Genomic DNA, 56,447 nt, shown 5'->3' with positions numbered 1-56,447 from the left:
CGCGGCGGTTGACGGTGTCGATGGTGATGTTCCAGAAGCCGGTGCTCGGTGCGGTGATGCGTGCCGGGAACGTGTCGAACGCGCCGCCGTGATAGGTGTGACGGCCGCCGTTTTTGAAGCTGCGGAAGTTGGCGTCGTTCATCAAACGGATGTTGCACATCTGCGAGCATTGAATGACGACGATGTCGTCTTCGTTGAGGTGCTCGCGCTGGTGAATGAATTTCATGGGCGCCTCCAGAAGGGCTTTTTCTACTAAATCAAAACGATAGCTTGTCGATGGGCGCAGTTTATCAGCCCGCACGGGTTATTATCTGGCCGTCGGGCGTTGCTTTGACAAATTTTGAACAGAACTTCGCCATGGCGGGCGGGTTAAATGCACAAGGCCCCGGAGAAAAGCGGCATTTGTGCTGTCGGACGGTCTTTAACGGAGGATTTATATGAAGTGGGGTGTGGTGTGTGTGCCGTTGATTCTGGCGATGGCCGGTTGTGCAAATGTTTCCGAAATCAATGAAACGCTGCCGACCATGAGCGTGATCTCCGGCAAAAAGCCCCAGGAGTATGCGCAGTGTCTGACCGACAAGCTCGCTGACAGTCGTGGTGCGTTGCAAGTCCAGCCGCAGAAGGACGGTGTACGAGTCATCGTTCCCGGCAAACTTTCGTCAGGCCCGGCAGCCGTGTTTGATATCGAAGATCGCGCCGGCGGCAGCAGCATCAAGCTGCATGAGCGGATGTCCAACGTGCCGGTTCGCCCTCGCGATGTACAGAAAGCTGCGAACGCCTGTATTTCCGGCTGATAGACTAGCGAACATCAGCACCCGATGCCGTCACAGTCCTGCTGTGGCGGCATTGTCATATATGGAGTCGCAATGAAGCGAGAGCACGTGCGGGAGCGCCACGCAGAGGGCCTTATCTCTGCCACTCATGTCATCCAGAACCCGGCGAATCCGGGTGAATGGATCGTGTTTTTCAAGAAGAGTGCAGGGCGCAGCTACTTTTTGGTGGATGACAATGATGAAGTCGAGTCCTTCAATCGGCTCGACGACCTGATCGAGGTCGTCCGTGGCCTCGGGATCAAATTCGCCGAAATCCACATGTAAGGCTTACTTGCAGACGACCACGACGTTGCGCGTCTTGTAGTTGCCAACGTCAACGCCCAGGGTTTTGTCATCTTCCTTGGGCGCCGGTGTGCCATCAGTGCCGACGATGCGATAGCCGGTGCCGGCGCAGGATGCATCGGCCTTTTCGTAGCACATGGCCCATGAGTTGGCTTCGCCGGAACAGTCGATGCTCAGACCCTGTTCGCCATTGTTCAGATAGGTGGGCTGCGGAGTGGCACAGCCGCTCAGTACCAATACCGCGAAAAGCGGCTGCAGTTTGTTCAGGTTCATGGTTGCGAGGTCTTCAAGTGGGGGACTGGTTGCTCTGACAGCGCCGCGATGAAAAGGTTATAGCGATTGGCCACTTGTTTGCCAACAAAGCACAAAAGCCCTGCATGCTGGCAGGGCTTGGCGCAAGTGCTAAAAAGATCAGTCCTGATCTTTGCCTCGGCGCTTGGAAGAAGCAGGCGTATCAGTGAACACCGAGGCCACATCTGTTGCCATCTGCTCGCTGTCGAAAGGCCCGGCGATATGTTCGCCATTGGTAGTGGTCAGCGTCCACTTGCCGTCTTTCTTGTCGATCACATACCCGTTGATGATTTTTACCGCAGCCATCTAGTCTGTCTCATTCGCTGGTTCAAAGGCCCCATGATAGCGGCAAATGCTCGCAATGGGGGCTGATAAGCGTATGGTGATCCTGTTTGCCCGGATCTTGAGCTACGCTGACGCCGCCGCTGAAATACCCGGATGGAACTATCCGCGCGAATATTTCTCTATGTTGGCATCGGTTAGCCAGCGCGGGGCATTGTAAGGCGCACGCCGCCTGATTAGACTGCCCCGAAACTCGTACACACAGCCTTTTCAAGGACTTATATGATCAAGAAATGCTTGTTTCCAGCAGCCGGTTACGGCACTCGCTTCCTCCCAGCGACCAAAGCCATGCCTAAAGAAATGCTGCCGGTGGTAAACAAGCCACTGATCCAGTACGGCGTTGAAGAAGCACTGGACGCGGGCCTGACGGAAATCTCCATCGTCACCGGCCGTGGCAAGCGTGCTCTGGAAGACCACTTCGACATCAGTTACGAGCTGGAAAACCAGATCAAGGGCACCGACAAGGAAAAGTACCTGGTCGGTATCCGCAAGCTGTTGGACGAGTGCTCGTTCTCCTACACCCGTCAGACCGAAATGAAAGGTCTGGGCCACGCAATCCTGACTGGCCGCCCACTGATCGGTGACGAACCGTTCGCCGTGGTCCTGGCGGATGACCTGTGCGTCAACATCGACGGCGACGGCGTACTGACCCAGATGGTCAAGCTGTACAAGCAGTTCCGCTGCTCGATCGTCGCGATCCGTGAAGTCGATCCGCAGGAAACCAACAAGTACGGTGTCATCGCTGGCGAAATGATCCGCGACGACATCTACCGCGTGCACAGCATGGTCGAGAAGCCAAAGCCGGAAGACGCGCCGTCGAACCCGGCGATCATCGGTCGCTACATCCTGACCCCGGACATCTTCGACCTGATCGAACAGACCGAACCGGGCAAGGGCGGCGAAATCCAGATCACCGACGCCCTGATGAAGCAGGCCCAGAACGGCTGCGTCATGGCCTACAAGTTCAAGGGCAAGCGTTTCGACTGCGGTGGTGCTGAAGGCTACATCGACGCGACCAACTTCTGCTTCGAAAATTTCTACAAGACTGGCAAGGCTTACTAATAGTCTTCGCCTCGTCTGCAAAAGAAAGCCACCTTCGGGTGGCTTTTTCATTTTCCGCCCTTATATGGATGGCAGTGCTTGCCCAATGAATGGCTGCGGGTATGCTGATGGCCTGCCGAGGAGATAGAAATGGCCTACGATTTTGACCTTTATGTGATTGGTGCCGGTTCCGGCGGTGTGCGGGCTGCGCGGTTTGCCGCCGGCTTCGGGGCGAAAGTGGCGGTGGCCGAAAGCCGTTACCTGGGCGGCACGTGCGTCAACGTCGGCTGCGTGCCGAAAAAGCTGTTGGTCTACGGCGCGCACTTTGCCGAGGACTTCGAGCAGGCGTCCGGTTTCGGCTGGAACCTGGGCGAAGCCAACTTCGACTGGGCCACGCTGATCGCCAACAAGGATCGCGAGATCAATCGCCTCAACGGCATTTATCGCAATTTGCTGGTCAACAGTGGCGTGACCCTGCATGAGGCGCACGCGAAAATCGTTGGGCCGCACGAGGTCGAGGTTAATGGCGAGCGCTTCACCGCGAAAAACATTCTGATCGCCACCGGCGGCTGGCCGCAGATCCCTGAAATTCCGGGGCATGAGCATGCGATCGGTTCGAATGAAGCGTTCTTCCTCAAAGAGCTGCCCAAGCGTGTGCTGGTGGTCGGCGGCGGTTATATTGCCGTCGAGTTCGCCGGAATTTTCCATGGCCTCGGCGCCAACACCACGCTGCTGTATCGCGGCGATCTGTTCCTGCGTGGTTTCGACGGGTCGGTGCGCAAGCACCTGCAAGAGGAATTGACCAAGCGTGGCCTCGATCTGCAATTCAATGCCGACATTGCGCGCATCGACAAGCAGGCCGACGGTAGCTTGAAGGCGACGCTCAAGGATGGTCGCGTACTCGAAGCCGACTGCGTGTTCTACGCCACCGGCCGGCGTCCGATGCTGGACAATCTGGGCCTGGAAAACACCGATGTGCAGCTCGACGACAAGGGCTTTATCAAAGTCGACGACGAGTATCAAACCACCGAGCCGTCGATTCTGGCGCTGGGCGACGTCATTGGTCGCGTGCAACTGACCCCGGTCGCTCTGGCCGAAGGTATGGCCGTGGCGCGGCGTCTGTTCAAGCCGGAGCAATACCGTCCGGTGGACTACAAGATGATTCCGACCGCCGTGTTCAGCCTGCCGAACATCGGCACGGTCGGTTTGAGCGAAGAAGAAGCGCGCGAATGCGGCCACGAGGTGGTGATCTTCGAGAGCCGCTTCCGGCCGATGAAGCTGACCTTGACTGACTGCCAGGAGAAAACCCTGATGAAGCTGGTGGTCGACGCCAAAACCGACAAGGTGCTTGGCTGCCACATGGTCGGCCCGGACGCTGGCGAGATCGTGCAAGGTCTGGCGATCGCCTTGAAGGCCGGCGCGACCAAGCGCGACTTCGACGACACCATCGGGGTGCACCCGACGGCCGCCGAAGAGTTCGTCACCATGCGTACGCCGGTCAGCGCTTAAGCGTCTGTCGCTTTGGCCGAGTCTGGCGCTGCCGCAACGGCAGACGCCAGACGCTGGCTGTCTTCAAGGCTTGCCTGAACCTTGAGCAATTCCTTCTCCAGTGACTGATTGAGCTGCGTCTGCTCGTCGACGCTCTGTTTGAGCGCCTGGCTTTCCAGTGCCGCCACGCGCAGACGTTCCTGGAGGAGGGTGCGCTCGCTGTCCATGCGCGTGGCCTGCTCGAGCAACTGATCCTGACGCTGATTGCTGTGCTTGAGCTGATCCTGCACCAGGTTCAGCTCGCGCTGAGTGCCACGGTTTTCGGTGAGCAAGCGTTCGTTGTCACGGTGCAACTGTGTGATCTCATCCTGACGCACCAACGCGCTCTGCTGGGCTTGACGCAATTCTGCCTGTATCTGCTGAAGTTGCCCTTCATGGCGGGCCTGCTCCTGCTCGCGCTGTTCCTTGGTTGCGTTACGGTAATGCTCAAGCGCATCGCGGGCGTGCAGGTGCTTCTCTTCCAGTGAGCGAATCTGTTCGTCCTTGTCCTGCAAGCGCAATTCAAAGTCGGCCAATGCCTGGTTGAGGCCGGCGTTGCGCGTCTGTTCGGTTTGCAGCATCGAGCGGGTGTTGCCCAGCGCTTCGGATTCGCGTTGCAGCGCGGCGCCTTGAATCTCGTGGTCGTGCTCGAGTTTTTCCAGCGCCTGGCGAACCTGTTTCAGTTCGGTTTCCAGTGCTTCGCGTTGCTCCTCGAACTGTTCGCGGGCTTGCTCAATGGGCTCCTGCGCCTGTTCTTTCAGACGCTGGGCGAGTCGAGAGACGAGGGCGGTGAGCTCATCATCGATCGGTTCTGCCGACGCCTCATTCGGCTGGGCACCGTCGTCCAGTTCTTTCAGATAGCGATGGATCGTGGTTTTCGAGCCGGTGTTGCCCATTTCAATGCGTACTGCATCGATGCTTGGGTGTTCGCCGCGAGCCAGGATCGCTGTGCGTGCGATTTGCACCAGTGCTTTGGTAATGCCGCCACGGGCCATGTGAACTCCTACGTTTACGTACTGTGGTACATGCCACTAAAGTACGCAGTGTACCACGCTGAAAATACAGGTAAATCCTTGAAATAAAACAGGCGGGATATACTGGTATTACCCAATGTCAGGCGGCAAAATGCGCCTCTGCATGTCTGAACCCGTACGCCAGCGAGAAAACTGCCCATGAGTGACATCGATCGATATCTGCAAGCCGCCACACGCGACAACACCCGCCGCAGCTATCGCATGGCCATTGAGCACTTCGAGGTAACGTGGGGCGGATTTCTCCCGGCTACTGCCGACAGCGTTGCGCGCTATCTGGTGGAGCACGCCGGGGTGCTGTCGATCAATACGCTGAAGTTGCGTCTGTCGGCGCTGGCGCAGTGGCACAACAGTCAGGGTTTTGCCGATCCGACCAAGGCGCCAGTGGTGCGCAAGGTGTTCAAGGGCATTCGTGCTTTGCATCCGGCGCAGGAAAAGCAGGCCGAACCGTTGCAGTTGCAGGATCTGCAACGAGTGATCGATTGGTTGGAACAGGAGGCGCAAACCGCCCGCGAGGATCAGGATCGCCCGACCTTGCTCAAGGCGTATCGGGATCGCGCGCTGATTCTGTTGGGCTTCTGGCGCGGCTTTCGCAGCGACGAATTGTGCCGTTTGCAAATCGAGCATGTGCAGGCGAGCGCTGGCAAGGGCATCACTCTGTATCTGCCGCGCAGCAAGGGCGACCGGGAGAACCTCGGGCAGACCTACCAGGCCCCGGCGCTGCTGAAGCTGTGCCCGGTGCAGGCCTATATCGATTGGATTACAGAGGCTGCGCTGGTACGCGGCGCGGTGTTCCGCAGCATTGATCGCTGGGGCAATCTGAGCGAAGAGGGCCTGCACGCCAACAGCATCATTCCGCTGCTCCGCCAGGCGTTGCAGCGCGCCGGGATTGCCGCCGCCAACTACACCAGCCATTCACTGCGGCGTGGTTTTGCCACATGGGCGCATCAAAGCGGCTGGGACCTGAAATCGCTGATGAGCTACGTTGGCTGGAAGGACATGAAATCCGCCATGCGCTATGTTGAGGTCAGCCCATTCCAGGGAATGGCTCGGATTATGGATAAGCCGGATCAGCCGTAGAGATCGTTTTCTTCTATTAATACTGTCAGCTAATAGCGAAAACAAATCAGCAGTATCAGGTTTGCCAATGAGCCTTCCGTCGAGTGAGTGGGTAGGATTCACCCATCAACTTCATAACCCCTGACGGAGAGTCATCGATGCCTATCATCAACAGCCAAGTAAAACCGTTCAAAGCTACCGCGTTCAAAAACGGCGACTTCGTTCAAGTCTCGGATGCTGACTTGAAAGGCAAGTGGTCCGTAGTGTTCTTCTACCCAGCCGACTTCACCTTCGTGTGCCCAACCGAGCTGGAAGACCTGGCTGACAACTACGCTGAGTTCAAGAAGCTGGGCGTGGAAATCTACAGCGTTTCGACCGACACCCACTTTGCTCACGCTGCCTGGCACAACACTTCGCCAGCCATCGGCAAAATCGAATACACCATGATCGGCGACCCTACCCACGTCATCTCGCGCAACTTCGACGTGCTGATCGAAGAAGCTGGTCTGGCTGACCGTGGCACCTTCGTGATCAACCCTGAAGGCCAGATCAAAATCGTTGAACTGAACGATGGCGGCGTTGGCCGTGACGCTTCCGAGCTGCTGCGCAAAATCAAGGCTGCTCAGTATGTCGCTGCACACCCAGGCGAAGTTTGCCCGGCCAAGTGGAAAGAAGGCGAGGCCACTCTGGCTCCGTCGCTGGACCTGGTCGGCAAGATCTAAGTCTGTGACATGCAACGCAGGGCGGCACGCCGCACCTTCTTAAGTTAGCTGCACCGCCCAATAAAAATGCCCGGGCGAGATTCGCTCGGGCTTTTTTTCGCCTCAAATAAAGGAAATCGCCCGTATGTTGGACGCCAATCTTAAAGCCCAGTTGAAATCGTACCTGGAACGGGTCACCCAACCGATCGAGATCGTTGCATCCCTCGACGACGGTGCGAAATCCCGTGAAATGCTGGACCTGCTGAAAGACGTTGCCAGTCTTTCGAGCCTAATTACCCTGATCGACAGCGGTGACGATGCCCGCAAGCCATCGTTCTCGATCAATCGCCCTGGAGCCGACATCAGTCTGCGTTTCGCCGGCATTCCAATGGGCCACGAATTCACCTCGCTGGTGTTGGCTCTGCTGCAAGTCGGTGGCCACCCGTCGAAGGCCAGCGTTGAAGTGATCGAGCAGATCCGCTCGCTCAAAGGCGAGTTCAGCTTCGAGACTTACTTCTCGCTGTCTTGCCAGAATTGCCCGGACGTCGTTCAGGCGCTGAACCTGATGGCCGTGCTCAACCCGAATATCCGCCACGTCGCCATCGACGGCGCGCTGTTCCAGGACGAAGTCAACGATCGCAAGATCATGGCTGTGCCGAGCATCTACCTCAACGGCGAAAACTTCGGTCAGGGCCGCATGGGCCTGGAGGAAATTCTCGCCAAACTCGACACCGGCGCTATTGAGCGTCAGGCCGAGAAGATCAGCGCCAAAGAAGCCTTTGACGTGCTGGTCGTCGGCGGTGGCCCGGCCGGTGCTTCGGCCGCTATCTACGCCGCACGTAAAGGCATCCGCACCGGTGTCGCGGCTGAGCGCTTCGGCGGTCAGGTGCTGGATACCATGGCCATCGAGAACTTCATTTCCGTGCAGGAAACCGAAGGGCCGAAACTGGCCACGGCGCTGGAAGAACACGTCAAGCAGTACGACGTCGACATCATGAATCTGCAACGCGCTGACAAGCTGATCCCGGGCAAGAATGGCGAGCTGCATGAAGTCCACTTCGCCAGCGGTGCAACCCTGAAAGCCAAGAGCGTGATTCTCGCGACCGGCGCACGCTGGCGCGAAATGAACGTTCCGGGCGAGCAGGAATACCGCAACAAAGGCGTGGCGTATTGCCCGCACTGCGACGGCCCGCTGTTCAAGGGCAAGCGCGTAGCGGTGATCGGCGGCGGTAACTCCGGCGTTGAAGCGGCGATCGATCTGGCGGGTATCGTGGCGCACGTAACGCTGCTGGAATTCGACGTGCAACTGCGTGCCGACGCCGTGCTGCAACGCAAGCTGCACAGCCTGTCGAACGTTACCGTGATCACCAGTGCGCAAACCACTGAAGTCACCGGCAATGGCGAGAAGGTCAACGGCCTGCGCTACAAGGACCGCACTACCGATGAACTGCGCACGGTTGAGCTGGAAGGCATTTTCGTGCAAATCGGTCTGCTGCCGAACACCGATTGGCTGAAGGGCACCATCGAGCTGTCGCCGCGTGGCGAGATCATTGTCGATAATCGTGGCGAGACTTCCATTGCGGGGATCTTTGCAGCGGGTGACGTGACGACTGTGCCGTACAAGCAGATCGTGATTGCAGTGGGCGAGGGCGCCAAGGCTTCGCTGAGTGCGTTCGATCACCTGATCCGGACTTCGGCCCCGGCGTAACTGCCAGGTCGAAAACGAAAAAACCCATGAGCGATCATGGGTTTTTTATTGCGCGTGGAAAGCCACTCCTCACCCCAGCCCTCTCCCGAGGGAGAGGGCTGGGGTGAGGTGTCTGAAGTCATCCATCGACCTGAGAGAGCCGGTCGATTATGGATTCACCGCCAATCGTTCAAGTCGGCGTAATTCTCCAACATCCCGCAATCAGTCCCCTCTCCTTCTGGGAGAGGGCTAGGGTGAGGGGCTTTCAGCTTTTACAGCGGCGCAGGCTGAATGATCTCGACCCAGTAGCCATCCGGGTCCTTGATGAACGCCAGGCTCTTCATCCGGCCGTCGGTCAGGCGCTTCTGGAAATCGCAACCCAGCTCTTCAAAGCGTGCACACGCTGCGACGATGTCCGGCACCGAAATGCAGATGTGACCAAAGCCACGCGGATCGGTGTTGCCATTGTGATAGGCGAAGTCGGCATCGTTTTCGGTACCGTGGTTGTGGGTCAATTCGAGAATGCCTGGAATCGATTTCATCCATTCGGTACGCGCAGCAGCATCGGCCGGGATCTGCGCTTTATCGACCAGCGCAAGGAAGTACAGGCTGAATTCGGCTTCCGGAAAATCACGCTTCTCGACCAGCGAGAAACCCAGGACGCGGGTGTAGAAATCCAGCGACTTGGTGATGTCCTTCACGCGCAGCATGGTGTGGTTGAACACGAAGTTGCGGGTTGCGCTGTCTGGCGTGGCTGTCACACCGGGGAAAGTGTTCAGTTCGTTGAGGCTCATGGGCCCTCCAATAACAATGGGCGAGTGAATGGGCGCAATGATACGCATGCCGGCCGGCATCGCCAAATGCAAGGCGGGCTTGCCCTGCGCGAGGGCGGGGCTCAGACTTTGCTCTCTACCTTCGAGTGCGTCCGGCAATGATCCGACTGTTCAAATCCGTGTTTGTTTTTTTTGCTTTGTCATTGGCCGTGGTTTTCCCGGCCATGGCCGAACCGAGCATCACCTGGCCGGCGGGCTGGAAGGTTGAAATGTTGCCGGATACCGCGCCGCCAGTCTCGCGGCAAAGGGCGGTGAAGCTCGATGCCGACGGCAATCAGGTGATGGTGATGGAGTTGACCATGACGCAAGTGGAGGCGGGGCATCAGGTCAATTTGCAAGGCGTGTTGCTGGAGATGCGCAAGTCCATCCAGAAGGATTTCTTCCGCAGTGGTTATCAGAGCGTCTGCAACCGAATCCATCCGGCTGCGCTCGGATCATTGACCGGGCTGGAGACGACCTGCACGATCACCGAGAACGGCCGGCACGTATTATCACAAACGCTGGTGGCTGCTGTGGAAACAGACAAGGCTTATGTACTTTCATATGCCGGTCAGGCTGAGGTTTATAAGGCGAGCGCCGACGACATAGAGGCGGCACGTAACAGCCTGAAATTATAAACGTCCGTACTAACTCGCGGTGTTTTGAATGCCGGAAAGGATTAAGCACAAAGTTTGATTCATCGTTTGCAGCAACATCGCGCAGCAAAATGTTTAGCGTGATGACTCAGTAACGTTACACAATTTTCCAACTTGTTCGATGAAAATCATTTCATTTGTTAGATATTGTCAATAAAAAAGCCCTGCATCGCGCAGGGCTTTTTGTTGGCGTCAGATTAACCGCGCAACCATGAATCCACGGTGGCCGCACCGTACTGTTCTTTCCAGGCTTTCAGGCCGCGATGGTTGCCGCCCTTGGTTTCGATCAGCTCGCCAGTGTGCGGGTTCTGGTAAACCTTGACGACGCGGGCGCGGCGGGTCTTCGGCGCTGGGGCGGCCTGCAGACCGGACTTCGCCGGGTTCGGGTCGAGGATAGCGATGATATCTTTCAGGCCTTTGCCATAGGTTTTCATCAGTCCCTGGAGCTTTTCTTCGAATTCGATTTCTTTCTTGAGCCCGGCGTCATTCTTCAGCGATTCCAGCTGTTTGAGCTGTTCCTGAAGGGCCTTTTCAGCTGCGCGAAATTCAGCGAGTCTGGACAATATCTTTACTCCAATAGTGTGTTTGGCTGATACCAACCGCAAACAAAGCTATAAGCCAAGAGCCTGGAAGCGACTCGGTGATAATTGGCTCACCTGTCAGTCTGGCTCAGGTTGAAAAAATTGTAGTAGTTAATGCGACAAGAGTAAATCCTGATGTTGTCGCCATGTAACAACAATGACTTTTTGTATCAATTTGGTGCGGTTGTTGGACGGGCTATGCTAATGAGTTAACGATCACTTAATGCGCTGATGAAATCTGCTGCCGGCATCGGTTTGGCAAACAAATAACCTTGCATGAAATCCACCTGATGCTCCGTCAGGTAATCGGCTTGGGCCTGTGTCTCGACACCTTCGGCAACAATGGCCAGATCCAGCTTTGTCGACAGTTCAATGATGGAGTCGAGAATATGCCGTGATAGCGCATCGATGCCGATCATGGCGACAAAGCTCTGATCGATCTTGAGAAAGTCGACCTTGAAGGCGCGCAAGTAGCCGAGGCTTGAGTGGCCTGTACCAAAATCGTCGATCGCGATTTTCACTCCAAGTGCGTGCAATTGCTCAAACAGTTGCAGGGTCATGTCGTTCGGTTCGATCAGCTCGCGCTCCGTCAATTCCAGCACCAGCTCGACGCTGCCGGGCGCAAACGCCGCCAGGAGGTCGCGACAGTCTTCGACCAGTTCCAGATCCTTGCAATGGCTGGCAGTGATGTTGATGCCGATATGGAAAGGTTTGGCGAAGGCCGCAGAACGCGGTCCCAGCAGGGCGGCAGTCTGTTGCATCAGCGAGCGGGTCATCGGCACGATCAAGCCTGAATGCTCGGCAAATGGAATGAACAGATCCGGGCGTACGAGGCCCTCTTTCGGGTGATTCCAGCGCATCAGCACTTCAGCGCCGGACCACTGCTTGCTGTCACCGTGAACCACCGGCTGGAAATAAGGAATGAATTCCCCGGCCTCGAGTGCGCGAAGCATTTCGTGACTGGGCGAGTTCGAGCGTTTCTGCACGACATGGCCGATGGCGCCCGAGATCACGCCGAAAAATATCAGCAGGCTGAACAACGGCGGGTAGTTGGCCGCCATGTAACGCCAGGTCTCTCCCTCGGGAAAACCCGCCGACACGTTGAAACCGTATCGTTCGGATTCGAGCATGCTATGCGCGACTGGCAAAGCGGGCAGGGGCCCTTGATGCACTCTGCCGTCGGCGGACAGCCAGTTATCGCCCACCTGCAACATCAGTAATGTCTGGCGGCCGATCAGGCGCAGGATGTTGCTCAGGTGATAACCATCAAGCGTGGTCAGCGCGCCGCCACGACCGTCGCTGAGGCGGTAGATCAACAATGCCGTGTCGGGGGTGACGGGATTGCCGTTCATCAACCACAGTTTGCCTTGATGATAGTCCCCGGCATTGACCGCTTCCTTGAACTGCCCGAACAGTGAGCTGCAGTAGAGCGTGTTGTCCCAGACCAGATTGGTCGAGCGCACGAAGGGGCGGCGGGTCACTTGTTCGCGCAGGGCCAGTTTCACGTCTTCGCAATTTTTCCCGGCCAGAGGCAGCAGAACCCGAGCGGCTTCTGCCGTGTTGTCGAGCATCAGATCGAACTGTTGCAACGCTTGTTCGGCCGTTTCCCCGGCACTTTGCTCCAGCGTTCGTTTTGCCTGCATATAAAGAATCCCACTGCCCAGCACGATTGGCAGCAGACCGCTGAGCAAAGTCACGGCGATTCGGGTGCTGCGTTTGCGGCGGGATCGGTGGGTCAGTGGCATGGACACATCCTGTGGTTTAGAAATCCGACCCGATAAACAATTGAGCCAGAGGGGAGAATAGATGGCAGATGGCGCTTGCGCCGTAGGTAAAAAAAGCGGATTTTATACAGAGGGCAGACAGGCTCGGTTACGCTGTGTAGAATCGGTTTACGCATACAATAATAATCGTCTTCTGGCAGCAGAAGCCTCGCCCGCAAGAGCCTTGGGTCGACAATGAAGATATTCGGGTTTCAACTGATCTACGGAGACTTCCTCGCGCGCAGCGTGCGTGGCATCTCCCTGTGCGCCGCCCTCCACATCACTTTCCTGACAAATAACCCTGGTTAATTGATAAGAAATGATGAGGCGTCACCATGGCAGATTTATACGAAAACCCAATGGGCCTGATGGGCTTTGAATTCATCGAGTTCGCAGCGCCGACTCCTGGCACACTGGAGCCGATCTTCGAGATCATGGGCTTCACCAAAGTCGCGACCCACCGTTCCAAGAACGTGCACCTGTATCGTCAGGGCGCAATCAACCTGATCCTCAATAACGAACCCAACAGCGTCGCCTCGTACTTCGCCGCCGAACACGGCCCGTCCGTTTGCGGCATGGCGTTTCGCGTGAAGGATTCGCAGAAGGCCTACTCGCGCGCGCTGGAGCTCGGCGCCCAGCCGATTCACATCGAGACCGGTCCGATGGAACTGAACCTGCCGGCAATCAAAGGCATTGGCGGCGCGCCGCTGTACCTGATCGACCGTTTCGGTGAAGGCAGCTCGATCTACGACATCGACTTCGTGTTCATCGAAGGCGTTGATCGCAACCCGGTCGGTGCCGGCCTGAAGATCATCGACCACCTGACCCACAACGTTTATCGCGGTCGCATGGCCTATTGGGCGAACTTCTACGAGAAGCTGTTCAACTTCCGTGAAATCCGTTACTTCGACATCAAAGGCGAGTACACCGGTCTGACTTCGAAAGCCATGACCGCACCGGATGGCATGATCCGCATTCCGCTCAACGAAGAGTCGTCCAAGGGCGCCGGGCAGATCGAAGAGTTCCTGATGCAGTTCAATGGTGAGGGTATCCAGCACGTCGCGTTCCTCACCGACGACCTGATCAAGACCTGGGATCAACTGAAGAAAATCGGCATGCGCTTCATGACCGCGCCGCCGGATACCTACTACGAAATGCTCGAAGGTCGCCTGCCGAATCACGGTGAGCCGGTCGATCAGCTGCAATCGCGCGGTATCCTGCTCGATGGCGCATCGGAGCAGGGCGACAAGCGTCTGCTGCTGCAGATTTTCTCGGAAACCCTGATGGGGCCGGTGTTCTTCGAATTCATCCAGCGCAAGGGCGACGATGGCTTCGGCGAGGGCAACTTCAAGGCCCTGTTCGAATCGATCGAGCGTGACCAGGTGCGTCGTGGTGTGTTGACCACCGAGTAATCTGAAATGAAAAAATCCCGGCCTGCAGAAATGCAGGGCCGGGATTTTTTTGCTTCATACAAAACCTGTGGGAACGAGCCTGCTCGCGAATGCGGACTTTCATTCAACACTCATGTTGACTGGTCTGACGACTTCGCGAGCAGGCTCGCTCCCACATTTGTCTTGTGTTGCATTCAAGAGCGGCGTTGGCGCATCAAGTGTTTGAAGCCTTCGAACACCAGCACCACAACCGCCAGCCAGATCGGGATGTAAGTCAGCCACTCGCCCGACTTGATGCTCTCTCCCAGCAACAATGCCACCGCGAGCAACAGCACCGGTTCGACATAACTCAACAACCCAAACAGACTGAACGGCAGCAAGCGGCTGGCGATGATATACACCACCAGCGCAGACGCACTGATCAGGCCGAGCAGTGGAATCAGCCACATCAGCCCCGGATATTGATCGAACACGGCCAGGCCCTGTTCGCCGCCCTGCACAAACCAGTAGGCGACCGGCAGCATCAGGGTCATGTCGACCCACAGGCCACCGAGGTTGTCGGTTTGCAGGTATTTGCGCAGTACGAAGTACAGCGGATAACCGACCACGACCATCAGCGTCGCCCAGGAAAATCCGCCAACCTGATACAGCTCGTTCAACACGCCAAGACTGGCGAAAAATACCGCGATTTTCTGCAGGTAAGACAGGCTCTCGCCATAGGCAATCCGCCCGGTCAGCACCATCGCCAGTGGCAACAGGAAATAGCCCAGTGATACATCCAGGCTGTAATCATTGAGCGGTGCCCACATGAACAGCCACAGCTGAACCCCGAGCAGGGCTGAAGAAACCAGCAGCCCGGCAATCAGCTTCGGCCTGGCTGCCATCAATCGGAACAGCTCCAGCACCCGCCGCCATTCCCCGGAAACCAGCATGAACACCGTCATGCACGGCACGGTCAGAAGCATGCGCCAGCCGAAGATTTCCACGCCGCTCAGAGGGGTCAGCAGCGACGTGTAGTAATACATGACGGCAAACAGCACGGAGGCTGAAACCGATAGAGCGATACCTTTAGACAAACTGTCCTCGCGACGTGATGGTTGAACGGGGCGCGCAGGATACGTGGTTTTTGTGCTGAATATTGAGCGGATGCTCATTATTTCCCACATCCTGGAGCCAAGCACAAAACCTGTGGGAGCGAGCCTGCTCGCGAAGAGGCCAGCAGATTCAGCATAGATGTTGCGTCGGCTGGCGCTATGCATGATTGCATCGCTTAAACGCAAAAGATCGCAACCTTCGGCAGTTCCTACAGGGAACGCATTCCACAGTAGCTGCCGAAGGCTGCGATCTTTTGATCTGCGCGTCTGATTAGGCCCGCAACGTCCGCGTCATCCGCAACGCCAGCAGACTCCCGCCGACGATCACCGCCGCCAGCACGTACAACGCTGCATCCGTCGAACCCGTGCTGTCCTTGACCCAACCCACCAGGTACGGGCTGAGGAACCCGGCCATCTGCCCCATCGAGTTGATCAGCGCCAGCCCACCAGCCGCTGCGCCCGCGCTCAGCATGGCGGTCGGCACCGGCCAGAACATCGGCAGACCGGTCAGTGCGCCCATGGTCGCTATGGTCAGGCCGAGAATCGCAATCGCCGGATTGGCCGCGAAATTCACCGCGATCACCAGCCCGACAGCGCCCATCAGCATCGGTACCACCAAGTGCCAGCGGCGCTCCTTGCGCAAGTCCGCCGAGCGGCCGACGACCAGCATGAACACCGCCGCGAGCAGGTACGGAATCGCACTCAGCCAGCCGATCACCAGGTTGTCGCTGAAGCCGAGGTTCTTGATGATCGACGGCAGCCAGAAGTTGATCGCGTACACGCCGCTCTGGATGCAGAAATAGATCAGGCCGAAGGCCCAGATCGCTGGGTTCTTGAACACCGCAAGCAGCGAGTCGGTGGCGGTTTTCGGTTTGTTGGCGAGGTCTTCGGCGTGGTCGGCTTCGAGCACGGAACGTTCATGGGCGGTCAGCCATTTGGCATTGGCGAAGCTGTCGCTCAACAGGAAATACGCCAGCGCACCGAGGATCACCGTCGGAATGCCTTGCAGGAGGAACATCCACTGCCAGCCGGCCAGGCCACCCTGGCCGGCGGCGAAGTGGTTGAGAATCCAGCCGGAAAACGGGCTGCCGAGCAAACCGGAGACCGGGATTGCCGACATGAACAACGCCATGATCCGGCCACGGCGGAAGGTCGGGAACCACTGCGAGAGGTACAGCACGACGCCCGGGAAGAAACCGGCTTCAGCGGCACCGGTGAAAAAGCGCAGGGTGTAGAACTCGGTCGGGGTGGTGACGAACAACAGGCAGGTCGACAGCGTGCCCCAGGTGATCATCATCAAGGCAATCCAGCGCCGAGGACCGAAGCGGGTCAGTGCCAGGTTGCTCGGCACGCCGCACAGCACATAACCGATGAAGAAGATGCCGGCGCCGAGGCCGTACACCGTTTCGCTGAATTTCAGTGCGTCGAGCATCTGCAGTTTGGCGAAGCCGACGTTGACCCGGTCGAGGTAGTTGAACAGATAGCAGATGAAAATGAAGGGAATCAAACGCAGGGTGATGCGTTTGTAGACGGCGTTTTTACCGTCGTCGATGGTCTGGGTAGCTGCGGCGCTCTGCGACATAGCGGCTCTCTCTTTATTATGATTTTTTGCGATGCAAAGGGTAACGTTGATCGCCCTGAGAGTCTCGGCCACCTTTGGCCGGATTGTCTTTGTGCCTGAGCACAGGGTTTGCCGCCAGACCCTGTGCGGCTGAACAACCGTTCGTGCCTGAACTGAAGGATTGCCGCCGCTATGTTCGAACTCGATCACGACCTTGCCCAGGACATCGTCGACCGGGCCATGGCCATTTTGCCGTACAACGTCAACGTCATGGACAGTCAGGGCCTGATCCTCGGCAGCGGCGAACCGGAGCGCATCAACACCCGTCATGAAGGCGCGCAACTGGTGCTGGCCAACGGGCGTGTGGTGGAAATCGACGCGCAGACGGCGGTGCATCTCAAAGGTGTGCAACCGGGGATCAATCTGCCGCTGCTGCTCGATCAGCGCTTGATCGGCGTGCTCGGCATCACCGGCGAGCCGGAGCAATTGCGCACCTACGCCGAGCTGGTGCGCATGACCGCTGAAATGCTGGTCGGCCAGCGCAACCAGCAGGCCGAGCAACAGTGGCGACGGCAGCGTTGCGATGATCTGCTGGCGTTGCTGCTGAGCGAGGCGGGGGATTCGCCGCGTCTGATCGATGAGGCGCAGCAACTAGGGCTCAAGCCGCTATTGACCCGGGTGCCGTATTTGTTTGAGCTGGGTCTTGAGCACGGCCCGGGGCAAACCGTCGAGGCACTGAGTGCGTGGCTGACCTCGCGTTATCCGGACAGTTGGTGCGTGAGTTCGGCGAAGTCTTCGTTGTTGTGGTGTCGCCCGGCGAGCCAGAACGTCGAGCATGATCGCCTGCTGGAAAAACTCGATGGCCTCGGCTGGAAGATTTTGCGCATCGCCGTCGGCGGGCAGGCGGATGGTCTGGCAGGGTTGCGTCGCTGTTACCGACGAGTCGGCGATTTGCTCGCTTATGGTCGTGACGTGCTGCCGAATTCGAGACTGCTGACGCTCAATCGTTATCGCTTGCCGGTCATGCTGTGGCGTCATCGCAACGATGATGCGCTGGACGAACTGCTCAAGCCGCTGCGCCAGGTCATCGCCAAGGACAGCAACGGCCAGTTGCTGGCGACCCTGCGCAGTTGGTGCGAGCACGACGGGCAGAGTCAGGCCTGCGCTGAGGCGTTGGGCATTCATCGCAATAGTCTGCGTTATCGCATGGAGCGGATTGCCGAGTTGAGCGGGGTTGATCCGTTGAAGCTGGACGGGATGCTGGCGTTGTATCTTGAGGTGCAGCTGCTGCCGCAGACTGATCCATTGCCATGAGTTGTCCTTGAGGCCGCCATCGCTGGCAAGCCAGCTCCCACAGGTCAGAAGGCGTTCATAACTTCCATAGTCACCGCAGAACCCTGTGGGAGCTGGCTTGCCAGCGATGAGGCCGGTACGACCAACACATATCTTTTGTGGAAATGAACAATAAACGCCGACGCCACTTGTGCACTCGACCGGCGTCAAGGCGCAGGCCGACTGGCAGCATGAATGCCACTGCAACCGGAGAATTCCCATGAAAATCGTCATCGCCCCCGACTCGTTCAAGGACAGCCTGAGTGCCCAAGGCGTTGCCGAAGCCATTGCCCTTGGACTGGCACAGGTCTGGCCGCAGGCGACGCTGATCAAATGCCCGATGGCCGATGGCGGCGAAGGTACGGTCGAGTCGATTCTTGCAGCCTGCGAAGGTGAGTTACGCCGCACCCGCGTGCGCGGTCCACTGGGCGCGCCGGTCGAAGCCGCATGGGGCTGGCTGCCGCACAACCACACCGCGATCATCGAAATGGCCGAGGCCAGCGGTCTGCAACTGGTCCCGCCGGGACAGCGCGATGCCTGCATCAGCAGCACGTTTGGCACCGGTGAATTGATCCGTGCTGCGCTGGATGCCGGTGCGCAACGGGTGATTCTGGCGATTGGCGGCAGCGCGACCAATGACGCCGGCGCCGGGGCGATGCAGGCGCTGGGGGTGAAGTTGCTGGATGCGCAGAATCAGTCGCTGGTGCCCGGCGGCCTGGCTTTGGCGCAATTGGCGCGGCTGGATCTGAGTGGGCTTGATCGACGTCTGGCCGATGTGCGTTTCGACATCGCCGCCGATGTCAACAATCCGCTCTGCGGCCCGCATGGTGCCTCGGCCATTTTCGGCCCTCAGAAGGGCGCGTCGCCTGCGCAGGTTGAGCAACTTGATCAGGCGCTGGGGCACTTTGCCAAAGTCTGCGCGCAAGCATTGGGCAAAGACGTGCGCGATGAACCGGGCAGCGGCGCGGCGGGTGGCCTGGGGTTTGCGGCCAAGGCTTTTCTCGGTGCGCAGTTTCAGGCTGGCGTCGAGGTGGTAGCGGAACTGGTCGGGCTCGCTGACGCGGTCAGGGGTGCGGATCTGGTGATTACCGGAGAAGGCCGCTTCGATGCGCAAACCCTTCGCGGCAAAACGCCGTTCGGTGTTGCGCGAGTTGCCAAACGACACGCTGTGCCGGTGATCGTGATTGCCGGGACCTTGGGCGAGGGCTATCAGGAGCTCTATCAACACGGCATCGACGCCGCTTTCGCCGTGACCAGCGGACCGATGACGCTCGAACAAGCCTGCGCCGAAGCTCCGCGCCTGCTGCGTGAACGCGCCACCGATATTGCTCGGGTCTGGCAACTCGCCGCCCAACGCTGATCGGCTTGCCTATGTAGGAGCTGTCGAGTGCAACGAGGCTGCGATCTTTTGACTTTTAAAAGCAGGATCAAAAGATCGCAGCCTCGTTGCACTCGACAGCTCTACCAAGGGCAGCGGAGCAGTTTTTGATTGTTGCCACGTCCTGAAAAATATTTACCGCAGACCCGAAACCTTCCTCAAGCCTGGCCGATACAACGGTCAGGCGCACACAAAACCACAATTCAGTGCCGCCGGACTGTCGCCCGCTATGGGCCAGTGCTCACGGCATGGACGCTCGTAGTTTCTTTCTTTCGAGAGTCCGACCATGTCCCTGCGTAACCTGAATATCGCGCCACGTGCTTTCCTCGGTTTTGCCTTTATCGCCTTGTTGGTGATTGTCCTCGGCGTGTTCGCGGTCAGCCGCATGACGGTCATTCGTCAGGCGTCGGTCGACATGGACACCAACCAATTGCCAAGCGTGACCCACCTCAGCGTGGTCACGGAAAACGTCCTGCGCATGCGCATTCTCTCGTTCCGTGTGCTGGTCAATCGCGAACCGGCCAGCCTGCAAGAGGCAGAAACCCGCATCGCGGTGCTCGTCGACAAGGTGCGCAAAGCGCAGGCCAGCTACGCTGCGTTGCCGGCAGGCCCTGAAGAGCGCGCGGTCTTCCAGACGTTTTCGACGACGCTCGATAATTACCTGCAAGCGCAGAATCAGATGATTGAGCTGTCGCGCAAGGGCGATCTGGAAGCGATGCGCGCGTTGATCAACACGCGCATCAAGGAAGGCACCGATCAGATGGGCGAGCAGCTCAACAAGCTGATCGGCATGAATACCGCCGGGGCCAGAGCGGCGGCCATTAAGGCCGGTGAAAACTATGACAGCGCCATCACCGGGATCATCATCGTCGCCGTGATTGCGGCGCTGGCCACCGTGTTGCTCGCCTGGTTGCTGACCCGCAGCATCGTCACGCCGCTCAACCGCGCCGTGCTCGCTGCGCAAACCATTGCTGGCGGTGACCTCAGTAAAGCCATCGAAGTCGACGGCAAGGACGAACCGGCGCGCCTGCTCGAAGCCTTGGCCGCGATGCAGACCAACCTGCGCAAAACCATCGAGCAGATCGCCGGTTCCGCCACGCAACTGGGCGCCGCTGCCGAAGAACTCAGCGCGGTCACCGAAGAAGCGTCGCGCGGGTTGCAGCAGCAGAACAACGAAATCGAACAGGCCGCCACGGCCGTCAACGAGATGACCGCTGCGGTGGAAGAAGTGGCGCGCAATGCCGTTTCGACTTCCGAAGCTTCCAATCAGTCGACCCACGCCGCCCGCGAAGGTCGCGATCAAGTGGTGAAAACCGTCGACGCGATCCAGACCATGACCCACGACGTGCAGAACACCGCGCAGATGATCGAAGGCCTCGCCGCGCAGGGCCGTGACATCGGCAAGGTGCTGGACGTGATTCGTGCCATCGCCGAGCAGACCAACTTGCTGGCGCTCAACGCTGCGATTGAAGCCGCGCGTGCCGGCGAGGCTGGCCGTGGCTTTGCCGTGGTGGCTGATGAAGTGCGAGCCTTGGCCCATCGCACCGCGCAGTCGACCCAGGAAATCGAGAAAATGGTTGCCGGCATCCAGAACGGCACCGGTGAAGCGGTCTCCTCGATGCAGCAAAGCAACCAGCGTACCCAGTCCACTCTGGAAATGGCCCGCGCGGCTGGCGTGGCACTGGAGCAGATCACGCAATCGATTCACCAGATCAACGAACGCAACCTGGTCATCGCCAGCGCGTCGGAAGAGCAGGCGCAAGTCTCGCGCGAGGTCGATCGCAACCTGGTCAATATTCGCGACCTCGCCACGCAATCGGCCGCCGGGGCCAACCAGACCAGCGCCGCGACCCACGAGCTGTCGCGACTGGCAGTGGATTTGAACGCGATGGTGGCGCGTTTCGTGATTTGAGATACGGTGAAGGCTGGAAACCGCGCTAACAGGAGACGTACATGCGCTATTCAGCCTTGACCCAACGAATCGCCGGGGAGGGTGCCGCTGCCTGGCAGATTCACGACCGAGCGCTGGAACTGCGCGCCGAGGGCGTTGATGTTTTGTTGTTGAGCGTCGGCGATCCGGATTTCGATACGCCGTTGCCGATCGTCCATGGCGCGATCGATAGCCTGTTGGCCGGCGATACCCATTACGCCGACGTACGTGGGCGGTTCGAGCTGCGCAGGCTGATTGCCGAGCGTCATCGCCAGCGCAGTGGTCAACGGGTTGATCCTGATCAGGTGATTGTCCTGCCCGGCGCACAATGCGCGGTGTACTCGGTGGCGCAGTGTCTGCTCGATCCGGGTGACGAAGTGATCGTCGCCGAGCCGATGTACGTTACCTACGAAGGAGTGTTTGGCGCTTGCGGTGCCAAGGTGATTGCGGTGCCGGTGCGCCCGGAGAACGGTTTTCGTGTCGACCCGGCCGATGTCGCTGCGCGCATTACCCCGCGAACTCGCGCCATGCTGCTCAACAGCCCGAACAATCCCAGCGGCGCCAGCCTGTCCTTGCTGATCTGGCAGGAACTGGCGGCGCTGTGCATTCGCCATGACTTGTGGCTGATAAGCGATGAGGTGTACAGCGAGCTGTTATATGAAGGCGAGCACATCAGCCCGGCGAGCCTGCCGGGCATGGCCGAGCGCACCGCGACGATCAGCAGTCTGTCGAAATCCCATGCGATGACCGGTTGGCGTATCGGCTGGATGATCGGCCCGAATGCCTTGGCCGAGCATCTGGTGAATCTGTCGCTGAGCATGCTCTTCGGTCTGCCGGATTTCGTACAGAAAGCCGCGCAAGTGGCGCTGCAAAGTGATCTGCCGGAAGTCTCTCAGATGCGCGAGGAGTATCGCTTGCGCCGCGATCTGGTGTGCGAGCGTTTGCACGGTTGCCCTGGGTTGCAGCCGATTCGCCCGGATGGCGGCATGTTCGTGATGGTCGATGTGCGCCAGACCGGCCTCGGCGCTCAGGCGTTTGCCGAGCGATTGCTGGAAGGTTACGGGGTGTCAGTGTTGGCCGGTGAAGCGTTCGGGCCGAGCGCGGCGGGGCATATTCGCATCGGGCTGGTGGTGGATCGGGTCAAACTGGCGGATGCCTGCGCGCGGATTGCGTTGTGTGCGGTGCAGCTGTTGCAGGCGCGGAGTGCCTGAGGGTCTTGCATTGCCTGAACCGGCGCCTTGCTGATCGTTCCCACGCTCCGCGTGGGAATGCCTCTAGGGACGCTCCGCGTTCCAACTTTCGGAAGGGACGCGGAGCGTCCCGGGCTGCATTCCCACGCTGAGCGTGGGAACGATCAGCATCAAGGATTCACCAGATTCGCCGGCCGCTGTCCATTCAACGCCGCCAACAGATTCTCCACCGCACACCGCGCCATTGCCTCACGCGTTTCATGAGTCGCCGAGCCCATGTGCGGCGTCGCCACCACGTTGCTCAACTGCAACAACGGCGAGTCATGATTCAACGGCTCGCGCTCGAACACATCCAGCCCCGCCGCGCGAATCCGCTTGCTGCGCAACGCCTCGATCATCGCCGCCTCATCAACCACCTTTCCCCGCGAGATATTGATGAAAATGCTTTCCGGCCGCATGAGCGCAAATTGCTCGGCGCCGATCAAACGTTCGGTCTGCGCCGTCAGCGGCAAGGTCAGGCAAATGAAATCGGCCTGCTGGAGCAACTCTTCGAGGCTGCGATATTGTGCGTCGAAACGCTCCTCGACCGCCGGTTTGCGCGACTGGCTGTGGTAGATCACCGGCATGCCGAAACCGAAATGCCCGCGCTGGGCCAAGGCTTCGCCGATTCGGCCCATGCCGATGATGCCCAGCGTCTTGCCGTGCACATCGGTGCCGAAATGCGCCGGGCCGATGTTGCGGCTCCACTGCCCGCCACGGACCATGTTCGCCAGTTCGACCACCCGCCGCGCGGCAGCGAGGATCAGGGCGAAACCGGTGTCGGCGGTGGTTTCGGTGAGCACGTCGGGGGTGTTGGTCAGCAGAACCTTGCGCCGATTCAGATACTCGATGTCGTAGTTGTCAACACCCACCGAGACGCTGGCAATCGCCTCCAGCTGCGGCGCCAGATCCAGCAGCGCGGCATCTAGTTTCAGGCTGGCCCCGAGCAAACCGTGGGCGCGGGGCAGGGCATCGCGCAGCTGCATGAGGCCGTCGGCGTCGAGGCTTTCGATCAGCGTTACGTCAAACTGCTCTTGCAGGCGCGCCATCAGCGCGGGCGAAAGTTTCTTGTACAGCACGACCTGTTTTTTCATGGCAAAAGTCCTTTCAGGAATGCGCCGGCACACGCGGCGTGGCGACGGCTTTGGCGACGACGCGATCACTGGCGCCGGGCTTGAGGAAAATGGTCAACACCACCGACAGCAACAGCGCGCCGCTCATCAGCAGATAGGAAGCGCCGGGCGAACCGGTCGAGCTGTTCAGATAGCCGACCAGATACGAGCCGCCAAAAGAACCGAGCGCGCCCATGCTGTTGATCAGCGCCATGGCGCCGCCAGCGACGTTGGCCGGCAGGATCTCGGGGACGATGGCGAAGAACGGTCCGTACGGCGCGTACATGCAGGCGCCGGCAATGACCAGCAGCGTGTACGACCACCAGAAGTGTTCGGCGCCCAAGGCATACGAGCCGTAGAACGCGATGGAGGCGATCAGCAGCGGCGGCCAGACGAAGCGTTTGCGCTTCTGCAACTTGTCCGAACCCCACGACACCGCGAGCATGCCGATCACCGCCGCCAGATACGGCAGCGCCGACAGCCAGCCAGCCTCGATCATGTCCATCTGCGCGCCGGCCTTGAGGATCGACGGCAGCCACAACACGAAACCGTAGACGCCGATGCTCCAGCAGAAAAACTGCAGCGCGAGGATGATAACCTTCGGCGAACGGAACGCCTCGGCGTAGTTCTTCACCGCCTTGATCCCGACCTGCTCAGCAGCGAGGGCGCTTTCCAGATCGTGCTTTTCCTGCTCATTGAGCCACTTGGCCTGGGCCGGGCGGTCGTCGGCCAGACGCCACCAGATAAACGCCCACAGCACCGCCGGCAGACCTTCAATGATGAACATCCAGCGCCAGCTGAAATGCTGCACCAGATAGCCCGACACCACCGACATCCACAGCATCGTCACCGGGTTACCGAGGATCAGAAAGGTGTTGGCCCGCGAACGTTCGGCACGGGTGAACCAATGGCACAGATACACCAGCATCGCCGGCATCACCGCCGCTTCGACCACGCCGAGCATGAAGCGAATGACGATCAGCCAATAGGCGTTGGACACCACGCCGGTCAACGTGGCCAGACCACCCCAGAGGATCAGGCTGACGAAAATCAGCTTCTTGACGCTGTGCTTTTGCGCGTAGATCGCGCCGGGAACCTGGAAGAAAAAGTAACCGAGAAAGAACAGCGCACCGAGCAGCGAGGACAGACCCGGTGTGATCATCAGGTCTTCGGCCATGCCCGACGCGGCGGCAAAACCGTAGTTGGCGCGATCAAGATAGGCCAGGCTGTATGTGATGAACACAATCGGCATGATGTACCACCAGCGGCGGGTGGCGAGGGTAGCGGTTTTCATCGGTGTGACTCCTGAGCTTGTTGTTTTTGTCGCAGCAGGTTCATTGATTTGCGGTAATCAGGCGGGCCTCTTCGCGAGCAGGCTCGCTCCCACAGAGGATTGCATTCCAAATGTGGGAGCGAGCCTGCTCGCGAAGGCGGATTCAAATTCAACCGATAACTCTTGGCGGGTCGGCAACCCCTCCATGTCGCCACGACTCTGCACCGCGCGACTGCCAATCCAGTTCGCCCGCTGCACGGCCTCGGCAAAACTCTGATGCTCGAGCAGGGCGCTGATCATCCCCACCGCAAAGCCGTCACCGGCGCCCACGGTATCGACCACGTTGCTCACCGGCACGCCAGCAACGAAGCCCTGATCCAGCTGCGTGCGGTAGTAAGCACCCGCAGGCCCGAGCTTGATCGCCACGGCCTCGGCGCCCTGATCCAGATAGAACGCAGCAATGTCGGCCGGGTCGTCGAAACCGGTGAGCAAGCGACCTTCACTCAACCCCGGCAGGACCCAGTGGGCAAGGGCGGCGAGGCGGTTGATCTGGCGGATCATCTCGCCCTCGCTGGCCCACAGGCTCGGGCGCAGATTCGGGTCGAATGACACGCTGCGCCCGGCGTTGCGCATCCGGGTCATCAGCTCGAAGGACATTTCCCGGCTGGAACCTGACAGCGCCGGCGGAATACCGGTGGCGTGCAAGTGACGGGCGCTCAGCAGGTTGTCGCTGATGGAGTTGGGCGACAAATGACTGGCCGCCGAACCGCGCCGGAAATATTCGACCTGCGGGTCGCTGCCATCGTCGTTGCGCGATTTGAACTGGAAACCCGTTGGATGGTTTTTATCGACTTCGACGTGGCTGCAATCCAGACCTTCCTTGATCAGCGTCTCGACCACAAAGCGTCCGAGCGAATCGTTACCGACCCGGCTCAGCCACGCGACGTTGAAACCCAAGCGCGACAAGCCGATCGCGACGTTGCTGTCGGCCCCGGCAATCCGTTTGTGAAACTGCTCGACCTTGGCCAGATCGCCGGTCTGCTCGGCGACCAGCATTGCCATGGTTTCACCGAAAGAAAGAATATCGATCTCAGACATGAGCTGGCTCCAGGCGCGATTGACCGAGGCGGGCGAGGGCGGCGACGTGTTCGCGGGTCAGTTGCACCAGATCATCGCCTTGCAGCGGGTACTCGGCGGCGCGCATAACGCCTTGGTCCATGTGTCGCAGCAGTTGTTCCCACAGATGCAGGTCGCTGATGGCGGGTGGTACGGCAACCAGTTTGCCGTCGGCGCGGCGCGCAACGGCTTTGCAATGCACATAACCGACGTGACGGCCGAGCGCGCGTGCGGCGCTGGCGGCGGACTGGTCCTGCCAGTGCCAGTTGCCAATGTCGAAGGTCATCTTGATCGGCAGGTTGTGTTGCTCGACGGCGGTAAAGAAACGCTGGAACGGTTCGATACGTCCGCCGTGCAAGGTCTGGTCGTTCTCCACCAGCAGTTGCACCGGGCTTTGCTTGAGTCGCTCGGCCAGTGCCTGCAAGTCAGAGTTGTCGGTGAAATAACCGAGGGACACTTTCAGCCATTTCGAGCCAAATGCCTGGGCCTGCTGCAGCGCGGTAATCAGTTCGGGATTTGGCTGCGCTTGCCCTGCGAGCCAGAGTTCGGTGGGTGAGGAGTAAATGCTTTGCAGGCCCTGCGCCTGGGTAGCCTGAGCCAGTTGCGCCGGGTCTTCACGGGTCAGCAGCTCTTCACGCCACTCGATGCGATTCGCCCCGGCTGCCGCGAGGATGTCGATAAAACAATCCTGCCCACGCTGGCGCACGAGCTCGGCACCGTAGCTGGACAGACTGATGGAAACGGCGGGTTTATTCATTGTTATTGACCTCTGAAACCGGTTTCATTTTTGTTCAAAAAAATCAGGTGATTCTGTAGTGTTTTTGCAGGCCCTTTGGCGAGCAGGCTCGCCCGCACATTTGCAACACGGTCACCTGTGGGAGCGAGCCCGCTCGCGAAAGCGCCAGATCAGACGCCGCCAATCCCTCGGGTCGAACCCCGCTCAATCAGCACCGGCGCAAAATCCACAATTCGCGCCACCTCATCATCCCCGCGCAAGCGCTTGAGCAGACACTCAAACGCCCGCGCGCCTATCTCTTGCGTCGGCTGTGCCAGCGCGGTAATCCCGCTGCCCACCAGCGGATACCAATCCAGATCATCCAGAGCAATCAGCCCGACATCCTCGAACAAGCGCACACCGAGTGCGCGCAACGCGTGAGTCGCCGCCAGCGCCGCCACGCCATTGGCGCAAAACAGTGCTTTCGGACCGTCAACGTGGGTGTTTAAAAAAGTTTGAAGTTGCGCCTTCAGATCATCGCCGGTTTCCAGCACCGCCCCGGTCAGGGCCGAGCGTTGGGCAATCTGCGCTTGAAAACTGCTGACCCGTTCGATCCGCGAACTGGTGCCATCAAACGGTTCGGTTACCAGCAATAAATCCTGATATCCGCGCTGCTCAAGGTGCGCGAGCGCCATTTCAACTGCTTGCGAGTTGTTCAGTCCGACCATGTCGCTGTCGAGCCCGTCGACCTTGCGATCCACCAACACCATAGGCATCTCGCGGCGCAGCTCATGCAGTTCGTCCCGGTGATGGCCCAGCGTGTTCACGATCAGCCCTTCGATGTTGTAAGAGCGCAACAGCGCCAGATGCTGGCGTTCCTGCTCGTCATCGCGGTCGGTGTTGCACACCACCAGGCTGTAGCCGTGCGCACGGCAGGCGGTTTCCACCCCGTGCATCACGGCAATCGAATAGGGGTTACGGATATCGGCGACGAGCATGCCGATCAGCCGAGTGCGCCCGCGTTTCAGGCCGCGGGCCATTTGGTTGGGGCGGTAACCGAGTTCATCAATCGCCTGCTCGATGCGCCGGGCAATGGCATCGGAGAGCAGCGCGCGGTCTTCGCCGATGAAGCGCGAGACGCTGGCCTTGGATACACCAGCGCGTTCGGCAACATCAAGCATGGTCACGCGGCTGCGCTGGGCGGCGGAGAAGTCGTTCAATGGGTCAGACCTTATTTTTGAAATGTAGCGTTTTAACGGCATGGATACCGCTGAAACCGGTTTCAGAAGACACTATCTGACCTTGAGCCGTCAACCTTCAAATGCAGCGGAAACAGTCACGGCAAAATGGATTTCCGACAAACGGTTGCTTTACCTGTCAGATCTGACAGTAGGCATCTTTCCAATACCAGCGCTTAATTTCTTTCAGGCCTAGATGACCAGCCAGTGAGAAATTCCATGCCGATCGAAACGCCGATTACCTCCAGCGATCCATTGAATCCCGGCGTGCTTCTGAGCCTGCCACGAGTGGAAGGCGTCGATCCGCTTGACCCGGCCGGAACATTGCCGCCGGACGCAAAACAGGTGGGCATCGTTTGTATTATTGACCGCTGGCCGAACTTTCCTGTTTCAGGCGTGAATAAAGATCGTGTTGAAATTTTCATTGTTGGTAACCCTGATTTCGTCGCCTTTGGCGAGTATGGGGCCGCGGACGATGCACCGGAGTTTCGTATTCCAGTAGCTCCCGAGAAACTTCCGGATGTGGCTTCGTTTGAGCTTTTCTACACAGTACGTTCGATCAACCCTACTACGTCACCTTCACGACGCCTGACTTTTGCGATAGTTAAGCCGCCGCAACTTTTGAAGGAGGTTACTTTTCCCGATGCGGATGCCTGGGGATATATCGGATGTTACAAGAACCATCCCGACGATCCGGAAGCCTTGTTTATCTGGGAAGGGGTACGTATCGAAATTCCTTTCGATGACTTGTTTCAGCTTGCGGATGTCCTCAGCCTGGATTGGCAGGCATGGGATTCTTTAAACGGGTCGGGAAACCCTTTGACACAGGTGTTTAACTTTACTGAGGTTGTGACAGATGTTGTGACCAAGGAGCCAGTGAAGATTGTAATCAAGCCCTTTGCTTCACATATAGAACCCATGGAGGAAAACGATTCGGCCTTAGTTAATTACCAACTATTGCGCGACGGTGTACCTATCTTTCGCTCGTTTACCGGGCTGGTGAAGGTAGACAGGAAAATTCCGGGAGAAAGCAAGTATTGCTCGGATGCAAGTTGGATGAAGTGATCAGGCCGCAACAGTAGCAGCGATATTACGACTGCAGTTGGCGACATTCGCCATTGTCGAAGATGCATGGATCAAAAAACATTTTCTACGCAATGGAGAAGGCACATGACAAGTATTCAAACTGCGGAGTCAGGCACACCCTTGGGCGTTCTGGTCGCACCTACCCCCGAATTGCCAGACGGGCGCGGCACGAACAAGGACATCATTCCGATAGCTGCGATACCTGTGGGCGCCGCGCTGACACTTATGGTCAAGACCAATGTGTGGTCGAATCCTAACAGCAGAGATCAGATCGCCCTTGACGTTACGCGAACCCAGCCTCCTGCCAATCCGCTGCCGACAGACTTCACGCGGTTAAACAGGGTAAACCTCGGCGACGTGGCCAGCCGTCCTGTAGATTTTCCGATCACAGTGCCTACCGAATTTCTGGGTGAGGATGCAACCCCGGTGGGGCCGACGCCGATCTGGGTGCGTAGCGTGCTGTATGAGCGGGGGCTCAACCCGCTGACCGGTCCGGTGATGAAGTTTTTTATCGACCGTACTGGTGCCTGGCAAGCGAAACCTGCACAAACAGGTACAAATCCAGGACAGGTTCCAGTGCGCCAGAACAATTCCGCCAGCCACCTTTCCAAATGCCCCCGGGGATCTGGATGACACATGGGCGGGTCAGCCAGGTAACGAAGGGGGATTGCAGGTACAAATTGATACCGGCTACGCCAACGTTCAGCCGGATGACACGTTGACCCTGTACGTGGCAGGTACACGTACCAACCCTCCGCAGGTGCCCCCTTTTTTCAACGGACCGATGCCCACCGATGGCAAGCTGTCCATCCCGACCGCAGAGCTACGCAAGGTAACGAGCGGCCGGGCCTTCATCTGGTTCATCATTACTGACGCTGCTGGCAACCAGAGCGCATGGGGCGTGTATTTCAAAAACGTGCGTTTTCTGCCACTGCCCAAACTGGGCGTCATTACCGTCCCGGCAAACGAAGATGGTCTGATCGATTTAAAAGATGCGCGTGCAGGTGTGAAGGTAAAAGTCAGCCGGTTGGTAGATACAATCGGCACCGACGTAGTGAGCCTGACATACGGCGCTCAACCAGCCCAGGATCTGCCATTCAACGCACTCACGGAGCTGGAGTTCACCATTCCTTGGTCGAGTCTGAGCAAACAATACTTTGATAACCAGACGGGTACGAATTTTGAATTGGACGTGGTCGTCAAAGCTGACTTGATGCGTGGCGGTTTATCCATCGACGACGGATCAACAACTGTCAAAACAGATTTCTCGACGCATCCGCCTTATACCGTCGACCCGACGACCCCGCCCCCTGAAGTTAATCCCGAATTCCGGAAACTGATCGTCCGCGGACAGCCACCTGTCACGGATAACTTACTGGGCCCTCAGGATGTCGATCAGACAGCCAAGGCTCACATCGATGTCTCGCCTGTCACCGCCGGGACGTCGTTTCCCGATCCCGAACCGGGCGATCTGGTTACCCTGAAGTATCTTGGGGATCAAGGCGAAATTATCGTTAATTCCATTCAAATGACTCAGTCGAATATAAATAATGTCGTTCAGATAGATTTGCCATATACCGTTGTCGGTCCGGGTGGTATCGGGCTTAAAGAGGCTTGGTGGACATATGAAAACCCCGCCCGGAATAATACTCAAGACTCGGCAAAGGAGACGGTAACTGTCAATACTGTAGTCATCGTTCTCGATAAGCCAGAATTCCAACGCCCACCTACAGATGGCACCGAAGACCCATACATTATTTGCGAGAGCTTGACGGGGGATGATCACGTTGCGACGTTCAAGATCAAACCTAATGATCATTTCACCGATGGGATGAATATCACATTCAATTGGCAAGGCTGGCATGACGATAAATACACCATAGACGCACCGCCGGATACGGTTTTTTTCCGATACTCGTGCGATCACTTCGCTCGAGTTAACGGAGGGGATGCTTTGGGAAGTGCCATACGCACCTTTTATTCGTAATCTTCCTCGTCCACCTGCTACCACGCCTGATCCGACCGACTTTTACGCTGGTTATGTCAAAATCTGGTATTCGACGCCAATTGTAACCACGTCAGAAGTTCAGGAAATGATTGTCTACCTGCTCAATGCTGACTTCTTGTACTGCGAATCGGAACCGGGCTGGGATCCTGCGCCTGCTCCATAAACGGCATTCGCGATCATTGCATTGCCGGAGAGCCAACCTCTTCAGGCAATGCAATTTAATTGGGGAAGCAAGAAATATCTCGAAATGTCGCGAGTGGGCGATTAAGCCCACCTACTAAGAGGATTAGTCCTACAGAGAAAGTCCAGACTAGCAGGTATTCTCCGGCGTCGCCTACAAAGGTCGTCTGATGGAATATGTACGTCTGAACCGTCCTTCTTCCGTCCCGATAAACCTCAACGAGAAGTGTATATGACGTTTGAAAATAGCTTGGGACCGACAGTTTTGAAACTCACTGGCACGCTCTCTTGTGCAGCATTACTGATCGCAATATCCGAGACGGCCTTTTCCCGAAATCTCAATCCTGGTGAAGTCGAAACCGTATCCGTCGGTGCTACGCCAGAAGCCTGGTTCATCCCTGCCACTGCCACGCTTAACGTCAATGGCGGTGATACGCTGAACATCGTTGTCGGCGGTGGGACGTTAAACGCGATTTCCGCCAGCACTTCACAGATTGAAGCCTCAGCAGACGCCCGAGTGTCTCTGGACGCGGCGACGGTGACGGCTAGCAATTTCGACACTGCGCTGAGCTTGACCGACAGCTCGGCAGTGGTATCCGGCAGTACGCTGTCCAGCGATGGCAGAGCATTGTCGCTTGCGCGCGACCTGAATATACCCGTTGGCTCAACAGCGACCGTCACTGGCAGTACGTTGACAGGCGGTTTCTCGGGCGCAGCGGTAACATCCCTCAGTACCTTGAATCTGGTGGACAGCCGGGTTGAAGGGACCGACGCAGACGGTGTTGGCCTCGAACTTTACGGCGGCAACGCCAACATCAGTGCAGCCAGCGAGGTCATCGGAGAACTGGATGGGATCATCTTTGGCGAGGATACTGTCCTGAACCCGAGCGATGTCACCGCACAGAGTGTACTGAAGATTGATGGGTCAACCGTGCAGGGCCGCACCGGCGCAGCGATCAAAGTCGATTTTGCGACGCCAGACGATCAACCGGTATTGATCGAGATAGCTAACCGTTCGAATCTGATCGGCGGCAACGGTAATATCCTCGAAGTCATGGAAGGCGCAGCAGCGCGCTTTCAAATCGACGACAGCCAGTTGACCGGCAATGTAGCGGTTGCTGACGGCGGGACCGCCGCGGTTTTCTTGCAAAACAATGCCAGCCTTGACGGCGATTTGACCAACGTCGATTCTGTTTCGCTCGATACCCGAAGCATACTCACCGGTAACATTCAGGGCTCCGGGGCTGGCGTCGTGATGCTGGATAACGACTCGATCCTGCACGGTTCGGTTACTGGCGTCAGCGCTATGTCCATCGGGCGTGGCGCTGAATGGAACCTGGTTGGCAGCAATTCGTTATCGAATCTCGAAATGCAGGGCGGGAACGTCAGATTCGGCACGCCCGCCGAGTTCGTCCGCCTGGATGTTGCCAACCTGTCAGGCAATGGCCGGTTTTTTTGGATGCTGACGTGTCCACCGGTGAAACGGACTTTCTCAATGTCACGGAATCAGCCAGTGGCCGTCACGAGCTGGTAGTTGGTGCAAGCGCCAGCGAACCTGTCACCGGTGCACCGCTTCAAGTGGCTAACATCGCTGGCGGGGATGCTGAGTTCGATCTGAGAAACGGTCAGGTTGATCGTGGTGCTTTGGCGTACAAACTGGTGCGAGAGGGCGAAGGTATTTTCCTGCGGACTGATGGGACAACGCCGAGCACAGGTTCACAAACAGCATTGGCAATTGCCGGTACCGCTCCTACTGTTATCTATTCGGAAATGACCACTCTCAATACCCGCCTCGGCGACCGTCGCATGGCCGGCACTCAGCCCCGATCGCGATCGATTGCGGCACTGGACTCAGATAATCAGAACGCGACCAGCGGCCTGTGGATACGCACTCATGCCAATCAGTACAACGTCAAGAATGCCTACGGTGATGGTTATAAACAAAATCAGACTGGCGTCTCATTGGGGGTGGACACGCCACTACCGATAGGTGATGGCCAATGGTTGATCGGGGTTTTTGGTGGCTACAGCACCACTCGCCTTAACCTGGCCCGCGGCAGCGCCGGCACGATCAACAGCACCTATGGCGGGATGTATCTGTCCTGGTATGACGAAACGACCGGGTATTACGTGGATACCGTTGGCAAAATCAACCGTTTCAGTAATGACGTCAAAGTCACCTTGAGCGATGACACTCGAACAAAGGGTGACTTCGATAATCTCGGCATCAGTGGAACCGTCGAAGTAGGTAAGCATATAGTCTTTAACCGAGGTTACTTCATCGAGCCCTCTGCTCAGGTTGGTGTTGCGACGGTAAAAGGCAAGGACTACAAGTTGGACAACGGACTGCAGGTAGACAGCAACGAGACCCGCTCATTGCTCGGCAAGGTCGGAATGACCGTTGGTCGCGAGGTGGTGCTGAACAATGGCGGAAAATTGCAACCCAGGCTGCACGCGGCGTTAAGTCATGAATTCGTCAACAATAATCGTGTCAGCGTGAATGACACTGGATTCAACAACGATTTGTCCAGCACCAGCCTCGAACTGACCGGGGGCCTCAATTGGGTTCCGGCCAATAACAAATGGCAACTGTATGGCGAGATAGGGACCAGCAGGGGCAGCAAAGCTGACCAGGAGCTAGGAGGGAGTGTTGGGCTGAGCTTCAGTTTCTGATTGCATCAGCATTAAAAAAAGGAAGCCTCGCAGCTTCCTTTTTGTCGTAGTCAGTAAGCGTTTTTTCTCTTGCTCAGGTCTGCGTTAGCGACAAACTCCCCAGTGATCGGAAACTCTTCGTTGCCGCTCTCTCCACCATGGTCATATGTGCCGGACCAAGTGCCACTCAGGGTTTTTTTAATGTCGTCATATTTCAATGTCAGGCTCCCGCTCACAGAGACGTGCAGATCACCCGTCGCAGGATTGGAATAGTAGGTACTTCTGACATCATCGCTATCTTTGGAGAGGTCATAGGTCGACGATTGGGGTTTAAAAGGGAACACAAACTCAAGCGTACGCGTCACACCATCCTTAGTGTGTCCAGCTGTCAGAACGTAACGCAGGCCTTCCGGGTAGGGCTTCGGCCCGAAGGAAGGTACAGAGGTAGATCGAAACTCCATGAATTGAGGGATTTTGACAAACCTGTAGTTTGGGTTGGCATCGCCGTTGATAGTGGCTGACAAATAGGTCGGCGCTAAAACCGGAGAGATCGTCGTGTAGGCTCGGGCTGCATAGCTCATGAGTTTTATCTCCATACAATATGGTTGGGGACATCCAAAGACTGACCCGTCCTACTTCTGGATGTTGTATGGAAGCGTGAATACAGTACGCCTGTAAACTGTCAGTGTTGACAGTTTACAGGCGTACGTTTTTGTGAGCTTTGAACTGCCAGAACAAGCCGTGTTTTTCAGCCGAACAATCCTGCTGCAATGTTGATCGAGAACCCGAGGATCGCCGTATTGAACACAAAACCGATCAACGACTGCGCCAGCACAATCTTTCGAATATCCCGCGTTGCAACACCCACATCCGAAGTCTGCACAGCCACGCCGATGGTGAACGAGAAGTACAGAAAATCCCAGTAATTGGGGGTGGTCAGTCCTTCAGCAAAACGCAGCGCCGGCTCTTTGCCGTCCCAGGTGTAAAACAATCTGGCGTAGTGCACACAGAAGATCACACCTATCAGCAGCCATGAGCCGGTCACTGTCAGCGCTGTGAACCCGTAGTGCATGAGTTTGCGTGAGGTTTCCAGGTCTTTGCTGCCGGCCAGTTCAAGGGTGATGGTGGCGAGACTGGCCAACGCGGCAATGCACACCACAAACAGCACCAGTCCGGCGTTCTCGTCTTCGACTTCGGCGATGCGTCGCACGTCCGGTGCCTTGGCGCGAATGGTCAGCCAGAACATCAGAATCAGGTATGTCCAGACACCGACGTTCCAGCCAATGAGGATTTTGCTGACGATGGAACCGGCCGGGACCAACAGGCCGCTGGCGAGGCCGAGCAGAGCGGCGGCGGAGAGGCGAGGGTGGGTGCGGGCGAGGAAGGGCATGAAAGCTCGGTAGGCGAGGGAGGTTTCACCACCTTAGCCCAGCGATGACAGATGTGGCCACTGCGCATGATGTTGGCCAATCCTTGTGGGAGCGAGCCTGCTCGCGAAGACGTCAGCATATTCAACATTAGTGTTGGCAGACCGGACGCATTCGCGAGCAGGCTCGCTCCCACAGTTTGATCAGCGTTGTTTGGTGAATCGCTGTACGAGCTTCATGACCACGACGAAAAACACTGGCACGAAGATTACTGCCAGTGTCGCGGTGATCATCCCGCCAATCACACCTGTGCCGATCGCTTGCTGACTTGCCGAGCTCGCGCCAGTTGCAATCGCGAGCGGCACCACACCGAGAATGAACGCCAGCGATGTCATCACGATCGGCCGCAGACGCAAACGCGCGGCCTGCAACGTCGCATCGATCAGATCGTGACCTTCGTCATACAAGCTCTTGGCGAACTCGATGATCAGGATCGCGTTTTTCGCCGACAGACCAATGATGGTGATCAGTCCGACCTTGAAGAACACGTCGTTGGGCATGCCGCGCAGTGTCACGGCGAGTACCGCGCCGAGCACACCAAGCGGGACAACGAGCAATACAGAGGTCGGAATCGACCAGCTCTCGTACAGCGCCGCCAGACACAGGAATACCACCAGTAGCGACAGGCCCAGCAGAATCGGCGCCTGATTGCCGGACAGGCGTTCCTGCAACGACAAACCGGTCCACTCTTGACCCAGACCTTTCGGCCCCAGCGCAACCAGTCGTTCGATTTCCGCCATGGCCTCGCCGGTACTGTGCCCGGGTGACGGTTCACCAGATATCGCGATCGCTGGATAGCCGTTGTAACGAGTCAACTGCGCCGGGCCTTGAATCCAGTTGGCCTGAACGAAGGCCGACAGCGGCACCATGTTCCCGGCGTTGTTGCGCACATGCATTTTCAGCAAATCATCCACCTGACTGCGCTGATCACCTTCGGCTTGCACGACCACCCGCTGCATGCGGCCCTGATTGGGGAAGTCATTGATGTAGCTCGAACCCACGGCAGTGGACAGCACGTTGCCAATGTCGGCGAACGATACGCCCAAGGCATTCGCCTGCTTGCGGTCGACGATCAGCTGCACCTGCGGTGCTTCGGCCAGTGCGCTTTCACGGACGTTCATCAATACCGGACTTTTCTCGGCGGCGGCGAGCAGTTCCGTACGCGCCTGCATCAACGTCGCATGGCCCAGACCACCGCGATCCTGCAAGCGGAACTCGAAACCGCTGGACGTGCCAAGGCCATCCACCGGCGGCGGCAGCACCGAGAAGGCCATGGCGTCCTTGATCTGGCTCAGCGCCGCGTTGGCGCGATCGGCGATCGAGCTGGCAGCATCGTCACTGCCACGTTCCGACCAATCCTTGAGCGTCGAAAACGCCAGCGCTGCGTTCTGCCCGCTACCGGAGAAACTGAAACCCAGGATCACCACACTGTCACTGATTCCCGGCTCACCGGCGTTGTGCGCTTCGAGCTGCTCGGCTACTTGTACAGTACGGTTCTTCGTTGCGCCGGGTGGCAATTGAATATCGGTAATGGTGTAGCCCTGATCCTCGGTCGGCAGAAACGAGGAGGGCAGGCGCGCAAAACAGATTCCGAGTCCAATCAGCAGGACCACGTAGATCATCAGGTAGCGACCCGTACGCTTGAGCGCATAGCCGACCCAACCCTGATAACGGTCGGTCAATTGCTCAAATCGGCGATTGAACCAGCCGAAAAATCCGGACTTCTCGTGGTGCTCGCCTTTGCCGACAGGCTTGAGCAATGTCGCGCACAGCGCCGGCGTCAAGGTCAGGGCGAGGAACGCGGAGAATAAAATCGAGGTGGCCATGGACAGCGAGAACTGTTGATAGATCACCCCTACCGAACCCTGCATGAACGCCATCGGAATAAACACCGCGACCAGCACCAGAGTAATGCCGATGATCGCCCCGGTGATCTGCGTCATCGCCTTGCGCGTGGCTTCCTTGGGCGACAGGCCCTCGCTGGCCATGATCCGCTCGACGTTCTCCACCACGACGATGGCGTCATCCACCAGAATGCCGATGGCCAGCACCATGCCGAACATGGTCAGCACGTTGATCGAGAACCCCAGCGCCAGCATGGTCGCGAAAGTGCCCATCAACGCCACCGGCACCACCAGTGTCGGGATCAGCGTGTAGCGCACGTTTTGCAGGAACAGGAACATCACTGCAAATACCAGCAGCATCGCTTCGCCGAGGGTGTAGATCACTTTGGTAATCGAGACTTTGACGAATGGCGAAGTGTCGTAAGGAATCTTGTATTCCACGCCGGCCGGGAAGTAGCGCGCCAGTTCATCCATCTTCGCCCGCACCAGTGTCGCGGTGTTCAGCGCGTTGGCGCCTGGAGAAAGCTGCACGCCAACGGCGGTGGACGGCTTGCCGTTCAGGCGTGTGCCGAACTGATATTCCTGGCTGCCGATTTCGACCCGCGCAACATCACCGATGCGCACCGTGGAGCCGTCGCGATTGGCCTTGAGCACGATGTCGGCAAACTCCTGCGGCGTCGACAATTGGCCTTTGACCAGAATTGTCGCGGTGATTTCCTGCGTCGAAGGTGACGGCAGATCACCGATGCTACCTGCCGAAACCTGGGCGTTCTGCGCAACAATGGCTTCGTTGACATCGGCCGGCGTCAGGTTGAACGCGATGAGCTTCTGCGGATCGATCCAGATGCGCATAGCCCGCTCGGCACCATACAACTGCGCCTTGCCGACACCGTCCAGACGCTTTATCTCGTTCATCACGTTGCGCGCCAGATAATCGCTGAGCGCCACGTCATCGAGCTTGCCGTCGCTGGAGGTCAGGGTGATCAGCAAGAGGAAACCGGAAGAGACCTTCTCCACCTGCAAACCCTGCTGATTGACCGCTTGCGGCAGGCGCGACTCGACTACCTTGAGGCGGTTTTGTACATCGACCTGCGCCAATTCCGGGTTGGTGCCCGGCTGGAAAGTCGCCTTGATCGTCGCGCTGCCCAGGCTGCTTTGCGATTCGAAGTAGAGCAAGTGATCGGCGCCGTTAAGCTCTTCTTCGATCAGGCTGACCACGCTTTCATCGACGGTTTGCGCCGAGGCGCCAGGGTAGACGGCGTAGATCTCGATCTGCGGCGGTGCAACGTCGGGGTATTGCGCCACCGGCAACTGCGGAATGGCCAGCACACCGGCCAACAGGATGAACAGGGCGACCACCCAGGCAAACACCGGGCGGTCGATAAAGAACTGCGGCATATAGAAGCGTCCTGCTTACTGACCAGTGGTCTGGGCAAGTGGAAGTGGGGTTGCGTCGATCTGCACCTTTTCCCCGGGACGGGCGTGTTGCAGGCCTTCGATGACAACACGGTCGCCGGGCTTCAGGCCGCCGGTGACGATCCAGCGATTGTTCTGCACCGCACCCAGTTGCACCGGTTGCTGCGCCACGCGCATCTGTTCATCGACAGTCAGCACCTGGGCAATGCCGGCACTGTCACGCTGCACCGCGCGTTGCGGTACGGTGATGCCGTTCTGGATGGTTGCCTGCTCAAGGCGTACGCGGATGAAGCTGCCCGGCAGCAAGTCGAGATCCGGATTGGGAAACTCGCTGCGCACAATGATCTGCCCGGTGCCGGGATCGACAGTGATGTCGCTGAACAGCAGCTTGCCGGGCAACGGATACACGCTACCGTCATCCTGAATCAGCGTGGCCTTCGCTTGATCCTGACCGACTTCCTGCAACTGCCCGGAGCGCAATGCCCGGCGCAGTTCATTGAGCTCGCGGGTCGACTGGGTGAGGTCGGCATGGATCGGGTTGAGTTGCTGAATCAACGCCAGCGGCGTGGTTTCGTTCTGCCCGACCAACGCACCCTCGGTGACCAAGGCGCGACCGATACGGCCGGAAATCGGCGCGGTGACGGTGGCATAGCCGAGGTTCAGTTTCGCCCGTTCAAGCGCCGCTTTGCTGGCCGCGACATCAGCTGCCGTCTGCCGGGCAGCGGCGCGGGCGTTGTCGTAGTCCTGACCGCTGATGGCCTGGTCCTCGATCAACTGCGCATAGCGTTGTTCTTGCAATCTGGCCTGAAAGGCGTTGGCCTCGGCTTTGCGCAGCGCGGCTTCGGCACTGTCCAGATCCGCCTTGAAAGGTGCCGGGTCGATGCGGAACAGCACATCGCCTTTTTTCACGTCACTACCTTCGCGGTAGGTGCGTTGCAACACTACGCCGGCCACTCGCGCACGCACTTCGGCAATCCGTGGCGCGGCGATGCGGCCGCTCAGTTCGCTGCTGATCGACAATGGCTGGGTTTTGATGGTCTCGATGCGCACGGTGGCTGGTGGTGCTTGCTCTTCGGCGTTCGAGGATGAGTCACAGGCGCTCAGCGGCAGCGCCAATGCGATCAGGCCGAGCCCGGCCAGCAGTTTTCCAGACATGTACAACCCCCAATATTGAAGGCCGCATCCTACGGCCAGACGGGGAGGTTAGCGGTGAAGCTTTGTAGCTGCTGTGTGAAATTGTGTAAGGGTTTTGCTCAGTAGCGGGTGAGGGCGTATATCCTGCAGGCCTTGAAATTTATTGCGACAGTTCGATCGCTTTCGCGAGCAGGCTCGCTCCCACAGGAGATCGCATTTCAATGTGCGAGCGAATGAGTCCTGACTGTCGCCACAGCATTCTCTGGAACACCCCATGCCCAACATCCTCCTGGTCGAAGACGACACCGCCCTCGCCGAACTGATTTCCAGCTACCTGGAGCGCAACGGTTATTCCGTCAGCGTCATCGGCCGTGGCGACCATGTGCGCGAGCGCGCGCGGATCAGTCCGCCGGATCTGGTGATCCTCGACCTCATGCTGCCGGGCCTCGACGGCTTGCAGGTATGCCGTTTGCTGCGTGCCGATTCGGCGACACTGCCGATCCTCATGCTCACGGCTCGCGATGACAGCCATGATCAGGTGTTGGGCCTGGAAATGGGCGCTGACGACTACGTCACCAAACCCTGCGAGCCACGAGTGCTGCTGGCGCGGGTGCGCACGTTGTTGCGGCGCAGCAGCCTCGGCGAACCGCTGGCGGTCAACGATCGGATCGTCATGGGCAATCTGTGCATCGATCTGTCCGAGCGCACCGTGACCTGGCGTGATCAAGCGGTTGAACTGTCCAGCGGCGAATACAATTTGCTGGTGGTGCTGGCCCGACATGCCGGCGAAGTGCTGAGTCGCGATCAGATTCTTCAGCGGCTGCGCGGTATTGAATTCAATGGCACTGACCGCTCGGTGGACGTGGCGATTTCCAAGCTGCGGCGCAAATTCGATGATCACGCCGGCGAGGCGCGCAAGATCAAGACCGTGTGGGGCAAGGGCTATCTGTTCAGCCGCTCCGAATGGGAATGCTGAGCTGATGTTTCGCATTCTGTTTCGCCTGTATCTGGTGACGATCGTCTCCTATAGTGCGGCGATCTATCTGGTGCCGGATCTGGTGGTCATGGCCTTCCGTGATCGCTTCGTCACCTACAATCTGGAATTCTCCCGAGGTCTGCAATCGCTGATCACCAAGCAGTTTCATGCTGCGCCGCAAGAGCAATGGCCGGCGATTGCGGCGGCGATGGACAAGGAATTCCAGCCGCTGCACATCGTCCTGACGCCAATCGACGACCCGGTGTTCACGCCCATCGAGCAGGAACGTTTGCACCGTGGTGAGAACGTGGTGCGCATCGGCGATTGGGGCTGGCGAACTTTGGCAGTCACTCCGCTGAATGCGGACATGGCCGTGCGTATGGTCGTACCGCCGGATCCGGTCGACGTCGATCTGTTGTACTGGAGCATTAATGTGCTCATCGGCGCCATGTTGCTCGGCTGCCTGCTGCTCTGGTTGCGCCCGCACTGGCGCGATCTTGAACGTTTGAAGGGCACTGCCGAACGCTTCGGCAAGGGGCATTTGAGCGAGCGAACCAGAATCGCCCCTAGTTCGAACATCGGCAGCCTCGCCAACGTGTTCGACACCATGGCCGGCGATATCGAAAACCTGCTCAACCAGCAGCGCGATCTGCTTAACGCCGTTTCCCATGAGCTACGTACGCCGTTGACGCGTCTGGATTTCGGCCTGGCGCTGGCGTTGTCAGAAGACTTGCCCGCCGCCAGCCGCGAGCGCCTGCAGAGTTTGGTCGCGCATATTCGTGAGCTGGATGAATTGGTGCTGGAGTTGCTTTCCTACAGCCGTTTGCAGAATCCGGCGCAGTCGCCTGAGCGCATCGAGGTGTCGCTGGACGAATTCATCGACAGCATTCTCGGCAGCGTCGATGAGGAGCTGGAGTCGCCAGACATCGTGATTGACGTTCTGCTGCACGGTCAACTCGAACGCTTCGCGCTGGACCCGCGCCTGACCGCCCGGGCCATCCAGAACCTGTTGCGCAATGCCATGCGCTATTGCGAAAAGCGCATTCAGATCGGTGTGCAGGTCATTGCCGGAGGGTGTGAGATATGGGTCGACGATGATGGTATCGGCATTCCCGACGATGAGCGCGAGCGGATTTTCGAACCGTTCTACAGGCTCGACCGCAGCCGTGATCGCGCGACGGGTGGGTTCGGCCTCGGTTTGGCGATAAGCCGCCGAGCGCTGGAAGCGCAGGGCGGCACACTTACCGTTGAGAGTTCGCCGCTGGGTGGGGCGCGATTCAGGCTGTGGTTGCCGGCCACGGCCTGAACCGTATGACGAATTTCAGGGCTGCGTTGTGCCGCTGGTCTGCAACACACATTGCTGGGTTTTACTGTCCCACACCTGGCCTTTCGGACATTCGGGCTTTTTCACGGCGTCGCTTTCATCGACAGCGAATACAGCAGGGCTGGACAGGGCGGCGACCAGCAGCGGGACGGCGAATAGCGCTTGGCGGATATTCATGGTCAATCTCCACTTTCATCGGCTTGGAGCGGAAGTTGTTGTGCTCTTTTGCAGTGACTGTTCAGTCATTAGGAAGATTCAAAGTTCTGCAGCGGGCCATTGACTTGTCATCCGCTGGCAGGCTAATTTCCAGCCCATGACTTTCACCGTATCGCGCTGCCAGCCAAGCATTATTACCGCCATTCCTCATTTGGCGGGCTAGCTCACGGCTGCAGCACCCAACCCGCCCTAGAGGCGGGTTTTTACTTTCTGTCTCCGGGGTTCTGAAAAATGTCAGGAGACGACCATGCCGCACACCCCCGACCAGCAAGCCCTGCTTGAGCATTACGTGAAAAAGATCCTGGCCGCACCGGTGTACGACATTGCGGTGCGTACGCCGTTGCAGCCTGCGCCGGCGTTGTCGGAAACATTGGGCAATCGGGTCCTGCTCAAGCGCGAAGATCTGCAACCGACGTTCTCTTTCAAGATCCGTGGTGCTTACAACAAACTCGTGCAACTGAGCGATGAGCAGCGAGCGCGGGGAGTGATCACTGCATCGGCGGGTAATCACGCGCAGGGGGTAGCGCTGGCGGCACGGGAATTGGGCATCGCCGCGACGATCGTCATGCCGTCTACCACCCCTGAGCTCAAGGTGCTCGGCGTGCGCAGTCACGGTGCCGACGCATTGCTGCATGGCGAGAGTTTTCCCTTTGCTCTGGCCCACGCGTTGCATTTGGCCGAGCAGAGCGGATGCACGTTCGTTTCACCCTTCGATGATCCTGACGTAATCGCCGGACAAGGCACCGTGGCTATGGAAATCCTGCGCCAGCATCAAGGCACGCTGAACGCGATCTTCATCCCGGTCGGCGGCGGAGGTTTGATCGCAGGTATCGCGGCCTACGTCAAATACCTGCGCCCGGAAGTGCGGATCATCGGCGTCGAATCCGAACATTCGGCGTGCCTGCAAGTGGCTTTAAGTGCGGACGAGCGGGTGGTCCTGCCCAGTGTCGGCACCTTCGCCGATGGCGTAGCGGTAGCGCAGATTGGCGCGTATGGCTTTGAGGTTTGCCGCTTCTGTGTAGATGAAGTGATCACGGTCAGCAATGACGAACTCTGCGCCGCGATCAAGAATATCTACGACGATACCCGTTCGATCACTGAACCTTCGGGTGCGCTGGCTGTTGCGGGGATCAAGCAGTACGTGGCGCGCAGTGGGGTTCGCGATCAGACATTCGTCGCCATCGACTCCGGGGCCAACATCAACTTCGACAGCCTGCGCCATGTCGCCGAACGCGCCGCTGCTTGCGGCGTGCCGGCGTGATGTCGATCAGGGCAGCAGCGGGCGCAGAAACGTGCGCTCGTAACTGACGATGAATTTCTTCTCGACCAGATTGGCAACCAGTGCGGTGCTTTCCGGGTCTGTCATTGCAATATGTCGATAGCTTTCGTAATCGGCCAGCGACGGGAAACTGAACAGGCAATAAGCAATGTTGCTCGCGCCCTCCGAGGGGAGGAAGTAGCCGTGGTGGGTGCCGCCCAAGCGCTCAACGATGTCGAGCCACGCTTTGGCATAGGCTTCGAAAGCGGGTAACTGGTAAGGATCGATCACATATCTGACGTGGCAAGTAATCAAGGGCTGGGCTCCGGTTATTCCTGCAGGGCGGTGCCGACTTTGTCCGACGCCGACCAGATGCGATAGCGCACTTCGACGTCCGACGGCGCGTACACCACGACTGGCAACTTGCTGTTGTAGCGCAACATGAAGCCGTCACCGACGACCGGAACGAAAGCGCGCTTTTTCTGGCTGCCGGGCGGGCAGGCCATCATCGTGCTCATCGGACCGATGACCTTTTCCAGGCGATAGTACGGATAGCCCCAGCCTTGCAGGTTCTTTTCATCGAGCACACCGCCCAGACGTTGACGGTTGCAATCCACCTCCAGAGTTTTGCCGGCGAGAATTTCAACCTGGAAATTCTCCTCCTGCTCTTGTTTGGGCAGATGGATGACCTGACGGGTAAACCCGGCTTCGGCTTTGGGATACGGCGCGACGTCTTCGAGCTTGGCGGCGTGGGCTAGAGTGGAAAGGTTGGCGATCAACAGGCCGGTGATCGCGCAAACGCTTAAAGAATTCATGAAGGCCTCCGTGCGGGTTGAATTGCAATGGGAGACATTCTTGCCGTCATAGTCTGCGAAAGCAAATTTGCCCGGAGATTGCAGATTGCAGTGGACGGGTGGTCGATTCATGCAATTTGCAAATAGCAGGATACTGGCCACATTTCCAAGTGCTTGATTTTGAAGGGAGCAAAACGAACCGATCAAAGGCACGTTTTATGCGTTCTTTTGGTGAGGCGCACAGGATTTGGGCGCCTACACTCCAATGGGCATTTCGCAGTACCACCACTTGCCGCACCAGGGAAACAGCGGGGGCACACCCGTGAAGGCGCAGCAGAGGGTCAGCGTGAATACTTGATTGGCAATCGCACAGAAAGGAGAGGGTTCGCCATGTTTTTATCTGCCTTGGAATTACGCAACATCATTGAAAGCAGCTTCCTGCCGAAACGCTGCCAGTGCACGTTGACACCAGACTTGTCGATGTCCGTCAAAGTATTTGGCGACCATCGAACCGACCAAGCCGATCTCTACGTCAGTGGAATCGACGCCAGCCGCCTGAACAGCTGCCGTGAAATCAACAACCTGGTCGCTGGCCTGCGTTCCGACCTCGCGCAACAGACCACGACACATCAAACCAGCGCTCGTTCTCGAGCCGTTTAACCCACCGTCTCACCCAGTTCGTCCGTCACGCGCCGGGCCTGCACAAAACCAAGGCCCAGCGCGAACTCGACCAGCACCGCGAGCAAGATCCCGGGGCCGGCATGACCATTGAGCCATTCGCCAAAACCCAACGCCGCCAAACCGAAACAGCCGACGATAAAACCATTGCTCAGTGCACTGCGTGCCACTGACGGCGGAGCATTGCGCAGCAAATAAAACATGACCCCCAACGCCGCAAACAGCACCGCGCTGCGCCGAGCGACTACGCCAGTGCCTTCCGAATAGCCAATACTCCAGATCGCCAGCAACGCCTCCGGAAAAAATCCCCAGACCAGCGCCAGCAGAAAACACAGGATTGAAGTGAAGCTCGACAACGTGCGGAACGACAACTGCATGGCCAATCCTTGCGGCAGTAGGGAAGGCCCCGAGCATAACCGCCGAAGCCACCCCAAGCCTATGGCCAACCGGAAAATCAGAAGCGTCTGTCAGTTCTGTTGACTGCAAGCGTCAGATAATTTCCTGTAACTGATTTGTGCGGGCTTGCCGGTGTTGTCGATGTATTTCATGTCGGCGGTGATGACTTTGCATTCCGAGGTCGGCGGCTCGGTTAGCGAAAGCACCTTCGCCACGTGTAGTGGCATGCCGTATTGGTAGGGTGTTTGATTCGATGTGGCGGAGGTGACGTTGGCTTGGGCCAGTGCGGCGTATGAGCTGCAGGCGAGGGTGGCAGTGAGCAGGAAGGGACGAATGTTCATGAGAGGACTCCAGCGTTGCGGGTAGGCGCCCGGCACGAAGCCGGGCGAGCCTGCCGCACTGGGCGTCAGCGGGGGAAAGCTGAGGGTGTGCGGTGATATGGAGTCTCTGACTGTGGCGTTAAGGCTGAGTTAACCGATGTGAACATGAGCTGAGTTATTTACGGTTGCTTTTCCCTTGTCTCGGGCATTTGTCGTTTGCGATATGAATCATTAGGGTACAGGCTTTGACGTGCTCGAAAAAAATTAATGATAAGGCTGTGCTGCTAAATTTCAGTACCCTAACTTATCTGGAAAAAACGAGAGCGGTGGGTGAGTGGCCTTCCACGTTTTTGCGAGTTCTTTTGCTTTTTCTAGTTGCTCTTTTGACAGCTTTTTTTCTACTTCCGGCAATACGTCGTTAACGTTGTTTATTACGTTTCCACCACCATCAAGCTCCAGTAGATTCGACAATAGTGCGTATGACTTTACCGGGTCTGATTCGAATCCGTATTTTGGTTCAGCTTCGCCAATATATGACGCGTAACCAAAAACTGCAGATGCATAGCCTGAGGCTGCAGCTTTTTCATTCCATTTTCTAAATGATGACAAATCGGCTTTTTCAATCCTCGTAGCGGCAAATCCCATCATGGCTGGTGGATAACCATTCTCTGCAGCGGCTTTCATCCATTTTTCGATTTCATCTGATCTGCTAGAGGGTAGTAGGAACATGCCTCCCCCTCTTGATACTTGGTCGCTAAACGAAATTGCGCTAATGCAAAACCTTTTTCTGCGGACTTTTCAAGCCATTCATCGTTTCCTGTTATCTCCCATAGTAGGTACATCGACTCAGCGTCACCATGAGATGCCTGATCTGTAGCAAGGGTTTTGGCTTTGTTCATCCAATCTTTAGGCGATTGCTCAGAGGAAGAACAATTATTCATAGTTACGCACAAATCTTGATCCGCGCCGCCTAGCCGAATCATAGAGTAAATATTGCCTTTCTTTGCTGACTCCTCGTAAGCCTTTTGCGCTTCTTGGGTCATATATCTGTTGTTTTTTCTTATTGATTCTCCTAGATAGTAAAGTGCTTCATTGTCACCACCCTTTGCAGCGATTTCTAAAAACTCGATTGCGGATATTGCTTTGTATTGATTGTAGAGCTCAATGCCTTTCTTCTTCGCTTCTTCTTGCTCTTTTGTTAGTGTTGCATTAGCGGTATTGCAGAGAAATATAAGGAGGACACAGAAGGTTGTAGCGAACAATTTTTTTAAGTTTATCAATTTGATTTTCCCGCTGGAGCTGAAAATTTCACAGAAGGCCTTGGTATGTAGCTGTTTTCATGCATAACAATTTTGCAGGATCCATCAATCGGCCCACCTAATATCGAAGCATTTTTCTTATATCGAGCCCTAGTAGTGTTTCCGAGTGCTTCAGTTACCGCAAGCACTGGTTCGCTCATGAAATTGTCCAACAAATAGCGGTTTTCACAGTATTTTTGCCCTGTATCAACCGGTTCGACCCCGAATTTGTTCATGCATGCGCAAGCTAGCTCAAATTGTTTTTGAGCCTCCGGTAGGCTTCCTTTCTCTTGAGCGTTAGTAGTTATATGAGTAATTATCATCTCGATCGCTGTCTGTTGCGCTAAATATGCTGTATCTCTAGTATATTTTTCTTGCCATCGTTTGAAGCGCTAATGCTAGTTTGTTTCGCTGTGGCTATGGCGAACTCCTCCGGATTAGATATCAGTGTCAACAAAATCGGGCCTAACGCGGCAGGGGTGGCCTCTACAACCCATTTTTTTAACTCGTCTGGATTTTGGTATTCAATAATAGCATGAGCAATCGGACCACCTTTTCCTCCGCTGGTCATCGCGTCATACAAGTCCATGACAACACTCCAACCCATCAGGTAAGACATTTCCACACTAAGCCCAGCAGCTCCTAATGCGTTCAGCGCCGATGCAAACTGTCCCGCTTCTGTCTCCATCCACTCCACTTTTCTGCCTTTGGCTCTGTGCAACTCCCGGCGATACAAGTTTACAAGGTCAACCACTGCCTCATAACCAACTTCGAACTTGAAGCTACCATTTGCACCTGGGCCAAGTACCACAGCCGCTTTCAAGTTCAAAATAAAACGCCCCTTATCGAGAGACACCTGCGCCGTTCCCTGAAAGCCCGCGCCAAACGCCACCCCAACTGAACCGCTCAACTTGGCCAGCGTCAACCATGGATTTGCATTTTTCGCGTCTTTAGCGCTGCCAATCCCCGTTGAAGGTGCGGTGCGTAAGGCGGCGAGTTCTTTGGCGGCGCCCAGTTCAATACGCCGGTAAGCTCAATGGCGGCTTGCAAACCCCCAAAGACATTGAAGCTGGCTTTTGCGCCGTTTTCGATTTGTACTTTTGCGAAACGTCCGCCGCGCAGTTGCTCTGTGCTTTTGGAGTCGGCGTAGGTGCCGGATTTCGACTTGTGTTCAAGATCAGGAGTAGGACTATCGTCACCGCTATCGGTTTTTGCTTGCTTGGCGGCTGCGTGATCGGCGCGTTCTTCTTTTGCAGAAGCGTCTTCACGTTGTGCGCGTTTTACCGGGCTCAGCGACGCTCCATATTTGACGTTGCCGAAGATAGGGCTCAGCTCGACGCTGCCAGCTAACAATAACGACGCTCCAGCGTAACCCCAGGCCTTTGCACCAAAGTGAAAGGAGAAGCGGCCGAAACTCATTTGTCGTGGGCTGCCGTCCAAGAGATAGTCAAGCATGATTTCTTGAGCGTTGGCTTTGGCAGGCATGTCCACTTTCATTAACTGAACTTCGCCCCGTGCCAAGTCCAGGCTCAATCCCATCTCCCCAGATATCTGGAAGCCTTCCGCGGCGGACATCTTCGGGCCTTCTAGCTTCAGTTCACCGTGAATGCTCGGCTGTGGAGGAGTCAGGCAGCGGACGAATTGAGCCTGAGGACTTGCATCAAACAGCCTTACTTCGCCGCGCACACTTTTCTGGAACACTAGTTGCTGAAGGTGCTTGCCCCAGTTAGTTAGGGCCGCGTCGTCTTCTAGTTCAGTAACCTCATAACCTTGCTTTTTCAAGTGCGCGTAAAAGTCTTTAGCTTTGAACCAGCCTTTTTCGTCGAAACAGTCGCCAGCCTGATCACTGATTTTTATTGCGCCCTGATCCAAGAGCCATTGGCGGAACGAACTGATTTCACTGTTTTTATCGGAGCCTTCGGTAGCATCGGTTGGTAGACTTTCTTTTACCTTCTTTATCGAGCCAGCCGCCTTTTTTAAATCTTCTTTGATGATTTTTTTTGCATCTTTCAGGTTCGCCATGCTGAACCATCCAAGGGGCGTGCCCTTGGCGTCAGAAAGGCTGACTTCACGCAGTGGAAAGCCTGGCTTTACCATACGGTCGATTGGTTTCGGTTGGAACTCTTCTGGTTCCCAAATTAAATAACGACCAGGTTTACTGGTGCTGACATTTTTTTGGGCTGTGGCCTGGAGGTCATCTTTGATTTTTTGTAGTTGATCCCACTTGGCACGTTCTGCATCAACGAGGCCGGCTGGCGCCTGGGCATTTTGGCCTGTTGCCTCGATCCAGCGTTTGTATTTCTCTTGAAGCTGCGCTGTAACTTCTACCTGCTTTTTCTCTGTGTCCAGATACAGTTTGAACTGCTCGATACCGGAAGGGAGTCCGTCACTGATCAAGGCGAATTCCGGAAGAGCAAGACCATACTCGGACGCTTTGATGATGGATTCAGTATAAGCGTGGTAATCAAGCGCTTCGCCATTTTTGTGTAGTGTGTAGACATAACCGACCAGATCGGCGGTGCAGTCAGTCATGCCACTGCAGATATTGTCGTAACTTTTTTCTTTTCCGCCAAGGCTTTGGCAACGTCTTCCAGCGATACCTGCTTGAAGTCTTTGTTGCCGAGGAACTTCTTGCGAGCCTCCAGATAAGCTTGCACACGTGCCCGCGCTTCAATCGCCCTCTTGGAGTACAGCGAGCCGCTTTCGTAGGTGTAGCCTTCCAACTTAGCGGCCGCTACCGCTTCTTTTTTTAGCGCGACCCACTCAGCCCGCCGCTTGTAAAAATCGGCATATGCTTTGTGAACGTGCTGGTCAGTAGCTATGTCTGTCGCTAGACGGTCGAGGCGAGATACTGGCGTCTCCTCCTCCGTGGACTGAGCAGGAGCGACTGCCGGTTTGTTTCCATTAGCTTCGTTCTGCCTTTTTTAGCGGTGGCTGGATCGATTTCGATCTCATCGCCCATCGCTTCAAACTCTTCCATACGTGCACGCTGTGCGCCCGTGAGGAAATTACTCAACTTAGGCTCAAGGAAGTATTCCAGCAAACCAGATTCCTGCAACCCGTTCAGGCGTGCATCACGTGGTTTGCTGGGCGCAATCATTTTATCCAGGGCGAACATGGATTCTTTGATGGCGGACTTTGCCCGTTCGGGAAGCAGCCAAAATTCTTGCTCTTCGGTGGCATAAATCGCACTTGCAAACTTTTTCGAGCAGGGAGGCGCGTGCGGTTTGAAAGTCTTTGAGCTCTGATCAGGGGTATCTTTGACAGGCTCCAGTTCAACCAGATCCTCCGCAGAGCACTGAGTTGCGGCTTCCGGGGTAGTTTGCGCAGGCGGTTGAGCCGCGGCAGGTGTCTGAGCGGCAGGCGCAGCAGGCGTTAGTGCGCTTTTCGGAACGCTCAGGTTCCATCCGACTTTGACGTTATCCGGGTTGGTGATGAAGGGGTTCATCTGACGAAGTTGCGCCACAGTAGTGTTGTAGCGCGTAGCAATCTGGCCCAGAGTTTCGCCGGGCATCACAGCGTGATTTGTAATTTCCATGGTGATTCCGTTCTGTTGTCGCGTCGCCTTAGTGTTGGGCAACGGCGGCTGATTCCAGGAGCCGATCTACTTTGATAAACGACTCGTCCTTTGATTGCAGGATCGCCATGATCCCAGGCTGGGTCTCGAACAGCGGACCGTTCACGACATGGCCAAGCTTGAGCAGGTGATCGCCATCATAAATGTTGTTTTTGAGCAACATGTCGAGGTTGTCCGCCATGTCATTCAAGCGGTCATCGTCTGGCTCATTGAATGCTGTGTATTCCTCATCGATCCAGTACATCCAGCCCAGGCGCGCTTGTACTTTCGCGGCCGCCTCGGGCAGATTGAACGCCGCTCTGTCACCGTCCCACGTTGATTGATCGGTGGCTTTCCAGGTCAGCCATCGCCCACGCTCTTGACCGAAATGAATTGGAGCCGGGCTGTAGACCGCATCCCAGCAGCCTAGTAACTGGTCGAATGCTTTATCGGCGCTGTAGGCCAGCGCAGCCCATAAACTCGGCTTGTGGAAACTCAGCAGACTTTGGCCACCTGAACCATCGTTTGCCTTAAGCAGCCAGCGCGCATGAGCCAGAGCTATTTCAGGATCCCGGGTTGAGATTGCGATTCCCGAAAAGCGTTCCTCACATAGTTCCACAGCGACCTTTGCCACTTTGCCGCCCTTTGGGGCCACCAGCCACAATGGCTCGTCAGGAATCCCTGCAAGGTCTGTCCCTACAAACAGACCTTGAGCGACGACGGGTTCGCCTAATCGATAAAGACGGCCTAAAGCGTCAGGCTGGAGCCCTTGGTCAATGATGAAACACAGCGACTCGCTGGTAGCGGGCAAGTCAGAAAAGTTGTAACGAGGCTCTGCGAGGAGGGCGCTCAGCGTTTTTACATGCATGTGCAATCCTTACGGCTGCAAGCGCCGTTACTCTGTTTTCCGCACAGCGGGGTGATACCTGACTCATTAAGACGGGCAGGGAGCGGTGCTTTCCCCGCCTTATCCGCATCCACAACCTTCATCGGCCCCGGCAGCAACGGCGCCGCCGGCGTGCCCACCCCGGGCGAGCCGCCGGTATTCACCTTCACCTCAGCCCCGCTGATGGTCACGCCACCTGCATCGACCTTGACGAAGCTGCCGCCAGCCTTGGCGGTCAGTTCCATGGCGCCTTCGACCACGACTCTCTGGCCGGCGTAATAATGGATTTCGTTGCCGGCCTCAACAAACTGCCCAGTCCCAACCTTCACATGCTGCGTCACACCCACCGTCAGGTGATCATCCGCGCGCATTTCGCTGATGCGATCCAGATGGGTAATCCGGTGTTCTTCAACCTTGAACTCGCTCAACACATTGGCTTCAACAGTGTCATGCCGTTCGTTGCCGACGCGGATTTTCTGGTCGTGTTCGATGTTTTCGTCCCAGTCGCGCTGGGCGTGGATGTAGATCTGTTCGGCGCCTTTCTTGTCTTCGATGCGGAATTCGTTGTAGCCCTTGCCGCCCGGGGAGCTGAGGGTTTTGAAGGTGCTGCGGGTCTTGTTGGCCGGGAGGTCGTAGGGGACGACGTTTTCCTTGTGGTACAGGCAGCCGGTGACGAGGGGCTGGTCGGGGTCGCCTTCGAGGAAGGTGACGAGGACTTCCATGCCGATGCGCGGGATGGCAATGCCGCCGTAAGCTGCGCCGGCCCAGCCGCTGGCGACGCGCATCCAGCAGGTGGTTTTATCGTCGGACTGGCCGTCGCGGTCCCAGTGGAATTGGACTTTGATGCGGCCGTATTGATCGCAGTGGATTTCTTCACCGGCAGGACCCGTGACGACGGCGGTCTGGCTGCCGAGGACTTTCGGTTTCGGGTGTTCGAGGGCAGGGCGGTAGTGCGCGTCCCACGGGGTGGCGAGGAAGCTGTTGCGGTAGCCCTGGTGGAAATCGCTCTTGTTATCGGTGACGTCGCTGGTGACGTTTTCGCCGAGCACTTGCGGCTGTTTGCCTTCGTGGAAGACTTCCAGCAGCAGCCACAGGTCGTTCCACTCGGCGCGCGGGTGTTCGGCGAGCGTGAGGAAGTGGCCGCTGGTGAGGGTCGGTTCGTCACCTTTGCCTTCGGCGAGTTTGTAGTCGCTGCGATGGCGCTCGAGGGCGCGGGTTGAGAGGAACTTGCCGCGCTCGCGAGTCGTGAAGCGGCCGGGGTAATCGTAGTCTTCCAGGTCCGGGGCGAATTCGGATTTGACCGCGCCTTCGGGCAGCAGCTTGGGTTTTTCGAAATCGTAGTCGCGGCGGCTGACGCGGGTGGTGCGGGTTTCCAGGCGCAGGTTGAAGCGCTTGATCACCGGCTTCTCGGCGGCCATGCCGGAGTCCTGCTGGTAGCTGACCGGCTTCAGTTTGCGGAATACGGTCTGGTCGTCGCCGAACACCAGTTTGTGGCCGCTGCTGCTGTGCTGGAAGTGGAAGTGGATGCCTTCCTCTTCGCACAGACGCTGGATGAAGTGCAGGTCGGACTCGTCGTATTGCACGCAATACTCACGCTCCGGGTACTCGGCGCCGAGCTGGAAGCTGTAGGCGTCGGAGAGAATGCCGCGATCTTCCAACACCTGGGCGATGATTTTCGGCACCGTCAGTTGCTGGAAGATCTGCTGATCATGGTTGTGCTGCAGATAGGCCAGTTGCGGCATCAGGCTGATGCTGTAGCGGGTCAGGGTCTTGCCGGAGTCGCCCTGCTCGATGCGATAGACCTGGCCGTGAATCTTGCCTTCGCCGGTGGCGCCGAACGTCAGACAGGCGCGCTTGTGCAGCAGCTCTTCGAGCTTCAGGTCGGGGCGGGCGCTGACCAGTTCGAGGTCGAAACGGAACGGTTCGTTGAGGGCTTCGCGACCGGTGAAGCTGAGGACTTGCAGGTCGGCGTTGGCGTCTTCGATCGAGAGGGTGATGTGGGTTGCATTGGCGTCCAGCATGCCTTGAATTCCGTCCGTTGAATAAGCAGGTGATGGATGTTGCAGGATTAGACGGCCTCATTCAAGGCGCAAATGGCGTAGGTGTGGCGCGTCAGTGCCATAGGGAAAACCCTTAGGAGGGCGGTTTGGGTCAGTGAAATCGGGCCTTTCATAGACTTTGATGGTGTTTGAGAGATTGCCATCGCGGGCAAGCCCGCTCCCACAGGTTTCTCGGGTGTACACAAAATCGGCGTTCACTAAGGTCCTGTGGGAGCGAGCCTGCTCGCGAAGGGCTTCTACAACCAATGCCAGAACCGGCTCCAGAACCCGCGATTGAGGTCTTCCTTGCAGCCGGCATACTGCTGCGCATACAGATCCGAACGGTTCTGCACCTTGCGCGCGGTCGGCGGTAGCCAGGCTTTGCTCGCGTAGGTCTTGTTGCGGAAGCCGCCCCAACCTTCGTGGTAGTTCAGGTACTGGTTATAGGCGTCGTATTTGTACACGCCGTTGATCGAGGTGGTCTTGTCCATGTACCAGCCGACGAAGTCGATGGCGTCGTCGAAGTCTTCGCGATCGGCCCAGTTGCGGCCGCTGCTTTTCTGGTAGTCGGCCCAGACTTCATCCTTGGCCTGCGCATAACCGGAAGCGGTTGAGACGCGGCCCCAAGGAATCACCCAGAGCAGGTATTTGCGCGGCGTCTTGGCGTCGTAGCGGTAGCCGGATTCCTGATACATGATCGCGAACGGCACCTGGATCGGCACGCCCCAGCGTTTCTGGGTGACTTGCGCAGCGTCGTACCAATCGCTTTTCTCGCGGAAGATTGCGCAGATGTCTTCCGGGGAGCGGGGCGGCGAGGTGCCGCAACCGCTCAGCAGGGTGGCCATGGTCAGGAGGGCGAGGATGTGCCTGTGATTCAAGAGCTGTTTTCCGTCGTGCGCAAAAAGGCCGACAGTCTACGCGCTCAGCTCAATTGATGACGATAGGGCAGATCCGGACCGGTTTTGCTGCAGGTCAGTGCGGCGGCTTGTACGGCGAACCTGAGCATGCCGTCGATTTGCTCGCGACTGAGCTGCTGCACGCCTTCTACCGAGTCCAGCGAATGTTCGGTCAGCCAGGTGATCAGCGCGGCCTGGAAGGTGTCGCCGGCGCCTACCGTATCGGCGATCTGAACCGGGTTGGCCGGCACCGACCACGAGCCATGGGCGCGACTGAACACTGTTGCGCCGTCGCCACCGCGTGTCAGGAACACGATCTGGCAGCGATGTTCGAGCCAGCTTTCAATAACATGCTGCGGATCCTGCTCGGGATAGAGCAGGCTCAGATCCTCGTCGCTGACTTTGATCAGATCAGCCAGTCGTACCAGCGTGGCGATGCGTTCGCGCCATAGCTCGATGTTCGGCTCGGGATTGAGGCGCACGTTGGGGTCGAGGCTGATCAGGCGTTTGCCGCTTTCGCGTTGGACCAGTTTCAGCAACGTGTCGCCAATCGGCTGCACCACCAGCGAAAACGAGCCGATGTGCAGGCCGCGCACCTCGTCGCCAAGTGTCGGCAGATGCGCCTCGCTCAGTTGCCGGTCGGCACAGCCTTCGCCACGGAAGCTGTAGTGCGGTGAACCATTGGCGCCTACCGCGACCATCGCCAGGGTGGTCGGCGCGGCGAAATCCACCAGATAGTCCGGGCGCACGCCTTCGTCCTGCAGCACTTGCTGCAAACGTCGGCCGAGGTAGTCGGTGGACAGCCCACCGAAGAGCGCCGAGTCCACGCCCAAGCGGCGCAGTCCGACGGCGACGTTGAACGGCGAGCCGCCGGCAATTGCCTTGAAATTGACTTTCGAGGCCAGACCGCTGGCGTCGTTTTCGCTGAAAAAATCAAACAGGGCTTCGCCACACACCAGGTACATAGTTGTTTGCTCGTTATAGGGTTGCGACATGCTGTTGATAGCGTTCGTAGGCCTGCTGGAACGCCGCGACATTGGCGGCGATCGGCAGGGTTTCACTGCGCGCGTCGAGTTTGACGCAGCGTTCGCACAGATCGGCCAGGGACACATCATCGCCGTTCGAGCGCGACGCGCACCACGCTGCCTGAATCGCCGCGCCCAGTGCGGCGGCTTCGCTTTGTTCTGTGCAGATCACCGGGGCGTTCATGATGTCGGCGACGATCTGCCGCCACACCGCGCTCTTCGAACCGCCGCCGATCAGGCAGATGCGCAGGCTTTGTAAACCATTCTGGCGGAGCAAATCCAGCCCGTAGCGCAAACCGAAGGTGGTGCCTTCGACGGCCGCGCGGCACAGATTGGCCTGGGTCAGATTGTCCATCGTCAGCCCGTGCAGGCTGCCGGTGGCGTGGGGCAGGGCGGGCACGCGTTCGCCGTTGAGGAGCGGCAACATGCTCACGCCTTCGGCGCCGATCGGCGACTGCGCGACCAGTTCGTTGAAGGTCGGCAGATCGAGCCTGAACAGTTCGCGAATCGCACCGGTGGCGTTGGTCAAATTCATGGTGCAGATCAGCGGCAGCCAGCCGCCGCTGGAGGAACAGAACGTGGCAACCGAGGCGTCGGCGCTGACGTTCGGTGCGTCGGAGAACGCGTAGACCGTGCCGGACGAACCGAGGCTCATGGTGATCGCGCCGGGCTGAATATTGCCGGTACCAATGGCGCCCATCATGTTGTCGCCACCGCCGCTCGAGACCACCGCGTTGGGGTTGATGCCGAGTTGCTCGGCGATTGCCGGGAGGAGGGTGCCGACGGCGGCGTGCGCGTCGATCAGCTCCGGCAGCGCGGCTTGCAAACGGCCGCTGGCGTCGATGTCGCGCAGGATCTGCACATCCCATTGCCGCGTGCGCACGTTGAAATAGCCGGTACCGGAAGCGTCGCCGTATTCGCTGCAGGCGCGGCCGGTGAGCCAGTAATTGAGGTAGTCGTGAGGCAACAGAATCCGCGCGATGCGTGAGAACACATTGGGATGCTGCTCTTTGGTCCAGAGCAGTTTCGACACCGTGTAGCCCGGCGCAATGACCACGCCGAG

The 56,447-nt window shown here is 57.7% G+C and carries 55 protein-coding genes and 1 pseudogene (2 of these 56 running past the window's edge); 22 read left to right on the top strand and 34 right to left on the bottom strand.

What is annotated here, in order from left to right:
• Window positions 1-226, bottom strand: the 5' portion of a protein-coding gene (locus AB4O12_RS09475; protein ID WP_007912251.1) for a DUF1883 domain-containing protein. Its footprint begins 77 nt before the window's first position; only the first 226 of its 303 coding nucleotides appear in the window; the start codon lies at window positions 224-226; the stop codon falls past the left edge of the window.
• Window positions 227-437: 211 nt separating this feature from the next.
• On the opposite strand from AB4O12_RS09475, the gene AB4O12_RS09470 reads away from it, so the two are divergent.
• Both AB4O12_RS09470 and AB4O12_RS09465 read left to right on the top strand, forming a co-directional pair.
• The gene (locus tag AB4O12_RS09470) at window positions 438-794 is read left to right on the top strand and encodes a hypothetical protein (protein ID WP_016774925.1); all 357 of its coding nucleotides are present in this window, start codon (window positions 438-440) and stop codon (window positions 792-794) included.
• 72 nt (window positions 795-866) lie between these two features.
• The gene (locus AB4O12_RS09465; protein WP_016774924.1) at window positions 867-1,097 is read left to right on the top strand and encodes a hypothetical protein; all 231 of its coding nucleotides are present in this window, start codon (window positions 867-869) and stop codon (window positions 1,095-1,097) included.
• Window positions 1,098-1,100: 3 nt separating this feature from the next.
• Here the strand turns inward: AB4O12_RS09465 and AB4O12_RS09460 are convergent, their stop codons facing one another.
• Both AB4O12_RS09460 and AB4O12_RS09455 read right to left on the bottom strand, forming a co-directional pair.
• On the bottom strand, window positions 1,101-1,388 hold the full coding sequence (locus AB4O12_RS09460; protein ID WP_460061575.1) for a hypothetical protein: 288 nt from the start codon (window positions 1,386-1,388) through the stop codon (window positions 1,101-1,103).
• Between the two features lie 138 nt (window positions 1,389-1,526).
• Window positions 1,527-1,712 carry a hypothetical protein gene (locus AB4O12_RS09455; protein ID WP_016774922.1) on the bottom strand — a complete coding sequence of 62 codons (186 nt, stop codon included), beginning with the start codon at window positions 1,710-1,712 and terminating at the stop codon, window positions 1,527-1,529.
• Between the two features lie 258 nt (window positions 1,713-1,970).
• Here AB4O12_RS09455 and galU point away from each other — a divergent pair, with 258 nt between their 5' ends.
• Both galU and gorA read left to right on the top strand, forming a co-directional pair.
• The gene (gene galU / locus AB4O12_RS09450) at window positions 1,971-2,810 is read left to right on the top strand and encodes a UTP--glucose-1-phosphate uridylyltransferase GalU (protein ID WP_460061573.1); all 840 of its coding nucleotides are present in this window, start codon (window positions 1,971-1,973) and stop codon (window positions 2,808-2,810) included.
• Window positions 2,811-2,939: 129 nt separating this feature from the next.
• Window positions 2,940-4,298: a glutathione-disulfide reductase gene (gorA, locus tag AB4O12_RS09445; RefSeq protein WP_076562656.1), complete on the top strand. Its 1,359-nt coding sequence runs from the start codon at window positions 2,940-2,942 to the stop codon at window positions 4,296-4,298.
• Here gorA and AB4O12_RS09440 read toward each other — a convergent pair.
• Window positions 4,295-5,311 (bottom strand): DNA-binding protein, encoded by a 1,017-nt coding sequence (locus AB4O12_RS09440; protein WP_460061571.1) that lies wholly within the window; start codon window positions 5,309-5,311, stop codon window positions 4,295-4,297. The two genes, gorA and AB4O12_RS09440, sit on opposite strands and share 4 nt — an antisense overlap.
• Before the next feature lie 177 nt (window positions 5,312-5,488).
• Here AB4O12_RS09440 and AB4O12_RS09435 point away from each other — a divergent pair, with 177 nt between their 5' ends.
• The 3 genes from AB4O12_RS09435 (at window position 5,489) to ahpF (ending at window position 8,815) form a co-directional block, all read left to right on the top strand.
• Window positions 5,489-6,427 carry a site-specific integrase gene (locus AB4O12_RS09435; protein WP_460061569.1) on the top strand — a complete coding sequence of 313 codons (939 nt, stop codon included), beginning with the start codon at window positions 5,489-5,491 and terminating at the stop codon, window positions 6,425-6,427.
• 137 nt (window positions 6,428-6,564) lie between these two features.
• Window positions 6,565-7,128: an alkyl hydroperoxide reductase subunit C gene (gene ahpC, locus AB4O12_RS09430; protein ID WP_016774916.1), complete on the top strand. Its 564-nt coding sequence runs from the start codon at window positions 6,565-6,567 to the stop codon at window positions 7,126-7,128.
• A 124-nt stretch (window positions 7,129-7,252) separates the two neighbouring features.
• Window positions 7,253-8,815: an alkyl hydroperoxide reductase subunit F gene (gene ahpF / locus AB4O12_RS09425; RefSeq protein ID WP_056789644.1), complete on the top strand. Its 1,563-nt coding sequence runs from the start codon at window positions 7,253-7,255 to the stop codon at window positions 8,813-8,815.
• A gap of 251 nt (window positions 8,816-9,066) precedes the next feature.
• Here the strand turns inward: ahpF and gloA are convergent, their stop codons facing one another.
• Window positions 9,067-9,588: a lactoylglutathione lyase gene (gene gloA, locus AB4O12_RS09420; protein ID WP_039762746.1), complete on the bottom strand. Its 522-nt coding sequence runs from the start codon at window positions 9,586-9,588 to the stop codon at window positions 9,067-9,069.
• Window positions 9,589-9,725: 137 nt separating this feature from the next.
• Here gloA and AB4O12_RS09415 point away from each other — a divergent pair, with 137 nt between their 5' ends.
• Complete coding sequence (locus AB4O12_RS09415; RefSeq protein ID WP_236169079.1) at window positions 9,726-10,244, top strand: DUF4946 domain-containing protein; 519 nt, start codon at window positions 9,726-9,728, stop codon at window positions 10,242-10,244.
• A 215-nt stretch (window positions 10,245-10,459) separates the two neighbouring features.
• Here AB4O12_RS09415 and AB4O12_RS09410 read toward each other — a convergent pair whose 3' ends face one another.
• Window positions 10,460-10,825 carry a histone-like nucleoid-structuring protein, MvaT/MvaU family gene (locus AB4O12_RS09410; protein ID WP_041480175.1) on the bottom strand — a complete coding sequence of 122 codons (366 nt, stop codon included), beginning with the start codon at window positions 10,823-10,825 and terminating at the stop codon, window positions 10,460-10,462.
• Window positions 10,826-11,052: 227 nt separating this feature from the next.
• On the bottom strand, window positions 11,053-12,588 hold the full coding sequence (locus tag AB4O12_RS09405; protein WP_460061564.1) for an EAL domain-containing protein: 1,536 nt from the start codon (window positions 12,586-12,588) through the stop codon (window positions 11,053-11,055).
• A gap of 353 nt (window positions 12,589-12,941) precedes the next feature.
• Here AB4O12_RS09405 and hppD point away from each other — a divergent pair, with 353 nt between their 5' ends.
• Window positions 12,942-14,018, top strand: a complete 1,077-nt coding sequence (hppD, locus tag AB4O12_RS09400) for a 4-hydroxyphenylpyruvate dioxygenase (protein ID WP_016774910.1) — start codon at window positions 12,942-12,944, stop codon at window positions 14,016-14,018.
• 173 nt (window positions 14,019-14,191) lie between these two features.
• Here the strand turns inward: hppD and rarD are convergent, their stop codons facing one another.
• Both rarD and AB4O12_RS09390 read right to left on the bottom strand, forming a co-directional pair.
• Window positions 14,192-15,073 (bottom strand): EamA family transporter RarD, encoded by an 882-nt coding sequence (gene rarD / locus AB4O12_RS09395; protein WP_056789655.1) that lies wholly within the window; start codon window positions 15,071-15,073, stop codon window positions 14,192-14,194.
• Between the two features lie 289 nt (window positions 15,074-15,362).
• The gene (locus AB4O12_RS09390) at window positions 15,363-16,673 is read right to left on the bottom strand and encodes an MFS transporter (protein WP_039762752.1); all 1,311 of its coding nucleotides are present in this window, start codon (window positions 16,671-16,673) and stop codon (window positions 15,363-15,365) included.
• 171 nt (window positions 16,674-16,844) lie between these two features.
• Between AB4O12_RS09390 and AB4O12_RS09385 the strand changes: the two genes are divergently transcribed.
• From AB4O12_RS09385 to AB4O12_RS09370, 4 genes are all read left to right on the top strand, one after another.
• Window positions 16,845-17,966, top strand: coding sequence for a sugar diacid recognition domain-containing protein (locus AB4O12_RS09385; RefSeq protein WP_460061561.1), 1,122 nt, complete (start codon window positions 16,845-16,847; stop codon window positions 17,964-17,966).
• A 238-nt stretch (window positions 17,967-18,204) separates the two neighbouring features.
• Window positions 18,205-19,344, top strand: coding sequence for a glycerate kinase (locus AB4O12_RS09380; protein ID WP_460061559.1), 1,140 nt, complete (start codon window positions 18,205-18,207; stop codon window positions 19,342-19,344).
• A gap of 304 nt (window positions 19,345-19,648) precedes the next feature.
• The gene (locus AB4O12_RS09375) at window positions 19,649-21,274 is read left to right on the top strand and encodes a methyl-accepting chemotaxis protein (protein ID WP_150740940.1); all 1,626 of its coding nucleotides are present in this window, start codon (window positions 19,649-19,651) and stop codon (window positions 21,272-21,274) included.
• A 41-nt stretch (window positions 21,275-21,315) separates the two neighbouring features.
• The gene (locus AB4O12_RS09370) at window positions 21,316-22,503 is read left to right on the top strand and encodes a pyridoxal phosphate-dependent aminotransferase (RefSeq protein ID WP_460061556.1); all 1,188 of its coding nucleotides are present in this window, start codon (window positions 21,316-21,318) and stop codon (window positions 22,501-22,503) included.
• Window positions 22,504-22,652: 149 nt separating this feature from the next.
• Here the strand turns inward: AB4O12_RS09370 and AB4O12_RS09365 are convergent, their stop codons facing one another.
• The 5 genes from AB4O12_RS09365 to AB4O12_RS09345 all read right to left on the bottom strand — a co-directional run bounded on the left by AB4O12_RS09365 (window position 22,653) and on the right by AB4O12_RS09345 (window position 27,957).
• Complete coding sequence (locus AB4O12_RS09365; protein ID WP_252886298.1) at window positions 22,653-23,615, bottom strand: 2-hydroxyacid dehydrogenase; 963 nt, start codon at window positions 23,613-23,615, stop codon at window positions 22,653-22,655.
• Window positions 23,616-23,628: 13 nt separating this feature from the next.
• On the bottom strand, window positions 23,629-24,927 hold the full coding sequence (locus AB4O12_RS09360) for an MFS transporter (RefSeq protein WP_041480189.1): 1,299 nt from the start codon (window positions 24,925-24,927) through the stop codon (window positions 23,629-23,631).
• A gap of 57 nt (window positions 24,928-24,984) precedes the next feature.
• Entirely contained in the window at window positions 24,985-26,004 is a 1,020-nt protein-coding gene (locus AB4O12_RS09355; RefSeq protein ID WP_375122257.1) for a sugar kinase, read from the bottom strand.
• Window positions 25,997-26,779 carry a sugar phosphate isomerase/epimerase family protein gene (locus tag AB4O12_RS09350; RefSeq protein ID WP_041480194.1) on the bottom strand — a complete coding sequence of 261 codons (783 nt, stop codon included), beginning with the start codon at window positions 26,777-26,779 and terminating at the stop codon, window positions 25,997-25,999. Before AB4O12_RS09350 ends, AB4O12_RS09355 begins: the two co-directional genes overlap by 8 nt.
• Window positions 26,780-26,928: 149 nt before the next feature.
• Complete coding sequence (locus tag AB4O12_RS09345; RefSeq protein WP_310216262.1) at window positions 26,929-27,957, bottom strand: LacI family DNA-binding transcriptional regulator; 1,029 nt, start codon at window positions 27,955-27,957, stop codon at window positions 26,929-26,931.
• A gap of 237 nt (window positions 27,958-28,194) precedes the next feature.
• Here AB4O12_RS09345 and AB4O12_RS09340 point away from each other — a divergent pair, with 237 nt between their 5' ends.
• The 5 genes from AB4O12_RS09340 (at window position 28,195) to AB4O12_RS09320 (ending at window position 33,922) form a co-directional block, all read left to right on the top strand.
• The gene (locus AB4O12_RS09340) at window positions 28,195-29,040 is read left to right on the top strand and encodes a hypothetical protein (RefSeq protein ID WP_460061553.1); all 846 of its coding nucleotides are present in this window, start codon (window positions 28,195-28,197) and stop codon (window positions 29,038-29,040) included.
• 105 nt (window positions 29,041-29,145) lie between these two features.
• Window positions 29,146-29,694, top strand: coding sequence for a hypothetical protein (locus AB4O12_RS09335; RefSeq protein ID WP_460061550.1), 549 nt, complete (start codon window positions 29,146-29,148; stop codon window positions 29,692-29,694).
• A gap of 34 nt (window positions 29,695-29,728) precedes the next feature.
• The gene (locus AB4O12_RS09330) at window positions 29,729-31,048 is read left to right on the top strand and encodes a hypothetical protein (protein ID WP_460061548.1); all 1,320 of its coding nucleotides are present in this window, start codon (window positions 29,729-29,731) and stop codon (window positions 31,046-31,048) included.
• Window positions 31,049-31,481: 433 nt separating this feature from the next.
• Entirely contained in the window at window positions 31,482-32,783 is a 1,302-nt protein-coding gene (locus AB4O12_RS09325; RefSeq protein ID WP_460061546.1) for a hypothetical protein, read from the top strand.
• Complete coding sequence (locus tag AB4O12_RS09320) at window positions 32,717-33,922, top strand: autotransporter outer membrane beta-barrel domain-containing protein (RefSeq protein ID WP_460061544.1); 1,206 nt, start codon at window positions 32,717-32,719, stop codon at window positions 33,920-33,922. The genes AB4O12_RS09325 and AB4O12_RS09320 overlap by 67 nt, the downstream gene beginning before the upstream one ends.
• Before the next feature lie 50 nt (window positions 33,923-33,972).
• Here the strand turns inward: AB4O12_RS09320 and AB4O12_RS09315 are convergent, their stop codons facing one another.
• The 4 genes from AB4O12_RS09315 to AB4O12_RS09300 form a co-directional block, all read right to left on the bottom strand.
• Window positions 33,973-34,482, bottom strand: a complete 510-nt coding sequence (locus AB4O12_RS09315; protein ID WP_056789698.1) for a hypothetical protein — start codon at window positions 34,480-34,482, stop codon at window positions 33,973-33,975.
• 167 nt (window positions 34,483-34,649) lie between these two features.
• Entirely contained in the window at window positions 34,650-35,291 is a 642-nt protein-coding gene (locus AB4O12_RS09310; RefSeq protein ID WP_460061542.1) for a DUF1345 domain-containing protein, read from the bottom strand.
• Between the two features lie 180 nt (window positions 35,292-35,471).
• Window positions 35,472-38,570 (bottom strand): efflux RND transporter permease subunit, encoded by a 3,099-nt coding sequence (locus AB4O12_RS09305; protein ID WP_353188454.1) that lies wholly within the window; start codon window positions 38,568-38,570, stop codon window positions 35,472-35,474.
• A gap of 15 nt (window positions 38,571-38,585) precedes the next feature.
• Entirely contained in the window at window positions 38,586-39,743 is a 1,158-nt protein-coding gene (locus AB4O12_RS09300) for an efflux RND transporter periplasmic adaptor subunit (RefSeq protein WP_460061539.1), read from the bottom strand.
• Between the two features lie 253 nt (window positions 39,744-39,996).
• Here AB4O12_RS09300 and AB4O12_RS09295 point away from each other — a divergent pair, with 253 nt between their 5' ends.
• On the top strand, window positions 39,997-40,698 hold the full coding sequence (locus AB4O12_RS09295) for a response regulator (RefSeq protein WP_016774890.1): 702 nt from the start codon (window positions 39,997-39,999) through the stop codon (window positions 40,696-40,698).
• Between the two features lie 4 nt (window positions 40,699-40,702).
• Complete coding sequence (locus AB4O12_RS09290) at window positions 40,703-42,004, top strand: ATP-binding protein (RefSeq protein WP_258706768.1); 1,302 nt, start codon at window positions 40,703-40,705, stop codon at window positions 42,002-42,004.
• A 15-nt stretch (window positions 42,005-42,019) separates the two neighbouring features.
• Here the strand turns inward: AB4O12_RS09290 and AB4O12_RS09285 are convergent, their stop codons facing one another.
• Window positions 42,020-42,199, bottom strand: a complete 180-nt coding sequence (locus AB4O12_RS09285) for a hypothetical protein (RefSeq protein WP_016774888.1) — start codon at window positions 42,197-42,199, stop codon at window positions 42,020-42,022.
• A gap of 286 nt (window positions 42,200-42,485) precedes the next feature.
• Here AB4O12_RS09285 and ilvA point away from each other — a divergent pair.
• A pseudogene (ilvA, locus tag AB4O12_RS09280) lies at window positions 42,486-43,475 on the top strand (threonine ammonia-lyase, biosynthetic); the annotation flags it as partial.
• 30 nt (window positions 43,476-43,505) lie between these two features.
• Here the strand turns inward: ilvA and AB4O12_RS09275 are convergent.
• Window positions 43,506-43,811 carry an NIPSNAP family protein gene (locus AB4O12_RS09275; RefSeq protein ID WP_258706767.1) on the bottom strand — a complete coding sequence of 102 codons (306 nt, stop codon included), beginning with the start codon at window positions 43,809-43,811 and terminating at the stop codon, window positions 43,506-43,508.
• Between the two features lie 14 nt (window positions 43,812-43,825).
• A complete protein-coding gene (gene eco, locus AB4O12_RS09270; RefSeq protein ID WP_258706766.1) occupies window positions 43,826-44,311 on the bottom strand; it encodes a serine protease inhibitor ecotin in 486 nt (161 codons plus the stop codon).
• Window positions 44,312-44,680: 369 nt separating this feature from the next.
• On the opposite strand from eco, the gene AB4O12_RS09265 reads away from it, so the two are divergent.
• The gene (locus AB4O12_RS09265) at window positions 44,681-44,950 is read left to right on the top strand and encodes a DUF1652 domain-containing protein (RefSeq protein WP_041480220.1); all 270 of its coding nucleotides are present in this window, start codon (window positions 44,681-44,683) and stop codon (window positions 44,948-44,950) included.
• Here the strand turns inward: AB4O12_RS09265 and AB4O12_RS09260 are convergent.
• From AB4O12_RS09260 to xylB, 13 genes are all read right to left on the bottom strand, one after another.
• Complete coding sequence (locus tag AB4O12_RS09260; RefSeq protein WP_095180121.1) at window positions 44,947-45,345, bottom strand: hypothetical protein; 399 nt, start codon at window positions 45,343-45,345, stop codon at window positions 44,947-44,949. The two genes, AB4O12_RS09265 and AB4O12_RS09260, sit on opposite strands and share 4 nt — an antisense overlap.
• A gap of 90 nt (window positions 45,346-45,435) precedes the next feature.
• Entirely contained in the window at window positions 45,436-45,705 is a 270-nt protein-coding gene (locus AB4O12_RS09255; protein WP_095180120.1) for a DUF2790 domain-containing protein, read from the bottom strand.
• A gap of 270 nt (window positions 45,706-45,975) precedes the next feature.
• Window positions 45,976-46,413, bottom strand: coding sequence for a sel1 repeat family protein (locus tag AB4O12_RS09250; RefSeq protein ID WP_460061534.1), 438 nt, complete (start codon window positions 46,411-46,413; stop codon window positions 45,976-45,978).
• Window positions 46,365-46,964 carry an SEL1-like repeat protein gene (locus AB4O12_RS09245; protein ID WP_460061532.1) on the bottom strand — a complete coding sequence of 200 codons (600 nt, stop codon included), beginning with the start codon at window positions 46,962-46,964 and terminating at the stop codon, window positions 46,365-46,367. Before AB4O12_RS09245 ends, AB4O12_RS09250 begins: the two co-directional genes overlap by 49 nt.
• Before the next feature lie 361 nt (window positions 46,965-47,325).
• A complete protein-coding gene (locus tag AB4O12_RS09240; RefSeq protein WP_460061530.1) occupies window positions 47,326-47,907 on the bottom strand; it encodes a hypothetical protein in 582 nt (193 codons plus the stop codon).
• A complete protein-coding gene (locus AB4O12_RS09235) occupies window positions 47,904-49,514 on the bottom strand; it encodes a hypothetical protein (protein WP_460061528.1) in 1,611 nt (536 codons plus the stop codon). Before AB4O12_RS09235 ends, AB4O12_RS09240 begins: the two co-directional genes overlap by 4 nt.
• A complete protein-coding gene (locus AB4O12_RS09230; RefSeq protein WP_460061525.1) occupies window positions 49,511-49,705 on the bottom strand; it encodes a hypothetical protein in 195 nt (64 codons plus the stop codon). The genes AB4O12_RS09235 and AB4O12_RS09230 overlap by 4 nt, the downstream gene beginning before the upstream one ends.
• A 107-nt stretch (window positions 49,706-49,812) precedes the next feature.
• The gene (locus AB4O12_RS09225) at window positions 49,813-50,520 is read right to left on the bottom strand and encodes a LysM peptidoglycan-binding domain-containing protein (RefSeq protein WP_460061523.1); all 708 of its coding nucleotides are present in this window, start codon (window positions 50,518-50,520) and stop codon (window positions 49,813-49,815) included.
• A 28-nt stretch (window positions 50,521-50,548) separates the two neighbouring features.
• Window positions 50,549-51,406: a DUF4123 domain-containing protein gene (locus tag AB4O12_RS09220; protein WP_315435119.1), complete on the bottom strand. Its 858-nt coding sequence runs from the start codon at window positions 51,404-51,406 to the stop codon at window positions 50,549-50,551.
• Entirely contained in the window at window positions 51,397-53,445 is a 2,049-nt protein-coding gene (locus AB4O12_RS09215; RefSeq protein WP_016774878.1) for a type VI secretion system Vgr family protein, read from the bottom strand. Before AB4O12_RS09215 ends, AB4O12_RS09220 begins: the two co-directional genes overlap by 10 nt.
• Before the next feature lie 275 nt (window positions 53,446-53,720).
• Window positions 53,721-54,308 (bottom strand): transglycosylase SLT domain-containing protein, encoded by a 588-nt coding sequence (locus AB4O12_RS09210; RefSeq protein WP_150635905.1) that lies wholly within the window; start codon window positions 54,306-54,308, stop codon window positions 53,721-53,723.
• Between the two features lie 77 nt (window positions 54,309-54,385).
• Window positions 54,386-55,324, bottom strand: a complete 939-nt coding sequence (locus AB4O12_RS09205) for a carbohydrate kinase family protein (RefSeq protein WP_252867684.1) — start codon at window positions 55,322-55,324, stop codon at window positions 54,386-54,388.
• A 13-nt stretch (window positions 55,325-55,337) separates the two neighbouring features.
• On the bottom strand, window positions 55,338-56,447 hold the 3' portion of the coding sequence (xylB, locus tag AB4O12_RS09200; RefSeq protein ID WP_460061519.1) for a xylulokinase. 387 nt of this gene lie beyond the right edge of the window; 1,110 of the gene's 1,497 nt are visible here — the last part of the coding sequence; its start codon lies beyond the right edge, outside the window — the gene reads right to left on this strand; it ends in the stop codon at window positions 55,338-55,340.

Source organism: Pseudomonas sp. S2_A05, from assembly GCF_054668485.1.
Note: the sequence above shows the minus strand (reverse complement) of the source record. Positions and strands in the feature narration are given on the sequence as shown.

Excerpts from the sequence above, each read along its gene's own strand:
- AB4O12_RS09470 (WP_016774925.1), top strand. The coding sequence starts at position 438 with ATGAAGTGGGGTGTGGTGTGTGTGCCGTTGATTCTGGCGATGGCCGGT.
- AB4O12_RS09465 (WP_016774924.1), top strand. The coding sequence starts at position 867 with ATGAAGCGAGAGCACGTGCGGGAGCGCCACGCAGAGGGCCTTATCTCT.
- AB4O12_RS09460 (WP_460061575.1), bottom strand. The coding sequence starts at position 1,388 with ATGAACCTGAACAAACTGCAGCCGCTTTTCGCGGTATTGGTACTGAGC.
- AB4O12_RS09455 (WP_016774922.1), bottom strand. The coding sequence starts at position 1,712 with ATGGCTGCGGTAAAAATCATCAACGGGTATGTGATCGACAAGAAAGAC.
- galU (WP_460061573.1), top strand. The coding sequence starts at position 1,971 with ATGATCAAGAAATGCTTGTTTCCAGCAGCCGGTTACGGCACTCGCTTC.
- gorA (WP_076562656.1), top strand. The coding sequence starts at position 2,940 with ATGGCCTACGATTTTGACCTTTATGTGATTGGTGCCGGTTCCGGCGGT.
- AB4O12_RS09440 (WP_460061571.1), bottom strand. The coding sequence starts at position 5,311 with ATGGCCCGTGGCGGCATTACCAAAGCACTGGTGCAAATCGCACGCACA.
- AB4O12_RS09435 (WP_460061569.1), top strand. The coding sequence starts at position 5,489 with ATGAGTGACATCGATCGATATCTGCAAGCCGCCACACGCGACAACACC.
- ahpC (WP_016774916.1), top strand. The coding sequence starts at position 6,565 with ATGCCTATCATCAACAGCCAAGTAAAACCGTTCAAAGCTACCGCGTTC.
- ahpF (WP_056789644.1), top strand. The coding sequence starts at position 7,253 with ATGTTGGACGCCAATCTTAAAGCCCAGTTGAAATCGTACCTGGAACGG.
- gloA (WP_039762746.1), bottom strand. The coding sequence starts at position 9,588 with ATGAGCCTCAACGAACTGAACACTTTCCCCGGTGTGACAGCCACGCCA.
- AB4O12_RS09415 (WP_236169079.1), top strand. The coding sequence starts at position 9,726 with ATGATCCGACTGTTCAAATCCGTGTTTGTTTTTTTTGCTTTGTCATTG.
- AB4O12_RS09405 (WP_460061564.1), bottom strand. The coding sequence starts at position 12,588 with ATGCCACTGACCCACCGATCCCGCCGCAAACGCAGCACCCGAATCGCC.
- hppD (WP_016774910.1), top strand. The coding sequence starts at position 12,942 with ATGGCAGATTTATACGAAAACCCAATGGGCCTGATGGGCTTTGAATTC.
- AB4O12_RS09390 (WP_039762752.1), bottom strand. The coding sequence starts at position 16,673 with ATGTCGCAGAGCGCCGCAGCTACCCAGACCATCGACGACGGTAAAAAC.
- AB4O12_RS09385 (WP_460061561.1), top strand. The coding sequence starts at position 16,845 with ATGTTCGAACTCGATCACGACCTTGCCCAGGACATCGTCGACCGGGCC.
- AB4O12_RS09380 (WP_460061559.1), top strand. The coding sequence starts at position 18,205 with ATGAAAATCGTCATCGCCCCCGACTCGTTCAAGGACAGCCTGAGTGCC.
- AB4O12_RS09375 (WP_150740940.1), top strand. The coding sequence starts at position 19,649 with ATGTCCCTGCGTAACCTGAATATCGCGCCACGTGCTTTCCTCGGTTTT.
- AB4O12_RS09370 (WP_460061556.1), top strand. The coding sequence starts at position 21,316 with ATGCGCTATTCAGCCTTGACCCAACGAATCGCCGGGGAGGGTGCCGCT.
- AB4O12_RS09365 (WP_252886298.1), bottom strand. The coding sequence starts at position 23,615 with ATGAAAAAACAGGTCGTGCTGTACAAGAAACTTTCGCCCGCGCTGATG.
- AB4O12_RS09360 (WP_041480189.1), bottom strand. The coding sequence starts at position 24,927 with ATGAAAACCGCTACCCTCGCCACCCGCCGCTGGTGGTACATCATGCCG.
- AB4O12_RS09355 (WP_375122257.1), bottom strand. The coding sequence starts at position 26,004 with ATGTCTGAGATCGATATTCTTTCTTTCGGTGAAACCATGGCAATGCTG.
- AB4O12_RS09350 (WP_041480194.1), bottom strand. The coding sequence starts at position 26,779 with ATGAATAAACCCGCCGTTTCCATCAGTCTGTCCAGCTACGGTGCCGAG.
- AB4O12_RS09340 (WP_460061553.1), top strand. The coding sequence starts at position 28,195 with ATGCCGATCGAAACGCCGATTACCTCCAGCGATCCATTGAATCCCGGC.
- AB4O12_RS09335 (WP_460061550.1), top strand. The coding sequence starts at position 29,146 with ATGACAAGTATTCAAACTGCGGAGTCAGGCACACCCTTGGGCGTTCTG.
- AB4O12_RS09325 (WP_460061546.1), top strand. The coding sequence starts at position 31,482 with ATGACGTTTGAAAATAGCTTGGGACCGACAGTTTTGAAACTCACTGGC.
- AB4O12_RS09315 (WP_056789698.1), bottom strand. The coding sequence starts at position 34,482 with ATGAGCTATGCAGCCCGAGCCTACACGACGATCTCTCCGGTTTTAGCG.
- AB4O12_RS09310 (WP_460061542.1), bottom strand. The coding sequence starts at position 35,291 with ATGCCCTTCCTCGCCCGCACCCACCCTCGCCTCTCCGCCGCCGCTCTG.
- AB4O12_RS09305 (WP_353188454.1), bottom strand. The coding sequence starts at position 38,570 with ATGCCGCAGTTCTTTATCGACCGCCCGGTGTTTGCCTGGGTGGTCGCC.
- AB4O12_RS09300 (WP_460061539.1), bottom strand. The coding sequence starts at position 39,743 with ATGTCTGGAAAACTGCTGGCCGGGCTCGGCCTGATCGCATTGGCGCTG.
- AB4O12_RS09295 (WP_016774890.1), top strand. The coding sequence starts at position 39,997 with ATGCCCAACATCCTCCTGGTCGAAGACGACACCGCCCTCGCCGAACTG.
- AB4O12_RS09290 (WP_258706768.1), top strand. The coding sequence starts at position 40,703 with ATGTTTCGCATTCTGTTTCGCCTGTATCTGGTGACGATCGTCTCCTAT.
- AB4O12_RS09285 (WP_016774888.1), bottom strand. The coding sequence starts at position 42,199 with ATGAATATCCGCCAAGCGCTATTCGCCGTCCCGCTGCTGGTCGCCGCC.
- eco (WP_258706766.1), bottom strand. The coding sequence starts at position 44,311 with ATGAATTCTTTAAGCGTTTGCGCGATCACCGGCCTGTTGATCGCCAAC.
- AB4O12_RS09265 (WP_041480220.1), top strand. The coding sequence starts at position 44,681 with ATGTTTTTATCTGCCTTGGAATTACGCAACATCATTGAAAGCAGCTTC.
- AB4O12_RS09260 (WP_095180121.1), bottom strand. The coding sequence starts at position 45,345 with ATGCAGTTGTCGTTCCGCACGTTGTCGAGCTTCACTTCAATCCTGTGT.
- AB4O12_RS09255 (WP_095180120.1), bottom strand. The coding sequence starts at position 45,705 with ATGAACATTCGTCCCTTCCTGCTCACTGCCACCCTCGCCTGCAGCTCA.
- AB4O12_RS09250 (WP_460061534.1), bottom strand. The coding sequence starts at position 46,413 with ATGTTCCTACTACCCTCTAGCAGATCAGATGAAATCGAAAAATGGATG.
- AB4O12_RS09235 (WP_460061528.1), bottom strand. The coding sequence starts at position 49,514 with ATGACTGACTGCACCGCCGATCTGGTCGGTTATGTCTACACACTACAC.
- AB4O12_RS09225 (WP_460061523.1), bottom strand. The coding sequence starts at position 50,520 with ATGGAAATTACAAATCACGCTGTGATGCCCGGCGAAACTCTGGGCCAG.
- AB4O12_RS09220 (WP_315435119.1), bottom strand. The coding sequence starts at position 51,406 with ATGCATGTAAAAACGCTGAGCGCCCTCCTCGCAGAGCCTCGTTACAAC.
- AB4O12_RS09215 (WP_016774878.1), bottom strand. The coding sequence starts at position 53,445 with ATGCTGGACGCCAATGCAACCCACATCACCCTCTCGATCGAAGACGCC.
- AB4O12_RS09210 (WP_150635905.1), bottom strand. The coding sequence starts at position 54,308 with ATGGCCACCCTGCTGAGCGGTTGCGGCACCTCGCCGCCCCGCTCCCCG.
- AB4O12_RS09205 (WP_252867684.1), bottom strand. The coding sequence starts at position 55,324 with ATGTACCTGGTGTGTGGCGAAGCCCTGTTTGATTTTTTCAGCGAAAAC.